Here is a 55074-nt window from a genome sequence, read left to right as displayed (position 1 = left end):
TGTTGAAAACACTTCCGCTCTCGAGCGCCGCATGACCATCGCCGTTCCGGCCGAGCGCGTCGAGAACGAAGTCAACAAGCGTCTGCAGCAGACTGCCAAGCGCGCCAAGGTCGCGGGCTTCCGCCCAGGCAAAGTGCCGATGAGCGTGATCCGCCAGCGTTTCGAAGCCGATGCCCGTCAAGAGGCCTTCGGTGACCTGGTCCAGGCTTCCTTCTACGAAGCCATCGTCGAGCAGAAGCTGAACCCGGCTGGCGCGCCTGCCGTAGAGCCGAAGTCGTTCGAAAAGGGCAAGGACCTGGAGTTCGTCGCCATCTTCGAAGTGTTCCCAGAGTTCGCCGTTGCCGGCCTGGAGTCGATCAGCGTCGAGCGTCTGAACGCCGAAGTGGCTGACGCCGACCTGGACAACATGCTGGAAGTGCTGCGCAAGCAGAACGTACGCTTCGAGGCCGTCGAGCGCGCTGCCGAGAAGGACGACCAGGTCAACATCGACTTCGTCGGCAAGATCGACGGTGAAGCCTTCGCCGGTGGTTCGGCCAAGGGCACCCAGCTGGTACTGGGCTCCGGCCGCATGATCCCAGGCTTCGAAGACGGCCTGGTTGGCGCCAAGGCCGGCGAAGAGCGCGTTGTCAACGTGACCTTCCCTGAGGATTACCAGAACCTGGACCTGGCAGGCAAAGCTGCCGAGTTCACCATCACCGTCAACAGCGTTTCGGCACCTCAGCTGCCAGAACTGAACGAAGAGTTCTTCGCCCAGTTCGGTATCAAGGAATCGACCCTGGAAGGCTTCCGCGCCGAAGTTCGCAAGAACATGGAGCGTGAACTGCGCCAGGCGATCAAGACCAAGGTGAAGAACCAGGTCATGGACGGTCTGCTGGCCGCCAACCCGATCGAAGTGCCGAAAGCGCTGCTGGAAAACGAAGTCAACCGCCTGCGCGTCCAGGCTGTTCAGCAGTTCGGTGGCAACATCAAGCCTGAGCAACTGCCGGCCGAGCTGTTCGAAGAGCAAGCCAAGCGCCGTGTGGTGCTGGGCCTGATCGTCGCTGAAGTGGTCAAGCAGTTCGAACTGAAGCCGGACGAAGGCAAGGTTCGCGAGATGATCGAAGAAATGGCTTCGGCTTACCAGGAGCCTGAGCAGGTCATCGCTTGGTACTACAAAAACGACCAGCAGATGAACGAGGTGCGCTCGGTTGTGCTGGAAGAGCAAGTTGTAGATACTGTTCTGCAGAAAGCGACTGTGACCGACAAATCGGTCTCGTACGAAGAAGCCGTAAAACCAGCTCAGGCGCCTGCCGAAGCTGAGTAAGGCGGCCCTCTCGTAGGAAACCCCCACAAGCCAGCCTTCGCGCTGGCTTGTGCGTATTCAAGCCATGACTATTTGGGAGTGAGCGCAGGACATGTCCCGCAATTCTTATATTCAGCAGAGCTCTGACATCCAAGCCGCAGGCGGCCTGGTCCCGATGGTTATCGAGCAGTCCGCCCGTGGCGAACGTGCCTATGACATCTACTCGCGCCTGTTGAAGGAGCGAGTGATCTTCCTGGTCGGCCCGGTAGAAGACTACATGGCCAACCTGGTAGTGGCACAGATGCTGTTCCTTGAGGCGGAAAACCCGGACAAGGATATCCATCTTTACATCAACTCCCCAGGCGGCTCGGTAACGGCTGGCATGTCGATCTACGACACCATGCAGTTCATCAAGCCGGACGTCTCGACCATCTGCATCGGCCAGGCCTGCAGCATGGGGGCCTTCCTATTGGCCGCCGGTGCCAAGGGCAAGCGTCACTGCCTGCCTAACTCGCGAGTGATGATTCACCAGCCGCTCGGCGGCTTCCAGGGCCAGGCGACCGATATCGAGATCCACGCCCAGGAAATCCTCAACATCAAGGCGCGTCTGAACGAGCTGCTGGCCTATCACACTGGCCAGGACCTGGAGACCATCAAGCGCGACACCGAGCGTGACAATTTCATGAGCGCCTCGCGCGCGGCCGAGTACGGCCTGATCGACTCGGTATACGACAAGCGGCAACTGGCCTCCTGAACCCAGGTGCCAGAGCAGGTAGGTGCCCCAAGCGCCTACCTGCGGACTTGAAAAAGCCCGCAATTGCCTTCATCTTGTGTTGCAAGCCTACCGGATTGGATCGATCGAATGACTGACACCCGTAACGGCGAGGACAGCGGCAAATTGCTTTATTGCTCCTTCTGCGGCAAAAGCCAGCACGAAGTGCGCAAACTGATTGCCGGGCCCTCGGTATTTATCTGCGACGAGTGCGTCGACCTGTGCAACGACATCATCCGAGAGGAGGTGCAGGAAGCCCAGGCCGAAAGCAGCGCGCACAAATTGCCTTCGCCGAAAGAAATCAGCGGCATCCTGGACCAGTATGTGATTGGTCAGGAACGTGCCAAGAAGGTGCTTTCGGTAGCGGTGTACAACCACTACAAGCGCCTGAACCAACGTGACAAGAAAGGTGACGAGGTTGAACTCGGCAAGAGCAACATCCTGCTGATCGGGCCTACTGGCTCGGGCAAGACCCTGCTCGCCGAAACCCTGGCTCGCCTGTTGAACGTACCGTTCACCATTGCCGACGCCACCACCCTGACCGAAGCCGGTTATGTGGGTGAGGACGTCGAGAACATCATCCAGAAGCTGCTGCAAAAGTGCGACTACGACGTGGAAAAGGCCCAGATGGGCATTGTCTACATCGACGAGATCGACAAGATTTCGCGCAAGTCGGACAACCCGTCGATCACCCGTGACGTTTCGGGTGAGGGCGTGCAGCAGGCACTGCTCAAGCTGATCGAGGGCACCGTTGCCTCCGTTCCGCCGCAAGGGGGGCGCAAGCACCCGCAACAGGAATTCCTGCAGGTAGATACCCGCAACATCCTGTTCATCTGCGGTGGCGCCTTCTCGGGCCTGGAAAAGGTCATCCAGAACCGCTCCACCAAAGGTGGCATCGGTTTTGGCGCTGAAGTACGCAGCAAGGAAGAGGGCAAGAAGGTTGGCGAGTCGCTGCGGGAAGTCGAGCCGGATGATCTGGTCAAGTTTGGCCTGATCCCCGAGTTCGTCGGCCGTCTGCCGGTTCTGGCAACCCTCGACGAGCTGGACGAGGCTGCACTGATGCAGATCCTCACTGAGCCGAAGAACGCCCTGACCAAGCAGTACGCCAGGCTGTTCGAGATGGAGAGCGTTGACCTCGAGTTCCGCAGTGATGCACTCAAGGCCGTCGCACGCAAAGCCCTGGAGCGCAAGACTGGCGCCCGCGGCCTGCGTTCGATCCTCGAAGGCGTGCTGCTCGACACCATGTATGAAATTCCTTCGCAGAAGGAAGTCAGCAAGGTGGTGATCGACGAGAGCGTCATCGAAGGCACGTCGCAGCCGCTGCTGATTTACGAGAACAGCGAGCCGCCAGCCAAGGTCGCGCCCGACGCCTGAATCGGTGCCGTGGCAGCAAGCAAGAAAGGGGCCCATGCGGGCCCCTTTCTGCTTTTCCTGTGCAAGCGCTTGTAATTTCCCAGGCGTGCCCCCACATTAGGTCCAAGCATCATTTCCACCGGTTTCCGGCCATAAGGCCGCTGTAGAGGCGAAATCATGAAGACCACCCTCGACTTGCCTCTTTTGCCATTGCGCGATGTCGTTGTTTACCCGCACATGGTCATCCCACTGTTCGTGGGGCGTGAGAAGTCCATCGAGGCCCTTGAGGCTGCGATGACTGGCGAGAAGCAGATCCTTCTGCTGGCCCAGAAGAACCCCGCTGACGACGATCCGGGCGAAGACGCCCTGTATCGCGTCGGTACTGTCGCTACCGTGCTGCAACTGCTGAAGCTGCCTGATGGCACCGTCAAGGTGCTGGTCGAGGGCGAGCAGCGTGGTGCAGTCGAGCGCTTTACCGAAGTCGAAGGGCACATCCGTGCCGAAGTTTCCCTGATCGACGAAACCGACGCCGCCGAGCGCGAGTCGGAAGTCTTCGTGCGCACGCTGCTGTCGCAGTTCGAGCAGTACGTACAGTTGGGCAAGAAAGTCCCGGCTGAAGTGCTGTCGTCGCTCAACAGCATCGAGGAGCCTGGGCGCCTGGTCGATACCATGGCAGCGCACATGGCGCTGAAGATCGAGCAGAAGCAGGAAATTCTCGAAATCGTCGACCTGTCCACCCGTGTCGAGCATGTACTGGCGATGCTGGATGCCGAAATCGACCTGCTGCAGGTCGAGAAGCGTATCCGTGGCCGGGTCAAGAAGCAGATGGAGCGCAGCCAGCGCGAGTACTACCTGAATGAGCAGATGAAGGCCATTCAGAAGGAGCTCGGCGATGGCGACGAAGGCCACAACGAAGTCGAAGAGCTGAAAAAACGCATTGAAGCTGCCGGCCTGCCCAAAGACGCCCTGGCCAAGGCCCAGGCCGAGCTGAACAAGCTCAAGCAGATGTCGCCAATGTCTGCCGAAGCCACCGTGGTGCGAACCTACCTCGACTGGCTCGTACAGGTGCCGTGGAAGGCGCAGAGCAAGGTGCGCCTGGATCTGTCCAAGGCCGAGGAGATTCTCGACGCGGACCACTATGGCCTTGAAGAGGTCAAGGAACGCATCCTCGAATACCTCGCCGTGCAGAAGCGCGTGAAGAAAATTCGCGGCCCGGTACTGTGCCTGGTCGGCCCGCCAGGCGTGGGCAAGACCTCGCTGGCCGAGTCGATCGCCGCCGCCACCAACCGCAAGTTCGTGCGCATGGCCCTGGGTGGCGTGCGTGACGAGGCCGAGATCCGCGGGCACCGTCGGACATACATCGGTTCGATGCCCGGCCGCCTGATCCAGAAAATGACCAAGGTGGGGGTGCGCAACCCGCTGTTCCTGCTCGACGAGATCGACAAGATGGGCAGCGACATGCGTGGCGACCCGGCCTCGGCGCTGCTGGAAGTGCTCGACCCCGAGCAGAACCACAACTTCAACGACCACTACCTGGAGGTGGATTACGACCTCTCGGATGTGATGTTCCTCTGCACCTCGAACTCGATGAACATCCCTCCGGCGCTGCTGGACCGCATGGAAGTCATCCGCCTGCCGGGTTACACCGAGGACGAGAAGATCAACATCGCGGTCAAATACCTGACGCCCAAGCAGGTCAAGGCCAACGGTTTGAAGAAGGAAGAGCTCGAGATCGACACCTCGGCGATCCGTGACATCATCCGTTACTACACCCGCGAAGCCGGTGTACGTGGCCTGGAGCGGCAGATTGCGAAGGTCTGCCGCAAGGTCGTCAAGGAGCACACCGGCCAGAAACAGGTCAAGGTCAAGGTCACCAATGAGCAGCTCGAGCACCTGTTGGGCGTGCGCAAGTTCCGCTACGGCCTGGCCGAGCAGCAGGACCAGATAGGCCAGGTTACCGGCCTTGCCTGGACCCAGGTGGGGGGCGAATTGCTGACCATCGAGTCGGTGGTCATCCCTGGAAAAGGGCAATTGATCAAGACCGGCTCGCTGGGCGACGTCATGGTCGAGTCGATCACCGCCGCGCAAACCGTTGTCCGTAGCCGCGCCCGCAGCCTGGGGATTGCCGCCGACTTCCATGAGAAGCACGACGTGCACATCCACATGCCCGAGGGCGCTACGCCCAAGGATGGCCCGAGCGCCGGTATCGGCATGTGCACTGCGCTGGTGTCGGCGTTGACGCAGATTCCGGTGCGTGCAGATGTTGCCATGACCGGCGAAATCACCTTGCGTGGGCAGGTATTGGCCATTGGCGGGCTGAAGGAAAAACTCCTGGCGGCGCACCGTGGTGGGATCAAGACGGTGATCATTCCAGAGGAGAATGTTCGCGATCTGAAGGAGATCCCGGAAAATATCAAACAGGATCTGCAGATCAAACCGGTCAAATGGATTGACGAAGTCCTGCAAATTGCGCTGCAATACGCCCCGGAGCCCTTGCCAGATGTGGCTCCTGAGATTGTCGCGAAAGATGAAAAGCGCGACGGCGATGCTAAGGAACGTATCAGCACGCATTAGTAGTTTTTGGCTGGGGGGCTTTCCTTGACAGTATTTTCGGGGCCTTGCTATAAAGCGGCACGCTATTGTCACCAGGCCACCCAGCATTCGTTTCAGAAGCTTTTCATTACATACTTAGAAACAAACTCAATAGAGAAATAAGGGGACTTAGAGTGAACAAGTCGGAACTGATTGACGCTATCGCCGCATCTGCTGACATCCCGAAAGCTGTAGCCGGCCGCGCGCTGGATGCAGTAATTGACTCCGTGACTGGTGCCCTGAAAGCAGGCGACGACGTCGTTCTGGTTGGCTTCGGTACCTTTTCGGTCAAAGAGCGCGCTGAGCGCGATGGCCGTAACCCGCAAACTGGCAAGACCATCAAGATCGCTGCTGCCAAGGTTCCAGGCTTCAAGGCTGGCAAAGGCCTGAAAGACGCCGTCAACTAAGTCGTCTCTTTCAGCCGGACCGGGCCTTGCCAGGTTCGAGCACGCTGAAGGCGGGTCGCAAACGTTCCCGCCTGACACGTTTGCTAAGAAAAGGCGCATCCTCGGATGCGCCTTTCTTTTATCAGGATTCTACCCACGCTCCGCGGTTGTCGACGCAGTGGTACAGCCGTTTCTGGGGGACGCATGCTGCAAAATATCAGGGACAATTCACAAGGTTGGATTGCCAAGACCATCATTGGCCTCATCGTTGTGTTGATGGCGTTGACGGGCTTCGAAGCCATTTTCCAGGCCGCCAGCCATAGCCAGGACGCCGCCAAGGTGAACGGCCAGACCATCAGCCAGAACGAGCTGAGCCAAGCGGCCGACATGCAGCGCCGCCAGCTGATGCAACAGCTGGGCAAGGATTTCGACCCGGCTCTGCTGGATGAGAAATTGCTGCGCGATGCTGCGCTCAAAGGGCTGATCGAACGCAAGCTGCTGTTGCAGGGTGCCGAAGATGCGAAGTTCGCCTTCAGTGAGGCCGCGCTGGATCAAGTGATCCTGCAGACGCCGGAATTCCAGGTTGATGGCAAGTTCAACGCCGACCGTTTCGACCAGGTCATCCGCCAGATGGGCTATGGCCGTTTGCAGTTCCGCGAGATGCTTGCCGAAGAAATGCTGATCGGCCAGATCCGCACGGGTATTGCCGGCAGCAGCTTCGTTACCGACCAGCAGGTCGACGCCTTCGCTCGCCTGGAAAGCCAGACCCGCGACTTCGCTTCGTTGACCTTCAAGGCCAACCCGGCCGCGGTCAAGGTCAGCGATGACGAGGTCAAGGCTCATTATGAACAGCATGCCAAGGAGTTCATGACGCCGGATCAAGTGGTCATCGACTATGTCGAGCTGAAGAAGTCGGCATTCTTCGATCAGGTGAAGGTTACCGACGACGAGCTCAAGGCTCAGTACGAGAAGGAAATCGCCAACCTGGCCGAGCAGCGCCATGCTGCGCACATCCTGATCGAGGTCAATGACAAGGTCACCGATGCCCAGGCCAAGGCTCGCATCGAAGAGATCGAGCAACGCTTGGCCAAAGGTGAAGACTTCGCCAAGCTGGCCAAGGAGTTCTCCCAGGACCCGGGTTCGGCCAACAGCGGTGGCGATCTTGGTTTCGCCGGCCCGGGTGTGTATGACCCGGCCTTCGAGGACGCTCTGTACAAGCTCGACGATGGCCAGGTGTCAGCACCAGTACGTACCCAGTTCGGTTATCACTTGATCAAGCTGCTGGGTAAACAGGCGCCGGAAGTCCCGAGTTTCGCCAGCCTGAAGGACAAGCTCACGCGAGACCTGAAGACTCCGCTGGTCGAGCAGCGCTATGTCGATGCCAGCAAGCAGCTGCAGGATGCTGCCTACGAGGCTGCCGACCTGGCCCAGCCCGCCCAGGACCTGAACCTCAAGGTGCATACTTCGGCGCCATTCGGCCGTGAAGGCGGTGAGGGCATCACGGCCAACCGTGCCGTGGTCCAGGCCGCGTTCTCCGAGGAAGTGCTGGAGGAGGCTGCCAACAGCACCGCCATCGAGCTGGACCCTGAGACCACCGTGGTATTGCGCGTCAAGGAGCACCGCAAGCCGGAGCAGATGCCGCTCGAAGCCGTGGCCAAGAACATCAGCGAACACCTGGCCAAGGAGAAGGCGACCGCCGAGCTCAAGGTCAAGGCGGACAAACTGATCGCCGGCCTGCGTGACGGCTCGGTCGCTGCAGATGCTGCCCAGCAAGGCCAGAGCTGGAAGGCCTACGAAGCAGTCACCCGCAGCCAGGACGGTATCGACCCGGCCGAGTTGCAGGCGCTGTTCCGCCTGCCCAAGCCGCAAGCCAAGGGCGAGCCGGTATATGGCAGCGTGGTACTGGCCGATGGCAGCCTGGTCGTGTTGCAGCTCAAAGGCGTTAACGACGGTGCCGCCGCCAGCGATGAAGAGAAGCAGCAGATCCGCCGCTATCTCGCTTCGCGTGCGGGCCAGCAGGACTTTGCGGCATACCGCAAGCAGCTGGAAGGCAGTGCGGACATCACTCGCTACTGAGTGACACTCTGGTAACGAAACAGGCCGCATGATGCGGCCTGTTTCGTTTCTGGGGTACGGGGCGAGCGCCGGGGGCGCTTCAGCGCTTCTCGCCCTCGTAGTTATCCAGCGTATCCCGCGCTATCTCCCGGCCCAAGGCAATCAGTTCCGGCGCCTTGTAGAACTCGAAGAACCGGCATACCCGTTTGGGTACGTTGATCAGCACGTCCGGTGGATACCCCGCGATCTTGTATTGCGCCAACGACGTCTGCATGACCTCGAAGCTCTGGTTGATCAGGTCCAGCAGCGACGCTGGCCCGACGTTGTCGACGATGATCGACCCCGTGGCCGATTTTGGCGCACCCTCGCTTTGCGCCGCCGCCGCCGGTTGCTGGGCTTCTGGGTCGGCCGTATCGCTCAGCCAGGGGTTGGGTGGCACCAGACCCTCGCCAGTGATCTCCTGCTCGATGCGCATCAGTTCCTCGGCGGGCTTGCGTCGGAACGGCATGCGCGCGCCCAGCGAACTGATCAGCGCGTCAAAGCGCATCCTGAACGCTGCCGGCCGCTCGATGACAGGCAACTGGTACTGCTTCTGGTTGGTGGAGTTGAGGTTTACCGCGATGATCATGTCGCAGTGGCTGGACACGACCGGCACGATCGGCAGCGGATTGAGGATGCCGCCGTCGACCAGCATGCGGTTGCCTTGCATTACCGGCGTGAACAGGCTTGGAATTGCCGCCGAGGCGCGCATTGCCTGGTGCAGGCAGCCCTCCTGGAACCAGATCTCCTGCTGGTGGGTGAGGTCGGTGGCCACTGCCGTGTAGGGGATGCGCAATTGTTCGATATTGATTTCGCCGACGATCTTGCGGATCTGCCCAAACACCTTGTCGCCGCGAATGGCGCCAAGGCGGAAGCTGACATCGACCAGACGCAGTACGTCCAGGTAATCCAGGCTTTCGATCCAGTTGCGGTATTCATCGAGCTTGCCCGCCGCGTAAATCCCCCCGACCACCGCGCCCATCGAGCAACCGGCAATGCAGGCGATTTCGTAGCCGCGCCGTTCGATTTCTTCGATCACGCCGATATGGGCATAACCCCGCGCGCCCCCCGACCCCAACACCAGTGCTACACGTTTGCTCATGATCTTCCCCGGCTTTTGTATCCATGGCCCTACAATGCACCGAGCGTTGCCTGTGCTTCAATGTAGACTCTAGGCAAAACCTGCCGAGCGCGGCACTTTTCAGGTGCCCAAGCGTCGAACAGCCACCGTATTCAACCTCCGAGGTATTACCGATGAAAGCCTGGATCTGCCTTCCTCTGATTGCCCTGGCCCTTGCCGGCTGCGCGGGCAAGACGGCTTACCGTGACAGCTGCGCGTCGCAGCTCGATGCCGCTTGGAAGGAGCTCGACCTGGCCAAGGCTGAAGGCTTTGCCGGTACCGTCAGCTATTCCAAGGCGTTGTCGCTGTTGACCGGGGCCAAGACCCAGCAGCAGTTCGAAGGGTTCGAGGGTTGCACCAAGAAAGCCGAAAAGGCCCGTTTCTACATTCGTGAGTCGCGCGCCGGGCGCTGACCGAGGAGTGCTGTATGTCCAGCATGCTCGACCATGTGGTTGCCCAGGTAGTGGCCTTGCAGGTGCGCCTGCTGGCTTGTCGCGAGCGCCTTGCTGCCGATACCGACAGCGACGCCTTGCACGATCTGCGCATAGGCCTGAGGCGCTTGCGCAGCCTGTTGCGGCCGCTGAGGGGCTTGCCGGGGGTCGAGCAGCTGGAGGACGCTGCGAGAGCCCTTGGCACCTTGACCACGCCGCTACGTGACCGCGAGGTACTGGCGGGCGAGTTGATCCAGCGCGGCGTTGTCCAAGCGGGGCAGCGGCGTCTGCAAGGGCGCGCTGCCACCTTTGCCGGCGTGGCCGCCAGCCCGCAACTGAGCCGGGTGCTGGCCATCCTCGATGCCTTTCCGCTGTTTCTGCGCGCCGCGGGCCGTGAAGGGTTGGCCAAGTGCCTGCGTAAACGCGTCGACAAACGCCTGGTCAAGCAATGGCGCAAGCTGCACGAAGCCTTGCAGGACCCGGCCCACGACCGTCATCGCCTGCGCTTGTTGATCAAGCGGGTGCGCTATGGGGACCAGGCCTACCCACAACTCGATCATGCCGGGAAGCAGTTGCAGCGCCTGCTCAAACAAGCCCAGGGCGATTTGGGTAACTGGCATGACCGCCTGCAATGGCTGTTGCAGGCTCAATCGCATGAGGATCTCGCGCCCTGCAAGGTCGATTGGGAGCGGGAGCTGGGTGACGCCGAGCGCCAGTCCGATGTGACACTGGCTGACCTGCAGGCAGCACTGGAACGGCGCAAGCCCGGCAAATGACCGATATGCGGGCTGTTCGACGCAAGGTTGCTCGCTAGTATTGGCTGACACCTTTCGCTGCTGCAGGAGCCGGCCCATGAATTTCAACCAACTGCTCGACGCCGTGCGAGCGCACCCCGATAGCGTCAGTGTCCCGCCCGACTGGGCCCAAGGGCGTGCCGTATTCGGTGGCCTGATGGCTGCCATGGTGTATGAGACCATGCGCCTGAAGCTCGCCGATAGCCGCCCGGTGCGGTCGCTGGCCGTCAGTTTCGTCGCCCCCGCCGCGCCCGACGTGGCGACCCGTTTCGAAGTCGAAGTGCTGCGCGAGGGCAAAGCGGTCAGCACCGTGCTGGGTCGAGCCATTCAGGATGGCCAGGTGGTGACCTTGGTCCAGGGCAACTTCGGCGCCGCGCGGCCATCGGTGGTGCAGGTGCCTGCCGAGCCGGCCATGGAGATGAAGGCACTCGAGCAAGCCGCCCCGGAGCTTCCTTACATCAAAGGTGTCACACCAGAGTTCATGCGCCATGTTGCCCTGCGCTGGGCAATTGGCGGGCTGCCGTTCAGCGGTAATCAGTCACGCCACATGGGCGGTTGGGTGCGCTTGCGGGATGTTGCCCAGGAGCAGGTCAACGAGGCCCACCTGTTGGCGCTTGTCGATGCCTGGCCACCCAGCCTCATGCCGTACCTGAAGCAGCCCGCAGCAGGCAGCACGCTGACCAGGACCATCGAATTCATCCAGCCGGTTGCCAGGCTGTCGACGTTGGACTGGTGCCGCTACTGCGTCGAGACCGAACACGCCCGCGATGGGTACGGGCATGCCGCAGCTGCCCTGTGGACGGCTGAAGGCGAGTTGCTGGCCTTGAGCCGCCAGACGGTCACGGTATTCGCCTGAGCGTCAACGCCGATGTCTGTGCCGTTCGCGCCAGGCCCGCCACCAGGCACCGCTGAGCACAAAGCGCGGGAAGGTGATGAATTGCTCGGTCAGCAGGCGCTGCAGGGCGTCCTTGCGGTTGGCGAAGGGTTCTGGCTGCTCGGCCTCCAGGCGGTGGCCGTGGCGCTGCAGGCCCAGGCCGGCGATCAGGGCAATGATGCCGACGCCAATCTGGCCTAGGTCCAGGGCGAGCAAGCCGGACAGCACGAGCAAAGCACCGAGGATGAACAGCGGCACGGCAATCAGGTGCAGCACCAGGTTGGTCGGGTGGCGGTGGTTGTGGTGATAGCCGCGCCATTGCCAGGCGGGCAAGTTGGGCAGTCGTTTGCTCATGGGCAGGTCCTCACGGTCATGCCCAAAGCTTAGTGCGGCCCAGTGGTCACAGCCAATCGAGGCTGGCTATGGTGATTATAGTTTGAGTTGGCCGATGGCCTTGTTCAGCTCGCCGGCCAGGGTCGCCAGCTCGCTGCTGGTGGTGGCCGAATCGACAGTCTGCTGTACGGTTTCCTCGGTAACGTCGCGGATGCTGACTACCGCCCGGTTCATTTCTTCGGCCACCTGGCTTTGCTGTTCGGCGGCGACGGCGATCTGGGTGTTGCTCTCGCGCATCTGCGCCACCGCGCCAGTGATTTCGGCCAGCGCTGCGCCGGCTTCCTGGGCCTGGCGCACGCAGTCGTCAGCTTTGTAAGAGCTTTCCTGCATGAACTCCACCGCATCCCGGGTACCGGCTTGCAGGTCGGCAACCATACCGGTGATTTCGTCGGTGGAGGTTTGCACGCGTTTGGCCAGGCTGCGCACTTCATCGGCGACCACCGCAAAGCCACGGCCCAGGTCGCCGGCACGCGCTGCTTCGATGGCGGCGTTCAGCGCCAGCAGGTTGGTCTGTTCGGCGATGCTGTGGATGACGTTGACCACGCCATTGATCTTTTGGCTGTCCTCGGCCAGTTGGCGGATCATCTCGGCGGTCTGCTGCACGCCGCTGGACAGCCCTGCAATCGAGTCCTGCACGCGGTCGACGACATGCTTGCCGCTGCCGGCAAGGACGTCGGCGGTCTGCGACAGGTCGCGCGTGGCGCCGGCATGTTGGGCGATATGATGCACGGTGGCTGACATCTCGTTGATCGCGGTGGCTGCCTGGTCGGTCTCGCTCTGCTGGCCGAGCATGCCGTGGCGCACCTCGTTCATGCTCGAGGCCAGGCGTGCGGCGCCCGAATCGAGTTGCGCGGCAGTGCGTGCCACGGTGCTGACCACACGGTGGTAGGTCGACTGCATGGCGTTGAAGGCGCCTGCCATCTGGCCCACTTCGTCGCCACAAGACAGAGGCACGCGGGCCGACAGGTCACCCGTTTTTTCCACGTGGAGCATGACGTCCTTGAGGGTGTTGAGTTGGCTCAGCAGGAAGCGAATCAGCAGTTGCGAGGCGCAGAGCATTGCCAGCATCAGGATCAGCACACAAACCGCGTAGTTGCCAAAACGGTCAAGGAACACCTGGCGCACGCTCGGTGCCTGGGCCAGTACCGCCACCTGCTGGTCGCCATGGTGCAGTACCTGGGCGCCGCGTAGTGGGTTATCGCCCAGGATCCAGTCGCCCGGGAGGGCTACCCAGCCTTGTGCATGGCGCAGGGGCTCCAGGCTTTGGCCGGCAAAGGTCGGGGTCTGGCCGGGTTGCCAGGTGATCACGTTGGCCTGGCGGGGCAGGGCACGCTCTGCCGGCCATGCGGCGAGCAGCTCTGCCTGGGACTGCGTCTGGGCCTGCACCGCTTCAGCGCGGGCTCGCTGCTCCAGATACACGGCAAACAGCACCAGCATCAAGGTGGTGACAAAGGCCACTGCGTTGACGGCCCAGAATTTGTACTTCAGGGAAATATTGCTAAGCCAGGCACCCATGGGTAGGTCTTCTCTGAGTTGAGCGGAAACATTATTGGCAAGGTGCCATCATTGTGCCCGCTCACGCCTGGGAGGTTTTGACGTGTATCAACAAACCGTTTATGCCCGATCAGGCCAGCTGGAAAAATGCCCGAGCCGTTGCGGTGGTGTGCGCTGCGGTCTCTTCAACAGGTTCGCCCCGGTGTAACGCCACCTCCCGCAGCACTTCTGGCAAAAACGCCGGCTCGTTGCGCCCGCTCTTGGGTTTCGGTCGCAGGCTGCGCGGCAGCAGATACGGGGCATCACTTTCCAGCATCAGGCGCCCCCGGGGAATGTTGCCCACCAGTGGGTGCAAGTGCGTGCCGCGGCGTTCGTCACAGATCCAGCCGGTGATGCCAATGTGCAGGTCCATGTCCAGGTAGGCGAACAGCGCGTCGCGCTCGCCGGTGAAACAATGCACTACGGCGGCAGGCAGGTGGTCACGGTAGTTCTTCACAATCGCCAGCAAACGCTCACTCGCATCACGCTCATGCAGGAACACCGGCAGGCGCAACTCGGCGGCCAGCGCCAACTGAGCTTCCAGGGCTTTTTCCTGAAGTGGGCGAGGGGAGAAGTCGCGGTTGAAATCCAGCCCGCACTCGCCAACGGCGCGCACACGCGCCTCACTCAACAACTGGCGCAGTCGCTGCTCGCTGTTGGCATCCCATGCTTTGGCGTCGTGCGGGTGTACGCCGGCAGTGGCGAACAGGTGCTCGCTGGCGGGGTCCAGTTGCTGGCACAGTTCAAGCGCTTGCTCGCTGACCGCAAGGCTGGTGCCGGTGAGGATCATCTGCCCAACGCCGGCTTCGATGGCGCGCTCGACGATGGCGGCCTGCTGGTCGTGGAAACTGCTATTGGTCAGGTTGACGCCGATATCGATCAGTTGCATGGTGCTACCTCGTGCCGCGGGACGGCCAGCATAGCAAAAAGCGCGATTTTCGGAAAAAAACCAAGAACTTCAGACGTTTGCCATGGTCTTTTACCGTCATTTATTACGAGCGGCTCGTACACATGGATGCTGCCCACCGACCTCGGACACGTTTTCGCATGCTGCGATACCTGCTCACCCTGCTGCTGACGCTTGGCCTGATGCTCGTCGGTCCCGCTTACGCACGCCTGCCGGGGCCGCAGCACAACGTGCCGGTGAACAAGGCCCGTGACCTTGAACAGATCCGCGCCAGCAAGGTGCTGCGGGTACTGGTCAACCAAAGCCGCAACAGCTCCGGTGAGGTCAAGGGCGAGCCCGTCGGTATCGAGTACTACCGCTTGCGTGCGCTTGAGCATTACCTCAACGCCCGGGCCAGCGACGGACAACAGGTACGGCTCAAACTCATCCCCAGAGCCAAAGAGCAACTGCTAGGGGCGCTGCAGCGTGGTGAAGGCGACCTGGCCGCCCCGGGCGAGTTGCTCGACCCGAGCCTGGTCGGCGGCGTGAACAGCAGTGCTCCGGTCCTGGACCAAGTGCCGTTGTGGTTGGTGGGGCGCAAGGGCGAGCGCAGTTTCACCCGTGTCGAGCAGTTGTCCGGGCGCACTGTGGCGTTGACCAGTGCCAGCGCCGCCGGTGCGCTGATCCAGCAGATCAACCAGCGCCTGGCGCTGCGCAAGCGCCCACCGGTCAAGATCGAATGGGTCGACTCGACACTGGCGGTGGAGGACGTGCTGGAGATGGTCCAGGCCGGCATCTATCACCTGACCGTGGTCGAGCGGCCGATCGCGCTGCGCTGGGCCCGGGTAATGCCGCGCCTGCGCCTGCATAGCCGGCTGCAACTGGGCCCGCCACAAGCCATGCGCTGGTATGTGCGGCGCGATGCGACGCTGCTGCAGGCTACGGTCGATCGCTTCCTGCAGGGCTACCGGGCGCCCGAGAACCAGGATGCGGCCTTTGAACGCATCTATCGGCGCCAGTACCGCGTGCACAACCCGCTCGCACGCAAGGACCGTCAACGCCTTGCTTCAGTCCGGGCGGTGCTGCAGAAGCATGGCCAGGCGCAACAGATCGACTGGCTGAACCTGGCTGCGTTGGCCTTCAAGGAGTCGACCCTCAACCCGGCGGCGCGCGGCAGTGGCGGGGCGCATGGCCTGATGCAGATCACCCCTGCCGCAGCGCAGCGGGTCGGGGTCAGCAATACCGCAACGGTTGATGGCAATGTCCAGGCCAGTGCCCGTTACCTGGCGTTGATTCGCCGCAAGTTCTTCGCCAGCCCGAAGATCAACGAGCGTGAGCGCATGGCCTTCGTGCTGGCCGCCTACAACCTTGGGCCCGAGCGGGTCCAGGCCATGCGTGTCGAGGCCCGCAAGCGTGGGCTCAATGGCAATCAATGGTTCTTCCAGACCGAACGGGTTGCGATGGAGCAGGTGGGCATGGGGCCAGTCAACTTCGTCAATAGCGTGAACAAGTACTTCCTGGCGTTCAACCGTGACCGTGCAACGTTGGAGCGAAGCGGTAAACGCTGAGCTATCGATTTATTCGATCTATATATTGGGTTTTTTGCGATTTTAATATCTGTTGGGTCGATTATTATGGCGCCCATCCCAACACAACATCGCAGCTTTCAAGGAAGTCACCCAATGAACAATGCAATTATCAAACTGCTTTCCACTCGCGCTGGCCTGGGCTTGAGCGTGGTTCGCATCCTGGTCGGCATCATCTTCATGGCGCACGGCGCACAGAAACTCTTCGGCCTGTTCGGCGGCTACGGGTTGGAGGGCACTGGCCAGTGGATGGAGAGCATCGGCCTGGCCCCCGGCTACCTGATGGCCCTGCTGTCCGGCAGCGCCGAGTTCTTCGGCGGCCTGGCCCTGGTGATCGGCCTGCTGGCTCGCCCGGCGGCGCTGGCACTGACAGTGACACTGGTGGTGGCAATTTTTTCGGTACACATCGGCAACGGCCTGTTCATGTCCAACAATGGCTATGAGTTTGCCCTGGCGTTGCTGGCGGGTACCGTCGCGGTACTGATCGAAGGCGCTGGTCGTTTCTCTGTAGACCGCTTGATCGCCCGCTGAAGCCTCATGCTGCAGGCCTTGAGTTGATGACTTTCAGCTTGGGGCTTGCAGCTTGCCGCTTGTAGCTCTAGCATACCGCCTGCGCCGATTTAAACAGCTACTTGCGGGGCGCAGGAAAGCCCAGCCCCGGGTCATCCGAAATACCGCTAAAGCGCTGGTTCGGTGACGCCTCCCACCGCTGCCCAGCGGGATTTGCGAGGCGGAGAAATACTCCATGAGTTGCCCACGTACCAGTGTCTGCTTGAGCCCATTGCCTGCCAGCCAGGCTACCCGCACACCGCGCATCCTGCTCGGTGGCCAGCATCAGCCTACGCTTTTGCGTCATCTTGAAGGCTTGTCCCGTCGCAAAGGCCAGGCCCGCGCCTTCCTCATCCAGTTTGCCGAAACCGCGTGCCGGCTGGAGCAGTTCGGCAACGACCGCTTCGATCTGGCGGTGATCCAGGCACCTGCCGCACAGCACGCTGCCGAAGTGATTGGCCATCTCACCCGCATCGCACGCCAGGGCCTGATTACCCGACGCTGAGGAACGCGCTGTTGAGTACCAACATCATCACGACGCAAGGCCATGAAGCGCTCAAAAAAGAGCTGGATCATCTATGGCGGGTGTATCGCCCGGAAATCACCCAGAAGGTGGCCTGGGCTGCCTCGTTGGGGGACCGCAGTGAGAATGCCGACTACCAGTACAACAAGAAGTTGCTACGCGAGATCGATCGTCGGGTCCGATACCTGCGCAAGCGCCTCGAAGACGTCAAGGTGGTGGCCTATTCACCGCAGCAGGAGGGCAGGGTGTTCTTCGGTGCCTGGGTCGAGATCGAAAATGATGACGGTGAAGCGCTGAAGTTTCGCATCGTCGGGTACGACGAGATCTATGGGCGCAATGACTATATCTCGATCGATTCGCCCATGGCGCGGGCCCTGCTCAAGAAAGAGGAGGGTGATGAGGTGGTGGTGCACACCCCTACTGGCGAAGCGACGTGGTATGTGACCAGCATCAGTTATGAGCAGCCAGCGCTTTAGCTGTAAGCCAAGGCTGAGCTGCTCATGCTTGCAGCTTGAGACTACCCCTCCCGAAGCACCGCCAACGGGCTGGCATTAAGCGCTCGCCGTGTCCCCAGCACGCCAGCCCCGCCTACCAATAGCGCCCCCGCCAGTGGCAGTACCAGCAGCCACGGATGGGGAGCCCACTGCAGGTCGAACGCATAGCGGTACAGCACCAAGGTAATCAACTCACAGCCTAGCGCTGCCAACGCACCGCTGGCCGCACCCAGCAGCCCGAACTCGATACGCCGCGCTTTCACCAGCAACGGCCGGGCGGCGCCCAGCGCGCGCAGCAGCGCGCCTTGGCGAATGCGTTCATCCAGCGTTGCCTGCAAGCCTGCGAACAGCACGGCCAACCCCGCCGCCAGGACGAACAGCAATACATATTCCACCGCCAGGGTAACCTGGGCGAGGATGCTGCGTAGCTGCTCCAGCAAGGCATCGACCTGCAGGATGGTCACCGCCGGGAAGGCCCGCGACAGGGCCACTACATCCAGGTCATGACCCGGCGCGAGGTAAAAGCTGGTCAGGTAGGTGGTCGGCAGCCCTTGGAGGGTACCCGGCTGGAAGATCATGTAGAAGTTCGGCTGGAAGCTGTCCCAGTGCACGCTGCGCAGGCTGCTGACCCGTGCCTGGCGTTGTTCGCCGCCAATGTCGAAGGTCAACAGGTCGCCCAGTTGCACCTTCAGGCTGGCGGCAAGTTCCGCCTCGACCGAAACGCCAGGGATTTCATCGCCAGCCGGTAGCGCCCGCCACCAATTGCCGGCGGTCAAGGCATTGCCTGCCGGCAGGTCGGCGGCCCAGGTCAGGCTGAGGTCGCGCTGAACTGCACGCTCGCCGGCCGAATCCTTGCTGACGATCTGTTGCACGGGCTGCTCGTTGATCTGGATCAGCCGGCCAGGCGTCACCGGATAAAGCGGCGCGGAGGCTGCGTTCACCTCGTGCAGGCGCTGGGCAAAGGGCTCACGGTCATCGGGCAGGATGTTCAGGGCGAAATAGTTGGGGGCGTCCTTGGGCAGTTGCGCCTGCCAGGTGTCGAGCAACTCGGCGCGCAGCAAGGCGACCAGGGCCATGGCCAGCAGGATCAGGCCAAACGCCAGTGCCTGGCCTGCGGCAGCCATGGGGTGGCGGAGCAACTGGCCCAAGCCCAGGCGCCAGGGGAGTGGGGCGCCTGCCAGCATTTGCCGCAGGCTGCGCAGCCCAACCAGCAGCAGGCCGCCCAGTACCAGCGCGGCAAGCAACCCGCCTGCCAGCAGGGCGAAGGTCAGCAGCAGGTCGAGGCTCAGGCGCCACATGATCAGGCCCAGCGCGAACAGGGCGGCGCCATAGACCAGCCAGCTGCTGGGCGGTACGGGCAGCAGATCACGGCGCAGTACACGCAGCGGTGGCACCTTGCCCAGTGCCGCGAGCGGGGGCAGGGCGAAACCGGCCAGGGCGACTAGCCCGGTGGCGATGCCGGCCAGGGCCGGGACGATGCCGCCAGGCGGCACCACGCTCGGCAGCAGGCCGTGCAACAGGCGGAACAGGCCCAGTTGCGCCAGCCAGCCGAGCAGGGCGCCCACCAGTGCCGCCAGCAGGCCAAGCATGGCCAGTTGCAGGCAGTACAGGCCCAATGCCTGATGGCGGGACAGCCCCAGGCAGCGCAGCAGTGCGCTGGCGTCCAGGCGCCGGGCCGCATAGCGGCTGGCCGACAGTGCCACGGCGACCCCTGCCAGCAGCACCGCCACCAGGCTAGCCATGTTCAGGTAGCGCTCGGCCTTGCCCAGGGCGCCGCCGATCTGCCGGTTACCATCGCGGGTGTCGAGCAGGCGCTGGTTGGCCGCGAGCGTCTTCTCCAGCCCCTGGCGGTACTGTGCCAGGGCCTGCGCATCCCCGCGCCACAGCTCACGGTAGCTGACCCGGCTGCCGGGCTGAATGACCCCGGTGGCCTCCAGGTCGGCGAGGTTCATCATCACCCGCGGGGTGAGGCTGTAGAAATTGTTGGCGCGGTCCGGCTCGTAGGTCAGTACGCGGCTCATGCGCAAGGTCTTCATGCCGACATCGATGCTGTCGCCGATGCTCAGGCCAAGGGCAGCGAGCAAGCGCGGCTCGACCCAGGCCTCGCCTGGCGGCGGGCCGCCGCCGGGTGTCTCCGTGGCATAAGGCGCCGGTGCACTGCGTACCTGGCCACGCAGGGGGTAGGCGCCATCGGCGGCTTTGATGCTCGACAGCTGAATGCCGGCGTCACCACCGACCACGCTGGTGAACTCCACAACCCGGGCGTGGCGCAGCCCCAGGGCGGTCCCGGCGTCGATTTGCTCCTGACGCGCTGGCGCACTGCCTTGCAATACCAGGTCGGCGCCAAGGAACTCGCTGGCGCGCAACTGCATGGCGCCATTGAGGCGAGCACCGAAATAGCCGATGGCGGTGCTGGCGGCTACAGCCACGAGCAGGGCGAAGAACAGCACGCGCACTTCGCTGGCGCGGATGTCGCGCAACAACTGGCGCAGCGCCAGGCCGCACAAGCGGGAAAGCGGCATGTGCTTCATCAGGCCTCCACCGGCGCCACCAGGCGGCCTGCTTCCAGTCGTATCAGGCGCCGGCAGCGGCTGGCCAGGCGTTCGTCATGGGTAACCAGAACCAGAGTGGTGCCGCGTTCCTTGTTCAGGTCGAACAGCAGGTCGCTGATACGCTCGCCAGTGTGGCTGTCGAGGTTGCCGGTGGGTTCGTCGGCGAACAGCACCGCAGGCTGGGCGGCGAAGGCCCGGGCAATGGCCACCCGCTGCTGTTCGCCACCGGACAACTGGCGTGGCGTGTGGGTCAGACGCTTGCCCAGGCCGACACGTTCGAGCAGGGTGCGGGCCTGTTCGCGAGCATCTCGGCGGCCGTCCAGTTCCAGTGGCAGCATGACGTTCTCCAGGGCATTGAGGCTGTCGAGCAGCTGGAACGACTGGAAGACGAACCCGACGTGCTCGGCGCGTACCCGGGCGCGCTGGTCTTCGTCCAGCGGCCCGAGGTCATGCCCGGCGAGGACAACCTTGCCGGCGCTGGGGCGATCGAGGCCGGCGAGCAGCCCGAGCAGGGTCGACTTGCCCGAACCGGAGGCGCCGACGATGGCCAGGCTGTCACCTTGGGCGAGGTCGAGGGAGAGTGCGTGCAGGATGGCTAGGTCACCTTCCGCACTGGGGACCACTTTGCTAAGGTTCTGCGCAACGAGAATGCTAGGGCCCATGGAGAATCCAATGCGAGTGTGGTGGTTGAGTGCCGGTCTGGCCCTGTATTGCCTGGCCCAGAGCGCGGCGGCGGGAACATTGCTGGTCGTCGGCGATAGTATCAGTGCCGGTTTTGGCCTGGATACCCGCCAAGGGTGGGTCTCTTTGTTGCAGACCCGGCTCAAGGACGAAGGTTTCGATGATCGCGTGGTCAACGCCTCGATCAGCGGCGACACCAGTGCAGGGGGCCAGGCGCGGCTGCCGGCGCTGCTTGCAGCGCACAAGCCTAGCTTGGTGGTGCTGGAATTGGGCGGCAACGATGGCCTGCGCGGGCAGCCACCAGAGCAATTGCAACAAAATCTTGCCTCGATGATCGAGCGGTCACGCGAGTCCGGGGCCAAGGTCGTGCTCCTGGGCATGCGTCTGCCGCCCAATTATGGGGTGCGCTACACCACGGCGTTCGCCAAGGTGTATGAACAGCTGGCAGCGGAGAAACAGGTGGCGCTGGTGCCGTTTTTCCTCGAGGGCGTGGGGGGTGTGCCAGAGATGATGCAGGCCGATGGCATCCATCCGGCGCAGGGGGCCCAGCAGCGCTTGCTGGAAAATGCCTGGCCGGCGATAAAACCCTTGCTCTGACGCTTTAAACGGGGCCGGCTTTCGGCTAATGTTGCGCCCCCCGTTTCGAGAGCCCCCAATGCCGCGCCCTGCCTGGTCCTTGTATGCCTACCAACTGATCGAGCCCGATGAGCAGCTCGATCTGTTCGCCTGCCAGGAAATCCGCGTTCACCTTGTCGCCCGGCAGCTCGAACTGGGTGTGCCGGTCGATCGCACCCTGTGTGGTGGCTTGCTACCGGCACAGCCTCGCTGGTCCGGCGTGCCGCGCTCGATCTACCGTGACGGCCGTCTGTGCGACCTGTGCCGGGCGATTCTCGACGCGCAGCGCCGCGGCATGCGCCCGGTATGGCCGCAACTTTGATGCAACCCTTGGCCTGAAACTGCGAGCGCCTTTCATCATCTGAAACGCATGGAAACCCCCTGTGGCTCCCGCTTGGTCCGGTGGGGGTGTACAATCGATTCTCTTGACCCACCTTTCGAAGGATTTACCGGATGTTGCCGCGCTTTCCCGCCGTCACCCGCTGCCTGACCCTGGCCGGCCTGCTGGTAGCAGGCCCCGCCGTTGCCCTGGAGTTGCCGTTGCCGCCTCCCGGTGAAGACGTCGTTGGCCAGGTGCAGGTGATCAAGGCCAAGTACGAGGACACCTTTGCCGACATCGGCACTGCCAACGACCTCGGCTACCTGGAGATGATCGCCGCCAACCCGGGGGTGGACCCATGGCTGCCGGGCGCCGGTACCGAGATCATCCTGCCGACCCGTTATGTGCTCCCGCCGGGGCCTCGCGAGGGCGTGGTCATCAACCTTGCCGAATACCGGCTGTACTACTTCCCCAAAGGGCAGAGCGTGGTGTACACCTTCCCGCTGGGCATCGGTCGTGAAGGCTGGGGGTCCCCCATCGCCAACACCAAGATCATTGCCAAGACCCCAAACCCGACCTGGACGCCACCGGCTTCGATCCGTGCCGAACACGCCGCCGATGGTGACATCCTGCCGACCGTGGTGCCGGCCGGGCCAGACAACCCGCTGGGGCCTTACAAGTTCACCCTGGGCGTGCCGGGTTATCTGATTCACGGCTCGAACAAGAAGTTCGGCATTGGCATGCGCACCAGCCACGGCTGCTTCCGCATGTTCAACAACAATGTGCTGGAGCTGTCGAAGATGGTCCCGGTCGGTACTCCAGTGCGCATCATCAACGAGCCGTACAAGTTCGGCATCAGTGGTGGCAAGGTATACCTCGAAGCGCATACGCCGCTCGACGATCACGGCGATCCTTCGGTGGTCGACAAGCACACTGCGGTCATCAATGCACTGCTCAAGCGTGAAGACCTTGCCAACAATGTACGCATGAACTGGGACATGGTTCGCGACGTGGTCGCCGCAGAAGATGGCATGCCGGTAGAAATTGCCGTGCCCGTCGACAACCAGGGTGCGGCTCCGATGGTGTCGAGCATTCCTCCAGAACTGCAGTAAGCCTTAGGGCGACAGGACTCAAGCCTGCTCAGGTCAAACGCCTGGTGCAGGCTTTTTCATTTGTGCTGTTTGCTTTTGTAGCGGCAATAAAAAAGCCGACCCCACTAGTGGGTCGGCTTCTTAACAATCCGTGAGGACTATTACTTGCGGCTGGCTTTGTCCAGCATACGCAGGGCGCGCTCGTTGGCTTCGTCAGCGGTCTGCTGAGCCTTCTGAGCGGCTGCCATTGCATCGTCAGCCTTACGGTAGGCTTCGTCAGCACGGGCTTGAGCGCGAGCGGCTGCGTCTTCAGTCGCAGTCAGACGAGCTTCGGTTTCTTTGGATACGCTGCTGCAACCGGTAGCCAGAACTGCGGCCAGAGCCAGAGCAGAGAATTTCAGAACGTTGTTCATCGTGTTCCCCTTCAAGGACTTTCTATTAAATAGCCATCTCTCAGGAAAGAGAAACTGGCCGGCGTACATAGTACCCATTACTTGTAGTAAGTAAACTGACTGAGCGCAAGAATGGTAAAAAAAATGTTGCTGAAGGGGGTGGTTGACAAGGTTTCCAGGCTTTTTCCGAACAGCCAGTACAGGCGGCGCAAGCGATTGTTGTATGGGAACTTTTTTGTTGAACTAACGGTGACTTTAAAGGTCCCTGTGCGTCTAAAGCCCAAGAGTGTCCGGCCGATGTTGCTGGTCAGTTCGTGCAGGGTTTGCTGCTCATGGCCGCGACTTTTAACCGATGCCACCTTGAGCAATCCGGGGTCCCGTGCCTACTATTTGATGGCCCGGCCCGGAAGAACCATTGCAATCGGGCTGCGGTCGAAGGGGCAAGAGGTGGCGCAGGCTCTGCACGAACGGGTTCCTCCGCCGGATACACCACCATCGGTTAAGGTAAAGGTCTGCCCAAAAGACCTGCGAGGAGTAGTGATGAGTGAAGCGCTGACCATCCACCATGACCAGGCCGGTCATCAGTTCGAGACCAACGTGGACGGTCATCGTGCCTACCTGACGTACATGGATCTGGGCAAGCAGACGCTGGATATCTATCGCACCTTCGTTCCAAACGCCCTGCGCGGCCGAGGGATCGCTGCAGCGCTGACCGAAAAGGCCCTGGAGTACGCCGACCAGATGGGCTACACGGTGATTCCTTCCTGCTCGTACGTTGAGCGCTACATGGAGCGCAAGCAGCGTCATTCGAGCAAGGCCTGACCGGGCTGGGCTCTACATGCAAAAACGCCGGGCAATGCCCGGCGTTTCGTTTTCTGGCAAAGCTCAGCCGCGCTTGCGCTGGGGCAGTACATCCTTGAGCTTGGCGTGCATGCTGCGCAGGGTTTTCTCGGTGGCAGGCCAGTCGATGCAGGCGTCGGTGACCGATACGCCGTACTGCAGATCTTCCAAATTCTTCGGGATCGACTGGGCGCCCCAGTTCAGGTGGCTTTCGACCATCAGACCAATGATCGACTGGTTGCCTTCGAGGATCTGGTTGGCGACGTTCTCCATGACCAGCGGCTGCAAGGCCGGGTCCTTGTTGGAGTTGGCGTGGCTGCAGTCGACCATGATGTTGGCCTTGATCTTCGCCTTGGCCAGGTCCTGCTCGCAAAGCGCAACGCTCACCGAGTCGTAGTTCGGTTTGCCATTGCCGCCACGCAGTACCACGTGGCCGTACGGGTTGCCCTTGGTAGTGACGATGGATACGCCACCTTCCTGGTTGATGCCCAGGAACCGGTGCGGCTTGGATACCGACTGAAGGGCATTGATGGCCACGGTCAGGCCGCCATCGGTGCCGTTCTTGAAGCCAACCGCCGAGGAAAGGCCCGAGGCCATCTCGCGGTGGGTCTGGGATTCGGTGGTGCGCGCGCCAATGGCCGACCAGCTGATCAGGTCTTGCAGGTACTGCGGTGAGATCGGGTCGAGCGCTTCAGTGGCGGTCGGCAAGCCCATCTCGGCCAGGTCCAGCAGCAGTTGGCGGCCGATGTGCAGGCCGTCCTGGATCTTGAACGAGTCATCCAGATAAGGATCGTTGATCAGGCCTTTCCAGCCAACCGTGGTGCGCGGCTTCTCGAAATAAACACGCATTACCAGGTACAGCGTGTCGGAAACTTCCTCTGCCAGCACCTTGAGACGCTCGGCGTATTCGTGAGCGGCCTTGATGTCGTGGATCGAGCAGGGGCCGACCACTACGAACAGGCGATGGTCTTTGCCGTCGAGGATATTGCGCACCACTTCGCGGCCGGCAGTAACGGTCTGCAAGGCTTTGGCGCTGAGAGGGATTTCCTTCTTGAGCTGATCGGGGGTGATCAAAGTCTCGTTGGAGGCAACGTTAAGGTCGTCGATCGGTAAATCAGCCATCGTGTTACTCGTCAGGTCACGGTGCCGGCCGCCAGCAATCCCCGTGCGGCCCAGCAGCAAGAATGTTCGCAGCGGGGAGCCGAACCTTAGCGCGTTACAGGGGGCGCGACAATGGGCTGCAGTGCGCCTGTGCAGGGTTTTTCCCTGGTGCAATAAGCTTGTACTGCTATTTAGGTGCGCAAAACGCCTCAATCGGTGTAGAAAAGCACACCGACATTTATCAGGAGATCAGCATGGACCCTCGCAAACCACGCATCGGCATTATTGGCAGTGGTGCCATCGGCGGCTTTTATGGCCTGATGCTGGCGCGGGCCGGGTTCGACGTGCATTTTCTGCTGCGCAGCGAATTTGCCGAGGTTCGAGCGCATGGCCTGAGGCTGGAAAGCGCTGTGCACGGGGACTGGCGCATGCCGGTTCAGGCGTATTCCAGCGTTGCCGACATGCCGCCGTGCGACTGGTTGCTGGTAGGCACAAAAGCCACCAGCAATGGCGAATTGGCGCCGCTGATTGCGCAGGCTTCGGCACCCGATGCCAAGGTGGTGCTGCTGCAGAACGGTTTGGGTGTCGAGGAACAGCTACGGCCAGCGTTGCCCGACAATCTGCACTTGCTCGGTGGCTTATGCTTCATCTGTGTCAACCGTGTGAGCCCTGGTGTGATACGCCATCAGGCGCTGGGCGCAGTCAACCTGGGCTATCACAGCGGCCCCGCCAGCGATGGGGGGGTGAGCATCGTAGAGGAGGGCGCCAGGCTGTTCCGCGCTGCGGGTGTCGACTCCCAGGCCATGGACGACCTCGGCCAGGCGCGCTGGCAGAAGCTGGTGTGGAACGTCCCCTACAACGGCCTTTCGGTGTTGCTCGGTGCCAGTACTTCGCCGCTGATGGCCGATGCTGACAGCCGTGAGCTTGTTCGGGCACTGATGGCCGAGGTGGTTCAGGGCGCTGCTGCCTGCGGTCATGAGCTGCCCGCCGGTTATGCCGAGCACTTGTTCCGGATCACCGAGCAGATGCCCGACTACTGGCCGAGCATGTACCACGATCACGTCCAGCAGCGGCCGCTGGAACTCCAGGCTATCTATGCCGAGCCTCTGGCCCGGGCGCAAGCGGCAGGCTGCAGCCTGCCGCGCATGCAGATGCTCTACCAGGCACTGGCCTTCGTCGACCGCGCCAATCGTGCTGGCTGAACCTCTACAGCCCGCATTGGCAGTGCGCCGGGCGGCCGAGCGCGCGCCCGGCGCGCTGCTAAGCTGAAGCTTGCTCTGCCGCCACGGCAGTCGAGGAGGTCGAATGATCCGCTCCATGCTGTACGCCACCGACCTCGGTGTCTACGCCCCTTTTGTCATGCAGCACGCATTGGCCCTGGCCCGCACGTTCGGCGCGGAACTGTATGTGATTCATGCCGTAGAGCCCATGGGGCAGTTCGCCGAATCCCTTTTGCAAAGCTACCTCGATGAGCAGACGCTCGACGCGTTGCACAGTGAGGGCGTCAATACAGTGATGGCTAACATCGAGCAGCGTGTGCTGGAGAACTTCCGTGAGGAATTGGGCGAGGACGCGGACCTGGCGGTGATCAAGGCGGTTCGGGTGCGCCAGGGTGATCCGGCCCAGGTCATCCTGGAGCAGGCGCAGCGTTTGAGTGTCGACCTGCTGATTTTTGGCAGCCACAGCGCCGGTGCCGGGGTGGACGTGCCAGTCGGTCGAACGGCTGTGCGCTTGCTGCAGTTATCCACGGTGCCGGTGTACATGGTGCCACTTTCGCAACATCTCGGTCGTAGGAAAACGTGAAGGTGGTGGTAGGCAGTTTCGGAGTGGCATGTAACAAAATAGTTCTATTTTTATTTCGGTAGCCACTAATATAGTTATATATCGTCGCTGCTTGCTGCCGCTGACTTACCGCTGATTCGAGGGGAACCTATGAAGCTTCAACAATTGCGCTACATCTGGGAAGTGGCGCACCACGACCTCAACGTCTCTGCGACGGCGCAAAGTCTGTATACCTCACAGCCGGGGATCAGCAAGCAGATTCGCCTGCTCGAGGATGAGCTGGGTGTTGAAGTGTTTGCCCGCAGCGGCAAGCATCTTACGCGTGTCACTCCCGCGGGGGAGCGCATCATCAATACCGCTGGCGAAATCCTGCGCAAGGTCGAAAGCATCAAGCAGATCGCCCAGGAATTCTCCAACGAGAAGAAGGGCACGTTGTCCATCGCCACCACCCATACTCAGGCGCGCTATGCGCTGCCGCCGATCATCAGTAGCTTCATCAAGCAGTACCCGGAAGTCGCCCTGCACATGCATCAGGGCTCGCCCATGCAGATTGCCGAGATGGCTGCGGACGGTACCGTCGACTTCGCCATTGCCACCGAGGCGCTGGAGCTGTTTGGCGATCTGATCATGATGCCGTGCTACAAATGGAACCGTTGCGTGGTGGTGCCGCAGGGCCACCCGCTGACCAAATTGCCGAAGCTGACGCTGGAAGCGGTCGCCGAATACCCGATCGTCACCTATGTGTTCGGTTTCACTGGCCGCTCCAAGCTGGATGAGGCCTTCAATCACCGTGGCCTGACACCTAAGGTGGTGTTCACTGCTGCCGACGCCGACGTGATCAAGACTTACGTGCGTCTGGGGCTGGGCGTGGGCATCGTGGCGAAGATGGCGGTGGACAGCAAGCTGGACAGCGACCTGGTGGCGCTCGATGCCAGTGAACTGTTCGAGGCCAGTATCACCAAGATCGGCTTCCGCCGCGGCACCTTCCTGCGCGGTTTCATGTGCGATTTCATCGAAAAATTCGCGCCGCACCTGACCCGTGAAGTCATGGCCAAGGCCATCCAGTGCCACAACAAGCAAGAGCTCGAAGAACTGTTTGCCGGGGTTGAGTTGCCTGTGCATTGACAGCAGCTTCAAGCTTCAAGCTGCAAGCTTCAAGAAAGAGCAGTCCGCGTGGGCTGCTCTTTCTTCTTGAGGCTGGAGAGTTGCAGCTTGAGGCTCGAGGCTCGAGGCTCGAGGCTTGCAGCTTGCAGCTTGCAGCTGCCTTCAGGCCTTGCTGATGAGGTTGCCGGCGTGCAGGCCGCATTCCTTTTGGGTCGACTCTTCCCACCACCAGCGGCCTTCACGTTCGTGCTGGTTCGGCAGCACCGGGCGGGTGCATGGCTCGCAACCAATGCTGATGAAGCCGCGTTCGTGCAGGCTGTTGTACGGCAGTTCGAGCATCCGGATGTAGCCCCAGACTTCCGCGCTGGTCATCTGCGCCAGCGGGTTGAATTTGTACAAGGGGCGTTCTGCTGTGGAGAAGGCACTGTCGAGTTCCAGTGCTGCCACCTGGCTGCGGGTGCCCGGGCTCTGGTCACGGCGCTGGCCGGTGGCCCAGGCGCTGACGGTGGCTAGCTTGCGCCGCAGCGGCTCGATCTTGCGGATGCCGCAGCACTCGCCATGGCCGTCCTTGTAGAAACTGAACAGGCCCTTTTCCTGGACGAACGGGTCGAGTTTCGCGCGATCCGGGCTGAGGATCTCGATCGGCAGGTTGTACTGCTCGCGCACCTGGTCGATGAACCGGTAAGTCTCAGGGTGCAGGCGGCCTGTGTCGAGGCTGAACACCTTGACCTGCTTGTTCAGTTTCCAGGCCATGTCGACCAGCACCACGTCCTCGGCGCCGCTGAAAGAGATCCAGAGATCGTCGCCGAAGTGCTCGAAGGCGAGCTTGAGGATGTCCTGCGGGGATTTGCTGGCATAGGTCGCGGCCAGGGCGGCGACGTCGAAGGGTTGGCTCATCAGGCGGTTTCCATCTTGGCTGTGGCGCTGTGCGCTCGTAATGAAGTGATGGTAACAAAAAATCGCAGGCTAGACGCTGTGCCTGTACCGGCCCTGGGCTGGGGCAGCCAGCGCTGGGTCACAGACTCTGCAAGGTTTCCATCAATACCCGCACCTTGGCGATCGACTCTTCGTATTCCGATTGCCAGTCGGAGTCCGCCACCACCGCGCCACCGCCCCAGCAGCTGACCTGGCCGTCCTTGATCAGTAGGCTGCGAATGGCGATGGAGCTGTCCATCTCACCGCGCACATCCACGTACAGCAACGACCCGCAATACAGCGCGCGACGGCTGGGCTCCAACTCGTCGATGATCTGCATGGCGCGGATCTTGGGGGCGCCGGTGATCGAGCCGCCAGGGAAGCTGTCGCCGATCAGGTCCAGTGCGTCCTTGTCGATGGCCAGTTGCCCGGTGATGCTGCTGACCAGATGGTGCACGTTGGGGTAGCTTTCCAGGCTGAACAGCTCCGGCACCTTCACCGAACCGATCTGGCAAGTGCGGCCCAGGTCGTTACGCAGCAGGTCGACGATCATCAGGTTTTCCGAGCGGTCCTTGGGGCTGTGGCGCAGCGCCTCGGCATTGCGGGCGTCTTCAGCCGGGTCGGCCGAGCGCGGGCGGGTGCCCTTGATCGGCCGGGTCTCCACCTGCCCCTGGCTGACGCGGATGAAGCGTTCTGGAGAAAAACTCAACAGAGCGCTGCCGTCGGCCAGTTGCTGGTAAGCAGAGAACGGCGTCGGGCAGGCCTTGCGCACTGCCTGGTAGGCGCCCCAGGGGTCGCCCTGGCACGGAGCACGGAAGCGTTGGGTCAGGTTGATCTGGTAGCAGTCACCGGCCTCTATGTAGCGCTGAACCTGGTCGAATGCTGCCTTGTATTGCCCAGGCTGCAAGTCGCCTGTCATGGCGGCGAGCAGGTGGAAATCGCCGCTGGCAGTGTCATCGGGTTTTTCAAACAAGGCGATCAGCCGCTCACGCTCGTCATCAGCCAGCTGGGGGTGGAACACCAGTTGGCTGGTGCCATGCTGGTGATCGGTCACCAACGCCCAGCCATACAACCCAAGCTGGGCGTCGGGCAGGCCAAGATCATCCTTGGCCAGGCACGGCAGGTGTTCCAGGCGTCGGCCGAAGTCGTAGCTGAGGTAGCCGATCAGGCCCCCGGCAAATGGCAGCTCGACACCCTCGGGCAAATGGGCAGGGCCAAGTTGTTTCAGGCTGGCGCGCAGCCGTTGCAGGAAGGCACGGCCATCTTCATCGGGCAGTACCTGCAAGTGTTGCAGCGGCCAGGCGCTGAGCAGGTCGAAGCGGCCGCGCTCGGCGCCTGGCCGGGCGCTGTCGAGCAGGATCGCTCCGGGCGCCTGGCGCAGGCGGGCGAAGTACGCGGCGGGTTCGGGCTGGTAGGGCAGGGGGTAGAGCGTACAGGTCGGCATCAGTGTGGACGGCGATGTAAAAGCGAGGAGGGCGATTGTAGACCTGTGCTGGAAATGCGCCTAGCGCCAGTGTGATTTTCCGGCAGTGTATTGAAGCCATCGCCGGCAAACCGGCCCCCAGGGGCTGCGTAGCCCATGCTGCGGGGGCCGGCTTGCCGGCGATGGGGCAAGGCTATCCGTGCGGATGCACGTGCCCGAACAGGCTTTGCGCCACCCGCACGCGCTGTTCGGCATCCTCGGTCACACCGTCCTTGGCCAGCGCCTCGATGTGCGCCTCGATGGCATGGGTACGCTGGGTCAGCCCGGTGTCGTTGGCGATCTGGATGTTCAGCCCTGGGCGAGCATTGAGTTCGAGAATCAATGGCCCTTTGTCCTGGTCCAGCACCATGTCCACACCGATGTAGCCCAGGCCGCACAGCTCATAGCAGCCAGCGGCCAGCTTCATGAAGCCTTCCCAGTTCGGCAGCTGTACGCCATCCACCGCATTTGTAGTGTCCGGGTGCTTGCTGATGATGTTGTTCAGCCAGGTGCCGCGCAGGGTCACTCCGGTGGCCAGGTCCACGCCTACACCGATGGCGCCCTGGTGCAGGTTGGCCTTGCCGCCGGACTGGCGGGTTGGCAGCCGCAACATGGCCATCACCGGGTAGCCCATCAGCACGATGATGCGGATGTCAGGCACGCCTTCGTAGCTGATGCTCTTGAAGATCTGGTCGGGGGTTACCCGGTACTCGATCAGCGCGCGGTCGCGATGCCCGCCGAGCGAGTACAGGCCGGTAAGGATGCTGGAGACCTGATGCTCGATCTCTTCATGGCTGATGATCTTGCCGGAAACGGTGCGGTAGCGGTCCTCGAAACGGTCGGCAATCACCAGGATGCCGTCACCGCCGGCGCCCTGGGCCGGCTTGATGACGAAATCGTTGCGCCCGCCGATGATCTGGTGAAGCTTGTCGATCTGCTTCTCGGTCTCGATGATGCCGTACATTTCAGGCACGTGAATGCCTGCTGCCAGCGCACGCTCCTTGGTGATGATCTTGTCGTCGACGATCGGGTACAGGTTGCGCTTGTTGTACTTCAGCACATAGTCCGCATTGCGGCGGTTGATACCCATGATGCCCCGGGCCTCCAGGGCTTTCCACGTCTTGATCAGGCCAAACATCAGGCGTCAGCCTTCTTCAGGAATGCCTTGAAGCGCACCAGCTCGGTCAGGCGGTAGCCGCGGTAGCGACCCATCGCCAGCATGAAGCCCACCAGGACCAGCAGTACCGCCGGGAAGGTGAAGACGAAGTACACCAGCTCCGGCACCATCATCAGCAGGTGGGCAAGCGACGCTGCGAACAGGGTGCCGATCGCCACTTTCATGGCATGGCCGCCGCCACGTTCTTCCCAGGTGATCGACAGGCGCTCGATGGTCATGGTCAGGATCACCATCGGGAACAGCGCCACCGACAGGCCGCGCTCCAGCCCCAGCTTGTGGCTGAACAGGCTGATGGCGGCAATCAATACCACGACGAAGGTCAGTACCACCGAGAGGCGCGGCAGCATCTGCAGCTTGAGGTGCTCCAGGTAGGAGCGCAGCGACAAGCCCAATGCCGTGATGACGGTGAACAGCACGATGCCGAAGCCCAGTTGGGTCTCGCGGAACGCCAGGGCGATCAGGACCGGTGTGAACGTGCCCAGGGTCTGAATGCCGATCAGGTTGCGCAGGACCAGGATCACCAGCACGCCGATCGGGATCATCACCATGATCATGAAGGTCTGCTGGGTCTGCAGCGGCAGGCCGTACAGCGAGTATTCGAGGAAGTCGGCGTCGGTGTTCTCGTCGGTCAGCTTGGCCAGGCGGATGGCGTTCATCTCGCTGTTGTTCATGCTGAACGTGACGTTGGCTTTCTTGCCGCCATCGACGGTGACCAGGTTGTCATCACCGGTCCACCACAACAGGCGGTCGCTGGGCAGGCCCTGCTCACCGGTGTCCGGATTGAAGTACAGCCAGTCGTTGCCGTTGAAGCTGCGCAGCCAGAGTTCGGGGGACTGCGGCGTATCGGCCACCAGGCGGATGGTATGGACCTTCTCCATCGGCACATGCGCGATCGACAGCAGCAGGTCGATGACCTGGGCCTTCTTCATGGGCGAGGTATCGCCGGCCAGCAGCAGCTTGACGTTGTCGTCGTTGAGGTTGTTGACCCGCTTGATGGTTTCGCTGACGAAGGTCTCGACGTCGGCGGAATGCTGGCGGATCGGCGCCATCAGCGCTTCCGCGGCGATCTTCTCAGGGCCCTCTACCGCCAGGCTATCGCGGAAGGTCGGGCCTTTGATGGCGGACTTTTCGCTGCTGTAGCGCTTGGTCAGCACCAGGCGATAGTAGAGGGTCTGGTTGCCGCTGGCGCGGCGGGCCGACCAGGTTACCTTGCGGTTGCCATCGGCGCGGTTGACGCTGACCCCGTAGTTGTTGGAGATGAAGCTCTCGTTGAGGCTGACGTAGTCGCGGTTCAGCGGCGGTACGAACATTTGTACCTTGACCGGGTCCTTGCTGTTGGCCACGAACTCGACCTTGGCGTCGATGTTCCAGAGGTCGTCGGTTTCGTCTTCGGTCACCGGGATGCCGAGGAAGAAGATCTGATAAGCCGTGACCGCCACGCCCAGCAGCACCAGTACGGTGATCAGGACTTTCAGATGGAGGGTAAGAGAGCGCATCGGGATTACTCTGCTTTGGGAGCGTCGGTGGCACAGGCAGGTTTGCCGGCCGCGTATTTAAGGCTTGGGTCGACCAGCGCGTCGAAGTGCTTGAGCGCCTCGGAACCGATCAGCAGCGGGAACTGGAACGCGCTACGGTCGGTGAGGTTGACTTCGATGGTGCGAAGGGCCTGGCCCATGCAGATTTCGAGTTCGATGACCGGGCGGGCGGTATAGGCCTTGCCCGATTCGGCATCATAGTCGCCTGCGCGGCGCTTGATCTTGCTGACGCGCGCCAATGGGCGTTCGATGGGGTGCGAATGGGCGGCGTCAATGGCCAGGTAGAAACGCACCCAGCTTTCGCCGTTGCGCTTGAAACGCTTGATGTCGCGGGCACTCAGTGACGCGGTCTTGGCGCCGGTGTCGAGTTTGGCGGCCACTTCCAGGTCGAGTTCGCCAAGGCGGGCGTATTCATTAAGACCGTACACGGTCTTGCCCGCCGCCTGGCCAAGGGCCGGCAGCAGGGTGAGGCATAACAGCAATAAAACGGGTGTAAGTCTCATAGTCCTGGCGCGGTGCTGTGCTGGGTTCGGGGCAAGGCGACTGGCAGGTACTGCGCAAGCTTCCTCGGTTCATCTGTCAACAACATGAATGGATGACAGAAACGCTATCCATACTCCGTTGGAGGCGCGGCATTCTATCACGCCGAGGCCTTGGCGCCAGCGCGTCGCGATCTGACAACGCCATCACTCATTAAGTTCGCGCTTGGAAGATTGTCGACAATGTTCATTTTTGCTTTGACTGCTTGAGCTAGTTTCGTTAGTTTCTGTTCAAGAGCTTACCAAGGTGTCAACAATATGCTGGACGTCATCACCCCCAGCCCCTCGATGTCGGATGAAACGGAAACCTTGTCCGAGAACGTTTTTCGGCGCATCCAGGCTGCGATCGTCAGCGGGGAAATTGCCCCAGGCAGCAAGATCTCCGAGCCGGAGCTCGCGCGAACCTATGGCATCAGCCGGGGCCCGCTGCGTGAGGCCATCCATCGCCTGGAGGGCCAGCGCCTGTTGGTGCGGGTGCCGCATGTGGGGGCGCGTGTGGTGTCGCTCAGTCATGCCGAACTGATCGAGTTGTACGAAATCCGTGAGTCGCTCGAGGGCATGGCATGCCGCCTGGCCGCCGAGCGCATGAGCCAGGGCGAAATCGATGAGCTGCGCCGGGTGCTGGACACCCACGAGCGCGACGCAGCGTTCCAGGCGGGGCTGGGCTATTACCAGCAGGAAGGCGATTACGACTTCCATTACCGGATCATCCAGGGCAGTGGCAACCAGACCCTGGTCAAGATGCTCTGCGGCGAGCTGTACCAGCTGGTGCGCATGTACCGCATCCAGTTTTCCGCCACGCCCAACCGCCCGCGCCAGGCTTTTGCCGAACACCACCGCATTCTCGATGCCATCGCCGACCGTGACGGCGAGCTTGCCGAACTCCTGATGCGCCGCCACATCGGCGCGTCCAAACGCAACATCGAGCGTCACTACCTGGACGCCAACAACAACAGCCTTTGAGGTGAGAAATGACTGTGAAGAGCACCCCTGGTCAGCGTTTTCGCGATGCCGTTGCCGCCGAGCATCCTCTGCAGGTGGTCGGTGCCATCAACGCCAACCATGCGCTGCTGGCCAAGCGCGCCGGCTTCAAGGCCATCTACCTGTCCGGTGGGGGTGTCGCCGCGGGTTCGCTGGGCTTGCCGGACCTGGGCATTACCGGCCTGGATGACGTGCTGACCGATGTGCGGCGCATCACCGACGTGTGCGACCTGCCATTGCTGGTAGATGTCGACACCGGCTTTGGCGCCTCGGCCTTCAACGTTGCGCGCACCGTGCGTTCGATGAGCAAGTTCGGTGCTGCCGCCATTCATATCGAAGATCAGGTAGGCGCCAAACGCTGCGGCCATAGGCCGAACAAAGAGATCGTCTCCCAGCAGGAGATGGTCGACCGCATCAAGGCTGCGGTCGATGCCCGTACCGATGACAGCTTCGTGATCATGGCCCGTACCGATGCCCTGGCCGTGGAAGGCCTGAACGCAGCGCTGGACCGTGCTGCCGCCTGCATCGAGGCCGGAGCCGACATGATCTTCCCTGAGGCCATTACCGAACTGCAGATGTACAAGACCTTTGCCGACCGGGTGAAGGCGCCGATCCTGGCCAATATCACCGAGTTCGGTGCCACGCCATTGTTCACCACCGAGGAGCTGGCAGGGGTGGACGTGTCGTTGGTGCTGTACCCGTTGTCGGCGTTCCGCGCCATGAACAAGGCCGCCGAGAATGTCTACACCGCACTGCGTCGCGACGGCACGCAGAAGAATGTGATCGACACCATGCAGACCCGCATGGAGCTCTACGATGCCATTGGCTACCACGCGTTCGAGCAAAGCCTCGATGCGCTGTTTGCCCAGAAGAAAGGCTGAGCCCATGCTGGCCTCATCGCCGGCAAGCCGGCTCCCACAGGTACAGCGCCTGCCAGGAGCTTGCACACAGGTCAGCACCAAGCTAGGAGCTTGCACACAGGTACAGCACCAATACAGAGGCTTGCACAGTTGACTGTGGGAGCCGGCTTGCCGGCGATGAGGCCGGTACAGGCAGCCTGAATCAGCCAGAACGATATCCATAACAAGTTCAAGAAAGGAGAAACACCATGGCCGAAGCAAAAGTACTCAGCGGCGCAGGCCTGCGTGGCCAGGTGGCCGGTCAGACCGCACTGTCGACCGTAGGCCAGGCCGGGGCCGGCCTGACCTACCGGGGCTATGATGTGCGCGACCTGGCAGCAGGCGCCGAATTCGAAGAAGTGGCGTACCTGCTGCTATACGGTGAGTTGCCCAGCGAAGCAGAACTTGCCGATTACAAACACAAGCTCAAGGGCCTGCGCGACCTGCCGCAGGCACTCAAAGAAGTGCTCGAGCGCATCCCGCGCGACGCCCACCCGATGGACGTCATGCGCACCGGCTGTTCGGTGCTGGGTACGCTGGAACCAGAATTGACCTTCGACGCCCAGCAGGACAAGACCGATCGCCTGCTGGCACTGTTCCCGGCGGTGATGTGCTACTGGTACCGCTTCACCCACCATGGCGTACGTATCGATTGCACCAGCGATGAGGACACCCTTGGCGGCCATTTCCTGCACCTGTTGCACGGCAAGAAGCCGAGCGAGTTGCACGTCAAGGTAATGAACGTTTCGCTGATCCTGTATGCAGAGCACGAGTTCAACGCATCGACCTTCACCGCCCGGGTCTGCGCCTCGACGCTGTCGGACCTGTACTCCTGCGTGACGGCAGCCATCGGCTCACTGCGCGGCCCACTGCACGGCGGCGCCAACGAGGCGGCGATGGAGCTGATCGAGCGCTTCCAGAATCCCCAGGAAGCTACCGCAGAGTTGCTGCGCATGCTCGAGCGCAAGGACAAGATCATGGGCTTCGGCCATGCCATCTACAAAGAGTCCGACCCGCGCAACGAGGTGATCAAGGGGTGGTCGAAACAATTGGCCGATGCAGTCGGCGACAAGGTGCTGTTCCCGGTCTCCGAAGCCATCGACAAGACCATGTGGGAGCAGAAACGTCTGTTCCCCAACGCCGATTTCTACCATGCATCGGCGTACCACTTCATGGGCATCCCGACCAAGCTGTTCACCCCGATCTTTGTCTGCTCGCGCCTGACCGGCTGGGCCGCGCACGTGTTCGAACAGCGCGCCAACAACCGCATCATCCGCCCGAGCGCCGAGTATGTCGGTGTCGAGCAGCGCCAGTTCGTGCCGATCGAGCAGCGCTGAAACAGCAGGCCCTGTAGCGAACCTGTGGGAGCCGGCTTGCCGGCGATGAAGGCGCCGCCTGATCCGGCCCGATCGCCGGCAACCTTGCTCCCATGATGACTGCAGCGCCTGTGCGTGTATCCACGACCGTAACGTGACCGAGCCTGATAATTCTATGAACACCGCATACCGCAAAAACCTGCCAGGCACGGACCTGGACTATTTCGACGCCCGTGCCGCGGTCGAGGCCATCAAGCCGGGTGCCTACGACAACCTGCCTTACACCTCGCGGGTGCTCGCCGAAAACCTGGTGCGCCGCTGCGACCCTGCAAGCCTGAATGCCTCGCTCGGCCAGCTGATCGAACGCAAGCGCGATCTCGACTTCCCGTGGTTCCCGGCCCGCGTGGTGTGCCACGACATCCTCGGCCAGACCGCGCTGGTCGACCTCGCCGGCCTGCGCGACGCCATCGCCGAGAAGGGGGGCGACCCGGCGGCGGTCAACCCGGTCGTGCCGGTGCAACTGATCGTCGACCATTCGCTGGCCGTCGAGTGCGGTGGCTTCGACCCGCAGGCCTTTGACAAGAACCGCGCCATCGAAGACCGTCGCAACGAAGACCGCTTCCACTTCATCAACTGGACCAAGAAGGCGTTCAAGAACGTCGATGTGATCCAGCCCGGTAACGGCATCATGCACCAGATCAACCTGGAGAAAATGTCGCCGGTTGTCCACAGCGATGGCGGTGTGGCCTACCCGGACACTTGCGTGGGCACCGACAGCCATACCCCGCATGTCGACGCCCTGGGCGTGATCGCCATCGGCGTTGGCGGCCTTGAGGCCGAAAACGTCATGCTGGGCCGCGCCTCGTGGATGCGCCTGCCGGAAATCGTCGGCGTGGAGCTCAGCGGCAAGCTGGCAGCCACTATCACCGCTACCGACCTGGTGCTGGCCTTGACCGAGTTCCTGCGCAAGCAGAGGGTGGTTGGCGCCTACCTCGAGTTCTACGGCGAAGGTGCACGCGCCCTGACGCTCGGCGACCGTGCGACCATCTCCAACATGGCGCCGGAATACGGTGCAACCGCTGCAATGTTCGCCATCGACCAGCAGACCATCGACTACCTGAAACTGACCGGCCGTGAAGATCAGCAGGTCAAGTTGGTGGAGACTTACGCCAAAGCCACGGGCTTGTGGGCTGACGCCCTGGCCAACGCTGAATACGAACGCGTGCTGAACTTCGACCTGTCGAGCGTGGTGCGCAACATGGCCGGGCCGTCCAACCCGCATGCCCGGGTTGCCACCAGCGACCTGGCGGCCAAGGGTATCGCCGGTGCCTGGGACGAGGTGCCGGGGCAGATGCCTGACGGCGCAGTGATCATCGCTGCGATCACCAGCTGCACCAACACCAGCAACCCACGCAACGTGATCGCCGCCGGCCTGCTGGCGCGCAATGCCAACAAGCTCGGCCTGGCGCGCAAGCCGTGGGTCAAGTCGTCGCTCGCCCCAGGCTCCAAGGCCGTGCAGCTGTACCTGGAGGAAGCGGGGCTGGAGAAGGAGCTGGAGCAATTGGGCTTCGGTATCGTCGCCTTCGCCTGTACCACCTGCAACGGCATGTCCGGTGCGTTGGACCCGGTGATCCAGCAGGAAATCATCGACCGTGACCTTTATGCGACGGCGGTGCTCTCGGGCAACCGCAACTTCGATGGACGCATCCACCCGTACGCCAAGCAGGCATTTCTGGCCTCGCCGCCGCTGGTAGTGGCCTATGCCATTGCCGGCACGATTCGCTTCGACATCGAGAAAGATGTGCTGGGCGTGGTCGATGGTCAGGAAATCCGCCTCAAGGACATCTGGCCGAGCGACGAAGAGATCGACGCGGTGGTGGGCGCTGCGGTCAAGCCGGAGCAGTTCCGCAAGGTGTACATCCCGATGTTCGCTATCGAGCAAGACCGAGGGCCGAAAGTGGCGCCGCTTTACCAGTGGCGTCCGACAAGCACCTACATCCGCCGCCCGCCTTACTGGGAAGGCGCCTTGGCCGGTGAGCGCACGTTGCGCGGCATGCGTGCATTGGCGGTGCTGCCGGACAACATCACCACCGATCACCTGTCACCTTCCAATGCCATCCTGCTCGACAGCGCGGCGGGTGAATACCTGGCCAAAATGGGCCTGCCGGAGGAGGACTTCAACTCCTACGCCACCCACCGCGGCGACCACCTGACGGCGCAGCGTGCCACCTTCGCCAACCCCAAACTGTTCAACGAGATGGTGCGCAAGGCCGATGGCAGCGTGCAGCAGGGTTCGCTGGCGCGCCTCGAGCCGGAGGGCAAAGTAATTCGCATGTGGGAAGCCATCGAAACCTACATGCAGCGCAAGCAGCCGCTGATCATCGTTGCCGGTGCCGACTACGGCCAAGGCTCGTCCCGCGACTGGGCGGCCAAGGGTGTGCGGCTCGCCGGAGTCGAGGCGATCGTTGCCGAGGGCTTCGAGCGCATCCACCGCACCAACCTGGTGGGCATGGGCGTGTTGCCGCTCGAGTTTCTGCCGGGCACCGACCGCAAGACCCTGGGCCTGGATGGCAGCGAGACCTATGACGTGGCAGGTGAGCGCAAGCCGCGTGCAACCTTGACGCTGGTGATAACGCGCAGCAATGGCGAACGGCTCGAAGTGCCGGTGACCTGCCGGCTCGATACCGCCGAAGAGGTGTCGATCTACGAGGCGGGCGGGGTACTGCAGCGCTTCGCCCAGGACTTCCTCGAGGCATCGGCCTGAGTAGTCGGCGCCTGTTATGCAGCCCGTCGCCGGTAAGCCGGTGATGGGCTGCAGAACAAGCGCCGAGGGTTATTGCATATTCAGACAGGACAGCACAGCCATGGCACACGCACCGCAAATCAAGATCCCCGCCACCTACATCCGCGGCGGCACCAGCAAAGGCGTGTTCTTCCGCCTGCAGGACCTCCCTGAGCGAGCGCAAGCCCCAGGGCCGGCCCGTGACGCACTGCTGCTGCGGGTCATCGGCAGCCCTGACCCCTACGCCAAGCAGATCGATGGCATGGGCGGCGCTACCTCAAGCACCAGCAAAACCGTGATCCTGTCGCAAAGCACCCAGCCCGACCATGACGTCGACTACCTGTTCGGCCAAGTAGCCATCGACAAGGCCTTCGTCGACTGGAGCGGCAACTGCGGCAACCTGTCTGCTGCTGTCGGATCGTTCGCCATCAGCAGCGGCTTGGTCGAGCCGTCGCGCATCCCGCGCAATGGTGTGGCCACCGTGCGTATCTGGCAGGCCAATATCGGCAAGACCATCATCGCTCATGTACCGATCACCGAAGGCGAGGTGCAGGAAACGGGCGACTTCGAACTCGACGGCGTGACGTTCCCGGCCGCCGAGGTGCAACTGGAATTCCTTGATCCGGCGGCCGATGAGGGCGAGGGCGGCGGTGCGATGTTCCCTACCGGCAACCTGGTGGATGAACTGGAGGTGCCCGGTATCGGTACCTTCAAAGCCACATTGATCAACGCCGGTATCCCGACCATTTTCCTCAATGCCGCCGACATCGGTTATGCCGGCACCGAACTGCAGGATGCGATCAATGGTGATGCGCAGGCGTTGGCGCGTTTCGAGGCGATCCGTGCCCATGGCGCCGTGCGCATGGGGCTGATCGAGCATGTCGACCAGGCGGCCGGGCGTCAGCACACACCGAAGGTGGCTTTCGTTGCACCGCCAAGCACCTACACTGCCTCCAGTGGCAAGGCTGTCGAGGCGGCTGACATCGACCTGCTGGTGCGTGCACTTTCCATGGGCAAGTTGCACCACGCGATGATGGGTACTGCTGCGGTGGCCATCGGTACCGCTGCTGCCATTCCAGGTACGCTGGTCAACCTCGCTGCTGGCGGGGGCGAGCGCAGTGCTGTGCGCTTCGGCCATCCCTCCGGCACCTTGCGGGTCGGGGCTCAGGCCAGCCAGGTGGAGGGCGAGTGGACGGTGACCAAGGCAATCATGAGTCGTAGTGCCCGTGTATTGATGGAAGGCTGGGTGAGGGTGCCTGGCGACAGCTTCTGACGCACTTGGCGCTTGGCTTTGAATCAGCAAGGCCGCTACGCGGTCCAGCGCCGGCAAGCCGGTTCCTGCATCGACCTTGTGGGAGCCGCATTGCCGGCGCCGGGTGGCGTAGCAGCCCCAATCAAAGGAGCTGCAAATGAGCGCCAACGTAGACCTGAACGAGCGCCCTGACTACGACGGGGTGCTGCAAACCCTTGCCGATTACGTTCTTACCTACCGCGTCGAGTCCTCCGAAGCGCTGGACACCGCACGCAACTGCCTGATGGACACCCTGGGCTGTGGCCTGTTGGCCCTGCGCTTTCCAGAGTGCACCAAGCACCTCGGCCCGCTGGTGGAGGGTACGGTGGTACCCAATGGCGCCCGGGTGCCCGGCACCAGTTACCGGCTCGACCCGGTCAAGGCCGCCTGGGATATCGGCTGCACCGTGCGCTGGCTGGACTACAACGATACCTGGCTTGCCGCCGAGTGGGCCCACCCTTCCGATAACCTCGGGGGGATCCTTGCGGTAGCTGATCACCTGTCGCAAAAGCAGGTGGCCAGGGGTGAAAGCCCGCTGCTGATGCGCGCAGTGCTTGAGGCCATGGTCATGGCCCATGAGATTCAAGGTGTGCTGGCCCTGGAGAACGCCTTCAATCGTGTCGGACTGGACCACGTGCTGCTGGTCAAGGTGGCGTCCACGGCCGTGTGCGCCAAGCTGATGGGTGCCAACCGTGAACAACTGCTCTCGGCCCTGTCTCATGCCTTCGTCGATGGCCAGGCGCTGCGCACCTACCGCCATGCACCCAATGCCGGCTCGCGCAAGTCGTGGGCTGCCGGCGATGCGTCCAGCCGGGGCGTGCGCCTGGCCGATATCGCGCTGCGTGGCGAAATGGGTGTGCCCGGTGTGCTGACTGCGCCGCAGTGGGGTTTTTACGACGTGTCGTTCAGCCACACCAACAAGGACCTGGCGCTCAAGCCTTCTGCCCAGCAGGCGCTCCGCGTACCGCAGGCGTTGGCCAGTTACGTGATGGAAAACGTGTTGTTCAAGGTCAGTTTCCCGGCCGAGTTCCACGCCCAGACCGCCTGTGAAGCGGCAGTCAGCCTGCATCCGCAAGTGCGTAACCGCCTGCACGAAGTCGACCGTATCGTCATCACCACCCAGGAATCGGCCATTCGCATCATCTCCAAGGTCGGCCCGCTGGCCAATGCTGCCGATCGCGACCACTGCCTGCAGTACATGGTGGCGGTGCCGCTCATCTTCGGTCATCTGGTGGCCGAGCATTACGAGGATGCTTTCCACGCTGCCCATCCGAGCATCGACCGTCTGCGCGAAAAGATGGAAGTGGTCGAGGACCCTCGTTTCAGCCGCGAATACCTGGAGCCGGACAAGCGCTCGATCGCCAATGGCTTGCAGGTGTTCTTCAAGGATGGCAGCAGTACCGAACAGGTAGTGGTGGAGTACCCGGTCGGGCACCGGCGCCGACGCGGGGAGGGCATCCCCTTGCTGGAAACCAAGTTCAGGGACAACTTGGCGACGCGGTTTTCGCGTCAGCGTTGCCTGGAGATTTTCGCGCTGTGTGGCGATCAACAGCGGCTGGAGGCCACGGCGGTCCACCGCTTCGTGGATTTGTTCGTGATCTGAGGCGAGCAAGGGCAATAAAAAACCCGGCATGAATGCCGGGTTTTTTTGTGGCTTACAGCTGATTACGCTTGAACAACCGGGATCTTGGCGTTGGCCGCAGCTTCGCGGAACTCAGCGATCTGGTCGAAGCTCAGGTAGCGGTAAACGTCGGCAGCCATGCTGTCGATGTCTTTCGCGTACTGCATGTACTCCTCGACAGTCGGCAGCTTGCCGATGATCGATGCGACAGCAGCCAGCTCGGCCGATGCCAGGTAGACGTTGGTGGCATCGCCCAGGCGGTTCGGGAAGTTACGGGTCGAGGTGGAAACCACGGTCGAACCGGTCTGCACACGTGCCTGGTTGCCCATGCACAGCGAGCAGCCTGGCATTTCCATGCGCGCACCGGCCTTGCCGTAGATGCCGTAGTAGCCTTCTTCGGTCAGCTGGTGAGCGTCCATCTTGGTTGGCGGAGCCAGCCACAGACGGGTCGGAATACCGCCCTTGACCTTCTCCAGCAGCTTACCGGCAGCGCGGAAGTGGCCAATGTTGGTCATGCACGAACCGATGAACACTTCGTCGATCTTCTCGCCCTGTACCGACGACAGCAGGCGGGCGTCGTCCGGGTCGTTCGGCGCGCAGAGCACAGGCTCCTTGACGTCGGCCAGGTCGATTTCGATGATTTCGGCGTATTCGGCATCGGCGTCAGCCGACAGCAGCTCAGGCTTGGCCAGCCAGGCTTCCATCGCCTGGGCGCGACGCTCCAGGGTGCGGGCATCGCCGTAGCCTTCGCCGATCATCCAGCGCAGCAGGGTGATGTTCGACTGCAGGTACTCGGCGATGGCCTTCTCTGGCAGCTTGATGGTGCAGCCGGCAGCGGAACGCTCGGCCGAGGCGTCGGACAGCTCGAACGCTTGCTCGACGGTCAGTTCGTCCAGGCCTTCGATTTCCAGGATGCGGCCGGAGAAGGCGTTTTTCTTGCCTTTCTTCTCGACGGTCAGCAGGCCCTGCTGGATGGCGTAGTAAGGGATGGCGTGTACCAGGTCACGCAGGGTGATGCCTGGTTGCAGTTTGCCCTTGAAGCGCACCAGGATCGACTCTGGCATGTCCAGCGGCATGACGCCGGTAGCGGCGGCGAAGGCCACCAGGCCGGAACCGGCCGGGAACGAGATGCCGATCGGGAAGCGGGTGTGCGAGTCGCCACCGGTACCGACGGTGTCAGGCATCAGCATGCGGTTCAGCCAGCTATGGATGATGCCGTCGCCTGGGCGCAGCGACACGCCGCCACGGGTGCGGATGAAGTCTGGCAGGGTGTGGTGGGTGGTGACGTCGATCGGCTTCGGATAGGCCGCGGTGTGGCAGAACGACTGCATCACCAGGTCAGCGGAGAAGCCCAGGCACGCCAGGTCTTTCAGCTCGTCGCGGGTCATCGGGCCAGTGGTGTCCTGGGAGCCGACGGTGGTCATCTTCGGCTCGCAGTAAGCACCTGGGCGCACGCCCTGGCCTTCCGGCAGGCCGCACGCACGGCCGACCATTTTCTGGGCCAGGGTGAAGCCCTTGCCGGAATCGGCAGGCTGCTCTGGCTTCTTGAACAGGTCGGATGCACCCAGGCCCAACTCGGCACGGGCTTTATCGGTCAGGCCACGGCCGACGATCAGCGGGATGCGGCCACCAGCGCGGACTTCATCCAGCAGTACTTCGGTTTTCAGCTCGAAGCTGGTGACCAGCTCGTCGCTGTCGTGACGGCGTACTTCACCTTTGTAGGGGTAAACGTCGATGACGTCGCCCATGGCCAGGTTGGTGCAATCGAATTCGATCGGCAGGGCGCCGGCGTCTTCCATGGTGTTGTAGAAGATCGGGGCGATCTTGGTGCCGAAGCAGAAGCCACCGGCGCGCTTGTTCGGTACGTACGGGATGTCGTCGCCGAAGAACCACAGCACCGAGTTGGTGGCGGATTTACGCGAAGAGCCGGTACCGACCACGTCACCGACGTAGGCGACCGGGAAACCCTTGGCCTTGACGGCTTCGATCTGCGCCAGCGGGCCGACCGAGCCAGGCTGCTGCGGCTCGATGCCGTCGCGGGCCATTTTCAGCATGGCCAGGGCGTGCAGCGGGATGTCAGGGCGCGACCAGGCGTCCGGGGCAGGGGACAGGTCGTCGGTGTTGGTTTCGCCGGGCACCTTGAACACGGTCAGGGTGTACTTGTCGGCGATGGCCGGACGCGAGGTGAACCACTCGCCGGCAGCCCAGGATTCCAGCACGGCCTTGGCGTGCACATTGCCCGCCTTGGCTTTTTCGGCCACGTCGTGGAAGGCATCGAACATCAGCAGGGTGTGCTTGAGCTTTTCGGCCGCGACGGCGCCCAGTTCGGCGTCATCCAGCAGCGCGACCAGCGTTTCGATGTTGTAGCCACCTTGCATGGTGCCCAGCAGCTCGGTGGCGTGCTTGCGGTCGATCAGTGGCGAGGTGGCTTCACCCTTGGCCACGGCAGACAGGAAGGCAGCCTTGACGTAGGCAGCCTCGTCGACTCCTGGTGGAACGCGGTGGGTGATCAGGTCTACGAGGAAGGCTTCTTCGCCGGCCGGCGGGTTTTTCAGCAGCTCGACCAGGCCTGCAGTTTGTTCGGCGTTCAGCGGCTGGGGCACGATACCCAGGGCGGCACGCTCTTCGATGTGTTTGCGGTAGGCTTCAAGCACAGTTATTACCCTCATCAGTGGTCCCTAAAGGGAGTCCGGGACGCTCATCCAGCATTCTCTGCACCCATGCGCCATCACGGCTTCTTGGGCCGCATAGCCAGGGTCGCAGAGAATCCTTACAGAAGCTGCTTTCAAAGTTTTACGCCTGCAGAACGGGGGCTGATGAGGGCTGGCACGGGCATGCGGGGGGTGCATGGCCCGGGCCAACGCCGTTCTACCGGATCAACTGTGCTCGTGACGCTTTGAAAACAGCTTCCAACGGACATTGTTGCCTTGAAAAGGCGGGATGATTCTACGGCAAATTGTCGCAGAAGGTAAGGCGGCGAACGTGACTTTAACGAGTGACCCTGGTTAGACAAAGGGCTAACATGGGCCTGTGTTCCACCGCCAAGCCGTTGTTTTTCCATGCCCAACCAGTCCATCAAGACCCCTTGCGTCGGCCTTTGCTCCACGGTGTATGGAGATATCGTGTGCCGTGGCTGCAAGCGTTTCCATCACGAAGTCATCCACTGGAACGCGTACGACGACGACCAGAAGCGTGCCGTTTTGCTGCGCCTGGAGCAGTTGCTGGTACAGGTGATGATGGCCAAGCTGGAGGTGTTCGATGCCAACCTGCTGCGCCAGCAGCTGCAGCAGCGCGCCATACGCTTCGTCGAGCAGCAGTCCGAGTACTGCTGGGCGTATCAGCTGATTGCCCGCGGTGCCCGCCTGATTCGCGACCTGGAAGCGTACGGGATGGCGTTGCTGCCCGAGTTTCGTGACTGGGAGCTGCCGCAGTTGCGCGATGCCATCGATCGGGAATTCTTTTTGCTGTCCGAGGCGCATTACCAGCGCTACATCGCGCCTGGGTTCCTGCGTGCCGAACTGAGGTAAGCCTTCTACCTGCCCCATGCCTTGAAAGGGCGCCATTGTGCGTTTTTGACGAGCGTACGGAGTAGGGATGATGGCTGAGCTGTATTTTGAACCGCTGCTGTGTTTTACCGCGGCATGCCGCTGGCAATTGCTGGATGAACCGTTGCGGGCCGCCCAGTTTGACGATGATGGCATCACCCGGCCGTTCTGGACCGAATTCGATGACTGGAACGGTGACGATGGCTGGCTGATCACCAGCCTGGACTATGGCGAAGAAATCCTGCAATCGTTCCTGATTGACTCGTTATGGGGGCCCGAGGCTCGTCCGCGCGTGTTTTGTGACAGGTTCTGGTTCGGTGTCTACCGGCTTGCAACAGGCTTCGTCTATGAGATCCGCCTGGCGTATGAGGGCAGAAACGCCGACCTCTGGCCGTCACTGGACTGCTGGCTCGACGTCAGTCGCAACGGTTATCTTGGCTTTTACCCGGCCCGCTCGGCTGCCGGGGTGAGCACGGACGAGCCAGCCAACCTGGCGTTACGAGACCCCTTCGGGACCTCCGTGGTGCTTCCCGTCGACCCGCCTGTGGATCTGGATACGGCACTGTACAAGTTGACCGCCGGGCGGCGAACGCCCCTGTGGCACATCCCTGGCCTGGACCCGCAGCGGTTGCAGGAAGGGCAGTTGTTCTTGAACCTGAAGCTTTACAGCGCGGACGGGCGGCAAGTGAGGCGGCGGGTCGAGCGGGTTGCATACCTTAACAACCGTCAAGGCGAGCGTGGCCAGTTCAGCTTGCAGGTGTCGAACCCTTGCGTGCCGCCCCACCCCCGCCCGCTGGGTGCCAAGGATTGACCCCGTGCCGCTGTAGCGCGGCGCCCATCAATCGCCGCTGTATTCGCAGCCGCTGGTGCAGGTTTCATGAATCCGCACCTTGGACAGCTCCGGCAGCAGCGGCTTGACCTGCTCCCAGATCCACTTGGCGATGACTTCGCTGGTGGGGTTTTCCAGGCCTGGAATGTCGTTGAGGTAGTTATGGTCCAGCTGCTCGTAGATCGGCTTGAAGATCGCCTTGATCTCGGAAAAGTCGCGGATCCAGCCGGTGTGCGGATCAAGCGGGCCGGTCAGGTGCAGGCCGACCTTGAACGAGTGGCCATGCAGGCGGCCGCATTTGTGCCCGGCAGGGACGTTGGGCAGGCGGTGGGCCGATTCGAAAGTAAATTCCTTGAAGATTTCCACGGTCAGAACTCTGTGTGTATCGAAGATGCGCGCAGTCTACCAGCATGGTCGCTACAAGGCTTGCAGGCGTTCGTGCAGCCGCCCGGTGGCAATCAGTTCCAGCAGCTCGTCTCCCAGCCGTTGGCTTTCTGCAATGGCCTGGTACCAGTAGCGTTTGCGGCTGGGGGCATCGCCCATGAAGCGCTTGAAGTCGTTGCGGTCGGGCAACTTGCCGAAGGGCAGTGCGGCCAGATACTGCGGTGACGGCGTCACCAACAGCACATTGCGCAGGCGTGTGGCATCGCCCTTGCGCCATGGCAGGGCTTTGTCGAACCAGCCCGGCACGACCTTGTCGGTGAAATGCGGGTAAAGCACCAGGTCGTCGCCGCGGTAAGGCAGGTCGAGGTGATAGTCGAGCAAGCCGCCGTCGCGATAGGTGCCCGCACCGGCGCCGGGGATGTCGCGCACACCTTCCATGACCATTGGAATCGAGCCGGACGCGAGCAGGGCATGGCGCAGGTTGCCCAGGCCCAGCGGCAGGTAGCGTGAGGGAAAGTCTGTGAGCGGATCCAGCGGCGGGGTGGCGCGCTCATCGTGCAGGATGACCCGTTCGAAATGCCGCGCCAGGCGGGAGCGCCCCAGCAGGTTGCTGGCGACCACCGAGCCCAGGCCCATCCCCAACCGGCCGCGATGGTCATGGGCAAGATGGCCGTGGCTCTTCACCACCAGGATGTTCAGGCGGAAGTGCGGTGATGCCAGGATCTGCCCATCGCGCCCTTGCAGCAGGTCGTCGAGCATCTGCTGGCAGCTGCGGCTGATCTGGGCTGCGGTCACACCTTTGGCAAAGTCCTGCTCGGTATACAGCTCGCCGAGGCGGCGGATGCCTGCCACCGGGTCGTCAAGGCAGGCGCTGGCGAAACGCCAGGAGCCGATCGATGCGCCAATCAAGGCCCGCTGGCGAGGGGCCGATGGCAGCCACTCGCCGAACAGCGCCAGGTCCAAGCCTTGAATCCCCAGTGGCTTGGGCCCGCCAGCGGCACCCGGCACCACACCGACATCCGCTGCCTGCAGCCCGCGCTCGCGGATGCGCTGCAGGGCACGTTTGCCGGCCTTGAAGGTCAGAGCCGGGTACTTGATATGGATGGCGCTCATAGACTGCCTCGCAATTCACGGGCGGGCATTATAGGAAACGCATGGTCGATGCGCTGCGCTATCATGACGCCAGCTTTTTTCAGGTTGAGTTAAGGACCGGTGGATAATCTTAACCCCGTAGACAAATTGCACACCCTGATGGAGAGAATCTGATGAAAACTCTGACTGCCTTGTTCACTGCCGCTGCGCTTGCTTTCGGTGCCAACGTCGCCCTGGCCAAGGACGTCCAACCTGACGAAGTGGTCAAGCTGGTGAATGCCAAGACCATCAAATCGCTGGATGAGCTCAAGGCCGCTGCGGTTGCCAAGCACCCCGGCGCCACTGTTACCGATTCGGAGCTGGAAAACGAATACGGCCGCTACATCTACAAGGTCGAAATGCGTGACACCCAGAACGTCGAATGGGACGTCGACCTGGACGCCAAGACCGGTGAAGTGCTGAAGGACGAACAGGACAACTGATGATCCACGTGACCCGGTCGGCGCGCTACCTGGCTCTCTCGCTGCTGGCGGTCTGTTCCTTGGCCGTTGCGCGCGACCTGGACCAGGATGAGGCCCTGCAGCTGCGTCGCAACGGCGTGATCCTTCCGCTCGAGCAATTGCTCGAGACCGCCCTGGGGCGTCACCCCGGGGCGCGGTTGCTGGAGGCGGAGCTGGAGGAAGACGATGATCGCTACGAATATGAAGTCGAGCTGCTGACCACCGAGGGTGTGGTGCGTGAGATCAAGCTCGATGCCAGCACCGGTGCCCTGCTCAAAGACGAGGAAGATGACTGAATGCGCCTGTTGCTTGTCGAGGACAATGTCCCCCTGGCGGATGAGCTGACCGCTGGCCTGCAGCGCCAAGGCTATGCCGTGGACTGGCTGGCCGACGGCCGCGACGCCGTGTACCAAGGCCAGAGCGAGCCTTACGACCTGATCATTCTGGACCTTGGCCTGCCGGGGTTGCCGGGCCTGGACGTGCTTTCGCAGTGGCGTGCCGCAGGTCTGGCCACGCCGGTGCTGATCCTGACCGCACGGGGCTCATGGGCCGAGCGCATCGAGGGCTTGAAGGCGGGGGCGGACGATTACCTGAGCAAGCCCTTCCACCCGGAGGAGCTGCAACTGCGCATTCAGGCGCTGGTGCGCCGGGCGCGGGGGCTTGCCAACCAGCCCAGGCTCGAAGCTGCCGGGCTGCACCTGGACGAAAGCCGCCAGTGCGTGAGCCGCGAAGGCGTTGATATCCAGCTCACCGCCGCTGAATTTCGCCTGTTGCGTTACTTCATGCTGCACCCGCAGCAGATCCTCTCCAAAAGCCACCTGGCCGAGCACCTGTACGACGGCGAGACCGAGCGTGACTCCAACGTGCTCGAAGTGCACGTCAATCATCTGCGCCGCAAGTTGGGCCGCAGCGTCATCGAAACCCGCCGCGGGCAAGGCTACATCTATGCCGGGAGCGCCGGGTGAAATCGATCCAGGCACGCTTGAGCCTGGGCCTGGTGGCCGTATTGGTAGTGGTCGGGGTGGTGCTTGCGCAGCTTACCTTGTGGCTGTTCGAGGCGGGTTTGCAGCGCTATCTGGAAAACGGCCTGCGCAAGGAAAGCGAGAACCTGCTGGTGGCGCTGGTGCGTGGCCCTTCGGGCTTGCAGCTGGATGAGCGGCGCATTTCCGCCGCCTATCAACGGCCGTTTTCCGGTTACTACTTTCGCATCGATTTCGACAAGGGCACCTGGCGCTCGCGCTCGCTGTGGGACCTGGACATGCCCAAACCAGCCGCGCCCGGCCTCTCCGACAGCCACGAACTGGGCCCGGAAGGCCAGCAGTTGCTTGCACTGCGTGCCGACTACCGGCGGCTAGGCCAGGATATCTCGATCAGCGTCGCTCAGGATTATTCGCCTGTGCGCGAAGGCTTCCGGCGCCTGCAGCAGATTGGCCTGGGCATGGGCCTGGTGGCGCTGATCCTGGTGCTGGTGCTGCAGCGCATCACTGTCACCCGCTCGTTGCGCCCGCTGGAGCGCGCGCGTCTGCAGATTGCCCAATTGCAGCAAGGCCAGCGCTCGCAACTCGACGCCCAGGTACCCAGCGAACTGGCCCCGCTGGTGGGCCAGATCAACCATTTGCTCAGCCATACCGAAGACAGCCTGCGCCGTTCGCGCAACGCCTTGGGTAACCTGGGCCATGCCTTGAAGACGCCATTGGCGGTGCTGCTGAGCCTGGCGTCCAGCGAGCGCCTGAATGACTTGCCCGAGGTGCGTGCGCAACTGCGCGAACAGCTGGAGCAGATTCAGCAGCGCCTGGCACGCGAGCTGAACCGGGCGCGCCTGGCTGGGGATGCGCTGCCTGGCGCCCAATTCGACTGCGATACCGAGCTTCCGGGGTTGCTCGCCACCTTGGGCATGATCCATGGCGAAGGCTTGCTGCTCGAACGCGATGTACCACCCGGGTTGCTGCTGCCTTGGGACCGGGAGGACTTCCTTGAACTGCTGGGCAACCTCTTGGATAACGCCTGCAAATGGGCAGACAGCGAAGTGCGCCTGGGCATTGCCCCGACGGGCGAAGGCTACCAGGTGTGGGTCGACGACGACGGCCCGGGCATACCTGAAAGCCAGCGCCTGCAGGTGCTGGAGCGCGGTTCGCGGCTGGATGAGCAAGTGGATGGGCATGGCCTTGGGCTGGGGATCGTGCGGGATATCGTCGATGCCTGGGGTGGGTCTTTGGCCTTGCAGCAGAGCCCTTTGGGCGGTCTGCGGGTGAGTATCGATCTGCCGCGCAAGGTCCGCTGAAACGCTTTGGCCCTGTCGCGGCAGCGGCACTGCAAAAAAACTGCAGTGCAGGCGCATTTTTTTGAATTGGCCCAAGCCCGGAGCTGCGCGGCACAATCACCTGAAGAAACCCTGCGGTTTCCATCTCTCCACGGACGGAGCCCCCTAGGGCCCAGGCCAGGTCGGCTGGGCTTTCTTTTGATCAGCACCACGAACACGATTACTTGAATGACTGCCTTGCGTTCCGAAAGTCGTCTGCAGCGGTTGTTGCCGCCGCCCCTGAATATCCCTCCAAAACAATGGCTGCGTGCCGGCATCGGCGCGCTGCTCGGTTTGTTCCTCGCCGGCTGGTTGACCGGTATGGCCTATGGGCCCGGCATCGCCTTGCACCTACTGGGCCCTCTGGCGGCCTCGGCAGTGCTGGTGTTCGCCGTGCATTCCGGGCCCTTGGCACAGCCTTGGCCGGTGCTGGGCAGCTATGCGCTGGCGGGCGCAGTGGGCCTTTTCATGCGCGAGGCGTTCGGCCCCCACCTGTGGGTCGCGGCGACGGCCTTGGGCCTCTCGCTTGTGCTGATGTGCCTGTTGCGCTGCCTGCACCCGCCGGGGGGCGGTGTTGCGGTGAGCGCAGTGCTGGCCGATTCAGGGCTGACGGCGCTGGGCGACCACCTGCTGGAGCCCGTGCTGCTCAACGCGCTGATTCTGGTGCTGGTGGCCGTGGTGTACAACCGTTTGACCGGGGTGCATTACCCCAAGGGCGCTGCGCCACGCAAGGACCAGCACCACACCCACGACCCGTTGCCCAGCGAGCGGGTCGGGGTCACGGGTGCGGACCTGGATCAGGCATTGGACGAGTTGGGGGCGTTCGTCGACGTCACCCGCGATGAACTGGAACGCATCATCCTGGCCACCGAGCAGCATGCCCTGCAGCGCAGCCTGGGCGGGATCACTGCAGCGTCGGTGATGTCCCGCGACGTGCAGTTCGCCGCACCCGATACCACCCTGGAGCAGGCCTGGAAGATGCTCGCCAGTCATCACCTGAAAACCCTGCCGGTGCTGCAGCAGGGCAAGCTGGTGGGTATCGTGAGCCTCAGCGATCTGCTCGGCCCGGCCATGCAACGTGGCCGGTTCAGTTGGCGGGGGCTTTTCGGGCGCAACGCCGTGCGGATGGAGCAGGTGATGAGCCGGCAGGTCATCAGTGTCAGCAGCCAGGACCCCTTGGAACGCCTGTTACCCCTGCTGTGCGAACGAGGGCTGCACTGTCTGCCGGTGATCGATGGCGACCAGATGGTCGGTGTGATCACCCAGACCGACCTGATCGCGGGCCTCAAGCGCCAGTTGCTCAGCGCCGCTGGCAGCGTTTCAGATCAGCGGGTCCCAGCGTTGTGACCAATCGCTGGTGCCGGAGGCTATCAGCCGGCGCAGCAGCGTGAAGGCCTGTTGCAGTGCCTCGCTGTCGCACTTGCGTGGGTATACCAGGAAGGTTGGGTAGGTGAACTCCGGGGCTTGCGGCACCCGTTCGAATACCCCGCTGTCCAGATACGCCTGCACCACGCGGGTACGGAAATAGCCACTGCCGCCTTTGTCGAGAATGAACTGCAGGGCCAGCGGCCCGAGGTTGAAACTCAGCGCCGGTCGCGCGCAGTCGGGCAGGGCGGCGTCGTGCTGGCGGCGGAATGCCTCGCCCCAGTCGATATAGATATACGGGTCGGGTTGCGCGACACGGCGTATGCGGATCAGCTTTTCTTCCATCAACTGTTCCACCTGCAGGCCCGGCCCGTAGGTGGGCTGATAGACCAGCGCGGCGTCCAACAGGCCCATCTCCACCTTGCGCAGCAAGGACTCACCGTCGCTGACCTCGCTGCGGATGGCGTGGCTGGGTAGCGCGCAGTGCAAGGCGCTGACCCAGTCGAGCAGCATCGGGTTGCCCAGGCTCACTTCTGCCCCTACGTGCAGCACTTGCTGGCAGCCTTCGGGCAGTGGCAGATCACGGCGCGCCGCTTCCCACGTCTGCACCAGCTGGTTGGCATAGCTGACGAAGGCTTCGCCATCACTGGTCAGGCTGGCGCCGTTGCGGCTGCGCACGAACAGCTGGCAGCCCAGTTGCTGCTCAAGGCGCTGCACCCGGGCGGTGATCGCGGTCTGTGACACGAACAGGCGCTCGGCGGCGGCGACGAGGCTGCCGCACCGTACGACTTCCAGAAAGGTTCGGGCCTGCTCGATATCCATGGGCTGCTCTGTGGCGGGGAGGGTGGCTTATTCTAGAGGCTTTGCACCGTTGTGGGGCGCTTTCGCCGGCGCTGCAAATCTGCATATGCGTTGTGACTTTAGTCCCATGGCAGCCGGGGCGTGGCGGTCCATACTCAAGGCTCGCCCTTCAATAACAACAAATTCTGCACGCGTGAGCTCGTGCCCATAACCGACAACCGACATTGATGAATATCAATAGCTTACGCAATTACTACCCGTGTCGTTTTTTTTCCAAACCGATTGACACCCTTTATCTATGCCAAGCCCAATTCTGGCCGCACCTGGACGACGGCTCCCCTCCTTCAACAAGCCGAACAGGCTGAAAGTCGGCCTCGGCGTATAGGGCTGATGAATTCAGGCGAAGCTTGAAAGCCCGATCGAAGGGGCATCAGGTGCCAAGGTTTGGTCAGTTTGATCGCTTGGTGAGGAAGCGCTGCACGCTCGACTTCGACACGCCCAGCTCCTGGGCAATCTCAGAGTTCGACATGCCCGCCGCCTTCAAAAGGGGAGCACGTTCGAGTGCTTGCTGAACGTCGGGGGAAGCAGGTCGGCCAGCGCGTCGTGCAGGCAGCGTAGTGATGGCCTCGATAGCGCCATCTTGTTTGAGGGCGTCGAGCTTGGACGAGATCCGCTTGAGTGCTGCCTCGACAGATTCGCCAGATTGAGCAGAGTGGGCGAGCAGGAGTAGGAGAGCGGCATCGACCTCGAGCAAGGAGGCCACGCTCGAAAGAGTCTCCATCGTCACGTTAGCGTTGCCACGCTCGATGCGATTTCTCGCTCTCCGACCGATCACGGTCAGATCGTCTTGCGTCATTTTTCGGCTTTGTCGCAAGGCTCTGACAACCGCCGCAAGGGCCTCGCTGAGTGACATGTTTGCCATCCGTAAAAGGCAGGATGTAGCCACATTGCGCCGACCCATAACACGCCCTATAATGCCCGTTAAGAATCGAAGGCAACTCCTCCGTACCCGCAGAAATCTGCGAGGAAGCTCTGCACCCAAAATTTAGTTGGGTTAAATATATGCCATAAATTGACAAAAGTTGGATGCGGAGAAGTTGGTGCATTGCCTCCGAGCGGTGGCGTCACCTAATACCCTGGACAGCCTAGACAGAGTGGTGCGTTGCATGAATCGCGTAGTGATTGCTTTCGACTATGGTTTTTGTGTGCGAGTAGATAAACGGAAGGATAGGAAATATGTTCGTAGCTCATGAATCTTGGAGTTCAAACGCATCTGCGTTGTTAGGCGAAGGCCACACATGCATGAGGATTGTGGAGTGGCAAAGCTTCTATCACCTGTATCAAATAGTCGTGAATGAAGTGCAAAACGGAAAAAAGGTTGCGCGTCAATATTTCCTAAGTGATGTGGATGAACTGGAAAACGTTCTTGAAAATCAGAATGATGATTTTGAAGTGGCGGAGGTTTTATTGCAAAGTCCCGGCTGGATGAACGGTAGTGGGGGCTGGGCTCTGAATAAGGTTTTGAGTTTGATTGTTGGGCGTGGGGAAGGGGGCGGTAAGGTTATCATGCATAAAATAGGTGAAGGCGTGGTTTACACTTCG

The 55074-nt window shown here is 62.1% G+C and carries 53 protein-coding genes (2 of these 53 cut by a window edge); 34 read left to right on the top strand and 19 right to left on the bottom strand.

What is annotated here, in order from left to right; all coding sequences use genetic code 11:
- The 6 genes from tig to ACIPZH_RS14365 all read left to right on the top strand — a co-directional run.
- Nucleotides 1-1303: the 3' portion of a trigger factor gene (gene tig / locus ACIPZH_RS14390; protein WP_267822495.1), read on the top strand. The gene continues 11 nt to the left of window position 1, outside the view; 1303 of the gene's 1314 nt are visible here — the last part of the coding sequence; its start codon lies beyond the left edge, outside the window; the stop codon is at nucleotides 1301-1303.
- Nucleotides 1304-1394: 91 nt separating this feature from the next.
- Entirely contained in the window at nucleotides 1395-2036 is a 642-nt protein-coding gene (gene clpP, locus ACIPZH_RS14385; RefSeq protein WP_009683825.1) for an ATP-dependent Clp endopeptidase proteolytic subunit ClpP, read from the top strand.
- Between the two features lie 108 nt (nucleotides 2037-2144).
- Nucleotides 2145-3428, top strand: coding sequence for an ATP-dependent Clp protease ATP-binding subunit ClpX (clpX, locus tag ACIPZH_RS14380; RefSeq protein ID WP_241803227.1), 1284 nt, complete (start codon nucleotides 2145-2147; stop codon nucleotides 3426-3428).
- Nucleotides 3429-3584: 156 nt separating this feature from the next.
- A complete protein-coding gene (gene lon, locus ACIPZH_RS14375; RefSeq protein ID WP_267822499.1) occupies nucleotides 3585-5981 on the top strand; it encodes an endopeptidase La in 2397 nt (798 codons plus the stop codon).
- A gap of 152 nt (nucleotides 5982-6133) precedes the next feature.
- On the top strand, nucleotides 6134-6406 hold the full coding sequence (locus ACIPZH_RS14370; protein WP_012313647.1) for an HU family DNA-binding protein: 273 nt from the start codon (nucleotides 6134-6136) through the stop codon (nucleotides 6404-6406).
- Nucleotides 6407-6589: 183 nt separating this feature from the next.
- On the top strand, nucleotides 6590-8461 hold the full coding sequence (locus tag ACIPZH_RS14365) for a SurA N-terminal domain-containing protein (RefSeq protein ID WP_400627168.1): 1872 nt from the start codon (nucleotides 6590-6592) through the stop codon (nucleotides 8459-8461).
- Between the two features lie 79 nt (nucleotides 8462-8540).
- On the opposite strand, the gene ACIPZH_RS14360 is transcribed toward ACIPZH_RS14365, so the two are convergent.
- Entirely contained in the window at nucleotides 8541-9581 is a 1041-nt protein-coding gene (locus ACIPZH_RS14360) for a patatin-like phospholipase family protein (protein WP_400636630.1), read from the bottom strand.
- Between the two features lie 152 nt (nucleotides 9582-9733).
- Here ACIPZH_RS14360 and ACIPZH_RS14355 point away from each other — a divergent pair, with 152 nt between their 5' ends.
- The 3 genes from ACIPZH_RS14355 (at nucleotide 9734) to ACIPZH_RS14345 (ending at nucleotide 11680) form a co-directional block, all read left to right on the top strand.
- Nucleotides 9734-10012 carry a hypothetical protein gene (locus ACIPZH_RS14355; protein WP_039602373.1) on the top strand — a complete coding sequence of 93 codons (279 nt, stop codon included), beginning with the start codon at nucleotides 9734-9736 and terminating at the stop codon, nucleotides 10010-10012.
- A 14-nt stretch (nucleotides 10013-10026) separates the two neighbouring features.
- Complete coding sequence (locus ACIPZH_RS14350; RefSeq protein WP_400636628.1) at nucleotides 10027-10806, top strand: CHAD domain-containing protein; 780 nt, start codon at nucleotides 10027-10029, stop codon at nucleotides 10804-10806.
- 76 nt (nucleotides 10807-10882) lie between these two features.
- Entirely contained in the window at nucleotides 10883-11680 is a 798-nt protein-coding gene (locus ACIPZH_RS14345; RefSeq protein WP_400636627.1) for an acyl-CoA thioesterase, read from the top strand.
- A gap of 3 nt (nucleotides 11681-11683) precedes the next feature.
- Here ACIPZH_RS14345 and ACIPZH_RS14340 read toward each other — a convergent pair whose 3' ends face one another.
- The 3 genes from ACIPZH_RS14340 to ACIPZH_RS14330 form a co-directional block, all read right to left on the bottom strand.
- Nucleotides 11684-12052, bottom strand: a complete 369-nt coding sequence (locus ACIPZH_RS14340) for an Mpo1-like protein (protein WP_400627176.1) — start codon at nucleotides 12050-12052, stop codon at nucleotides 11684-11686.
- Nucleotides 12053-12127: 75 nt separating this feature from the next.
- Nucleotides 12128-13606, bottom strand: a complete 1479-nt coding sequence (locus ACIPZH_RS14335) for a methyl-accepting chemotaxis protein (protein ID WP_400636626.1) — start codon at nucleotides 13604-13606, stop codon at nucleotides 12128-12130.
- Nucleotides 13607-13715: 109 nt separating this feature from the next.
- Nucleotides 13716-14513, bottom strand: coding sequence for a TatD family hydrolase (locus tag ACIPZH_RS14330; RefSeq protein ID WP_400627180.1), 798 nt, complete (start codon nucleotides 14511-14513; stop codon nucleotides 13716-13718).
- A gap of 158 nt (nucleotides 14514-14671) precedes the next feature.
- On the opposite strand from ACIPZH_RS14330, the gene ACIPZH_RS14325 reads away from it, so the two are divergent.
- The 4 genes from ACIPZH_RS14325 to greB all read left to right on the top strand — a co-directional run bounded on the left by ACIPZH_RS14325 (nucleotide 14672) and on the right by greB (nucleotide 17644).
- Nucleotides 14672-16078 (top strand): transglycosylase SLT domain-containing protein, encoded by a 1407-nt coding sequence (locus ACIPZH_RS14325; RefSeq protein WP_400636625.1) that lies wholly within the window; start codon nucleotides 14672-14674, stop codon nucleotides 16076-16078.
- Between the two features lie 114 nt (nucleotides 16079-16192).
- Entirely contained in the window at nucleotides 16193-16627 is a 435-nt protein-coding gene (locus tag ACIPZH_RS14320; protein WP_039601342.1) for a DoxX family protein, read from the top strand.
- 214 nt (nucleotides 16628-16841) lie between these two features.
- Nucleotides 16842-17150 carry a hypothetical protein gene (locus tag ACIPZH_RS14315; RefSeq protein WP_241803239.1) on the top strand — a complete coding sequence of 103 codons (309 nt, stop codon included), beginning with the start codon at nucleotides 16842-16844 and terminating at the stop codon, nucleotides 17148-17150.
- Between the two features lie 11 nt (nucleotides 17151-17161).
- Entirely contained in the window at nucleotides 17162-17644 is a 483-nt protein-coding gene (gene greB, locus ACIPZH_RS14310) for a transcription elongation factor GreB (RefSeq protein WP_241803240.1), read from the top strand.
- 41 nt (nucleotides 17645-17685) lie between these two features.
- Here the strand turns inward: greB and ACIPZH_RS14305 are convergent, their stop codons facing one another.
- Nucleotides 17686-20193, bottom strand: coding sequence for an ABC transporter permease (locus ACIPZH_RS14305; RefSeq protein WP_400636624.1), 2508 nt, complete (start codon nucleotides 20191-20193; stop codon nucleotides 17686-17688).
- The gene (locus ACIPZH_RS14300) at nucleotides 20193-20876 is read right to left on the bottom strand and encodes an ABC transporter ATP-binding protein (protein ID WP_400636623.1); all 684 of its coding nucleotides are present in this window, start codon (nucleotides 20874-20876) and stop codon (nucleotides 20193-20195) included. The genes ACIPZH_RS14305 and ACIPZH_RS14300 overlap by 1 nt, the downstream gene beginning before the upstream one ends.
- 10 nt (nucleotides 20877-20886) lie before the next feature.
- Between ACIPZH_RS14300 and ACIPZH_RS14295 the strand changes: the two genes are divergently transcribed.
- From ACIPZH_RS14295 to ACIPZH_RS14285, 3 genes are all read left to right on the top strand, one after another.
- Nucleotides 20887-21492 (top strand): arylesterase, encoded by a 606-nt coding sequence (locus ACIPZH_RS14295; protein WP_241803243.1) that lies wholly within the window; start codon nucleotides 20887-20889, stop codon nucleotides 21490-21492.
- Nucleotides 21493-21550: 58 nt separating this feature from the next.
- The gene (locus ACIPZH_RS14290) at nucleotides 21551-21832 is read left to right on the top strand and encodes a hypothetical protein (RefSeq protein WP_039601335.1); all 282 of its coding nucleotides are present in this window, start codon (nucleotides 21551-21553) and stop codon (nucleotides 21830-21832) included.
- A 131-nt stretch (nucleotides 21833-21963) separates the two neighbouring features.
- Nucleotides 21964-22941 carry a L,D-transpeptidase family protein gene (locus tag ACIPZH_RS14285; RefSeq protein ID WP_241803245.1) on the top strand — a complete coding sequence of 326 codons (978 nt, stop codon included), beginning with the start codon at nucleotides 21964-21966 and terminating at the stop codon, nucleotides 22939-22941.
- Nucleotides 22942-23081: 140 nt separating this feature from the next.
- On the opposite strand, the gene ACIPZH_RS14280 is transcribed toward ACIPZH_RS14285, so the two are convergent.
- Nucleotides 23082-23333, bottom strand: a complete 252-nt coding sequence (locus ACIPZH_RS14280; protein ID WP_003250288.1) for an Lpp/OprI family alanine-zipper lipoprotein — start codon at nucleotides 23331-23333, stop codon at nucleotides 23082-23084.
- A 77-nt stretch (nucleotides 23334-23410) separates the two neighbouring features.
- Complete coding sequence (locus ACIPZH_RS14275) at nucleotides 23411-23680, bottom strand: hypothetical protein (RefSeq protein ID WP_400636622.1); 270 nt, start codon at nucleotides 23678-23680, stop codon at nucleotides 23411-23413.
- A 172-nt stretch (nucleotides 23681-23852) separates the two neighbouring features.
- On the opposite strand from ACIPZH_RS14275, the gene ACIPZH_RS14270 reads away from it, so the two are divergent.
- Entirely contained in the window at nucleotides 23853-24134 is a 282-nt protein-coding gene (locus tag ACIPZH_RS14270) for a GNAT family N-acetyltransferase (RefSeq protein WP_241803247.1), read from the top strand.
- A gap of 63 nt (nucleotides 24135-24197) precedes the next feature.
- On the opposite strand, the gene ACIPZH_RS14265 is transcribed toward ACIPZH_RS14270, so the two are convergent.
- Nucleotides 24198-25274, bottom strand: a complete 1077-nt coding sequence (locus ACIPZH_RS14265; RefSeq protein WP_241803248.1) for a 3-deoxy-7-phosphoheptulonate synthase — start codon at nucleotides 25272-25274, stop codon at nucleotides 24198-24200.
- 233 nt (nucleotides 25275-25507) lie between these two features.
- On the opposite strand from ACIPZH_RS14265, the gene ACIPZH_RS14260 reads away from it, so the two are divergent.
- The 3 genes from ACIPZH_RS14260 to cysB all read left to right on the top strand — a co-directional run bounded on the left by ACIPZH_RS14260 (nucleotide 25508) and on the right by cysB (nucleotide 28160).
- Nucleotides 25508-26455: a putative 2-dehydropantoate 2-reductase gene (locus ACIPZH_RS14260; protein WP_241803249.1), complete on the top strand. Its 948-nt coding sequence runs from the start codon at nucleotides 25508-25510 to the stop codon at nucleotides 26453-26455.
- A gap of 103 nt (nucleotides 26456-26558) precedes the next feature.
- Complete coding sequence (locus ACIPZH_RS14255) at nucleotides 26559-27056, top strand: universal stress protein (RefSeq protein WP_241803250.1); 498 nt, start codon at nucleotides 26559-26561, stop codon at nucleotides 27054-27056.
- Nucleotides 27057-27185: 129 nt separating this feature from the next.
- Nucleotides 27186-28160, top strand: coding sequence for an HTH-type transcriptional regulator CysB (gene cysB / locus ACIPZH_RS14250; protein WP_241803251.1), 975 nt, complete (start codon nucleotides 27186-27188; stop codon nucleotides 28158-28160).
- A gap of 141 nt (nucleotides 28161-28301) precedes the next feature.
- Here the strand turns inward: cysB and ACIPZH_RS14245 are convergent, their stop codons facing one another.
- The 5 genes from ACIPZH_RS14245 to ACIPZH_RS14225 all read right to left on the bottom strand — a co-directional run bounded on the left by ACIPZH_RS14245 (nucleotide 28302) and on the right by ACIPZH_RS14225 (nucleotide 33731).
- Complete coding sequence (locus ACIPZH_RS14245) at nucleotides 28302-29036, bottom strand: phosphoadenylyl-sulfate reductase (RefSeq protein ID WP_241803252.1); 735 nt, start codon at nucleotides 29034-29036, stop codon at nucleotides 28302-28304.
- A 118-nt stretch (nucleotides 29037-29154) separates the two neighbouring features.
- Entirely contained in the window at nucleotides 29155-30498 is a 1344-nt protein-coding gene (gene pabB / locus ACIPZH_RS14240; RefSeq protein ID WP_241803253.1) for an aminodeoxychorismate synthase component I, read from the bottom strand.
- Nucleotides 30499-30670: 172 nt separating this feature from the next.
- On the bottom strand, nucleotides 30671-31654 hold the full coding sequence (locus tag ACIPZH_RS14235; protein ID WP_241803254.1) for an alpha-L-glutamate ligase-like protein: 984 nt from the start codon (nucleotides 31652-31654) through the stop codon (nucleotides 30671-30673).
- Complete coding sequence (locus ACIPZH_RS14230) at nucleotides 31654-33189, bottom strand: inactive transglutaminase family protein (RefSeq protein WP_400636620.1); 1536 nt, start codon at nucleotides 33187-33189, stop codon at nucleotides 31654-31656. The genes ACIPZH_RS14235 and ACIPZH_RS14230 overlap by 1 nt, the downstream gene beginning before the upstream one ends.
- A gap of 5 nt (nucleotides 33190-33194) precedes the next feature.
- Nucleotides 33195-33731 carry an ATP-dependent zinc protease gene (locus ACIPZH_RS14225; protein ID WP_241803256.1) on the bottom strand — a complete coding sequence of 179 codons (537 nt, stop codon included), beginning with the start codon at nucleotides 33729-33731 and terminating at the stop codon, nucleotides 33195-33197.
- 294 nt (nucleotides 33732-34025) lie between these two features.
- Here ACIPZH_RS14225 and ACIPZH_RS14220 point away from each other — a divergent pair, with 294 nt between their 5' ends.
- The 6 genes from ACIPZH_RS14220 (at nucleotide 34026) to prpD (ending at nucleotide 42639) form a co-directional block, all read left to right on the top strand.
- Complete coding sequence (locus tag ACIPZH_RS14220; RefSeq protein ID WP_241803257.1) at nucleotides 34026-34730, top strand: GntR family transcriptional regulator; 705 nt, start codon at nucleotides 34026-34028, stop codon at nucleotides 34728-34730.
- 8 nt (nucleotides 34731-34738) lie between these two features.
- Entirely contained in the window at nucleotides 34739-35629 is an 891-nt protein-coding gene (prpB, locus tag ACIPZH_RS14215; RefSeq protein WP_241803258.1) for a methylisocitrate lyase, read from the top strand.
- Between the two features lie 227 nt (nucleotides 35630-35856).
- Nucleotides 35857-36984: a 2-methylcitrate synthase gene (gene prpC, locus ACIPZH_RS14210; RefSeq protein ID WP_400636618.1), complete on the top strand. Its 1128-nt coding sequence runs from the start codon at nucleotides 35857-35859 to the stop codon at nucleotides 36982-36984.
- 154 nt (nucleotides 36985-37138) lie between these two features.
- Nucleotides 37139-39727 carry a Fe/S-dependent 2-methylisocitrate dehydratase AcnD gene (acnD, locus tag ACIPZH_RS14205; RefSeq protein ID WP_400636616.1) on the top strand — a complete coding sequence of 863 codons (2589 nt, stop codon included), beginning with the start codon at nucleotides 37139-37141 and terminating at the stop codon, nucleotides 39725-39727.
- Nucleotides 39728-39827: 100 nt separating this feature from the next.
- Nucleotides 39828-41018, top strand: coding sequence for a 2-methylaconitate cis-trans isomerase PrpF (prpF, locus tag ACIPZH_RS14200; protein ID WP_400636615.1), 1191 nt, complete (start codon nucleotides 39828-39830; stop codon nucleotides 41016-41018).
- Nucleotides 41019-41154: 136 nt separating this feature from the next.
- Nucleotides 41155-42639, top strand: a complete 1485-nt coding sequence (gene prpD, locus ACIPZH_RS14195; protein WP_400636614.1) for a 2-methylcitrate dehydratase — start codon at nucleotides 41155-41157, stop codon at nucleotides 42637-42639.
- Between the two features lie 62 nt (nucleotides 42640-42701).
- On the opposite strand, the gene acnB is transcribed toward prpD, so the two are convergent.
- A complete protein-coding gene (gene acnB, locus ACIPZH_RS14190; RefSeq protein WP_400636692.1) occupies nucleotides 42702-45311 on the bottom strand; it encodes a bifunctional aconitate hydratase 2/2-methylisocitrate dehydratase in 2610 nt (869 codons plus the stop codon).
- A gap of 405 nt (nucleotides 45312-45716) precedes the next feature.
- On the opposite strand from acnB, the gene ACIPZH_RS14185 reads away from it, so the two are divergent.
- Together ACIPZH_RS14185 and ACIPZH_RS14180 are read left to right on the top strand one after the other, a co-directional pair.
- On the top strand, nucleotides 45717-46184 hold the full coding sequence (locus ACIPZH_RS14185) for a DUF1289 domain-containing protein (protein ID WP_400636613.1): 468 nt from the start codon (nucleotides 45717-45719) through the stop codon (nucleotides 46182-46184).
- Between the two features lie 70 nt (nucleotides 46185-46254).
- Nucleotides 46255-47013, top strand: coding sequence for a hypothetical protein (locus ACIPZH_RS14180; RefSeq protein ID WP_400636611.1), 759 nt, complete (start codon nucleotides 46255-46257; stop codon nucleotides 47011-47013).
- Nucleotides 47014-47040: 27 nt separating this feature from the next.
- On the opposite strand, the gene queD is transcribed toward ACIPZH_RS14180, so the two are convergent.
- Together queD and ACIPZH_RS14170 are read right to left on the bottom strand one after the other, a co-directional pair.
- A complete protein-coding gene (queD, locus tag ACIPZH_RS14175) occupies nucleotides 47041-47397 on the bottom strand; it encodes a 6-carboxytetrahydropterin synthase QueD (RefSeq protein WP_012313684.1) in 357 nt (118 codons plus the stop codon).
- A 51-nt stretch (nucleotides 47398-47448) separates the two neighbouring features.
- Nucleotides 47449-48528, bottom strand: coding sequence for a patatin-like phospholipase family protein (locus ACIPZH_RS14170; protein ID WP_400636610.1), 1080 nt, complete (start codon nucleotides 48526-48528; stop codon nucleotides 47449-47451).
- A 152-nt stretch (nucleotides 48529-48680) separates the two neighbouring features.
- Between ACIPZH_RS14170 and ACIPZH_RS14165 the strand changes: the two genes are divergently transcribed.
- From ACIPZH_RS14165 to ACIPZH_RS14145, 5 genes are all read left to right on the top strand, one after another.
- Nucleotides 48681-48989 (top strand): PepSY domain-containing protein, encoded by a 309-nt coding sequence (locus ACIPZH_RS14165; RefSeq protein WP_241803266.1) that lies wholly within the window; start codon nucleotides 48681-48683, stop codon nucleotides 48987-48989.
- A complete protein-coding gene (locus ACIPZH_RS14160) occupies nucleotides 48989-49303 on the top strand; it encodes a PepSY domain-containing protein (RefSeq protein ID WP_241803267.1) in 315 nt (104 codons plus the stop codon). The genes ACIPZH_RS14165 and ACIPZH_RS14160 overlap by 1 nt, the downstream gene beginning before the upstream one ends.
- Nucleotides 49304-49972 carry a response regulator transcription factor gene (locus ACIPZH_RS14155; RefSeq protein ID WP_241803268.1) on the top strand — a complete coding sequence of 223 codons (669 nt, stop codon included), beginning with the start codon at nucleotides 49304-49306 and terminating at the stop codon, nucleotides 49970-49972.
- Nucleotides 49969-51288 (top strand): sensor histidine kinase, encoded by a 1320-nt coding sequence (locus ACIPZH_RS14150; RefSeq protein ID WP_400636608.1) that lies wholly within the window; start codon nucleotides 49969-49971, stop codon nucleotides 51286-51288. Before ACIPZH_RS14155 ends, ACIPZH_RS14150 begins: the two co-directional genes overlap by 4 nt.
- A gap of 207 nt (nucleotides 51289-51495) precedes the next feature.
- Nucleotides 51496-52653, top strand: a complete 1158-nt coding sequence (locus ACIPZH_RS14145; protein WP_400636606.1) for an HPP family protein — start codon at nucleotides 51496-51498, stop codon at nucleotides 52651-52653.
- Here ACIPZH_RS14145 and ACIPZH_RS14140 read toward each other — a convergent pair.
- Together ACIPZH_RS14140 and ACIPZH_RS14135 are read right to left on the bottom strand one after the other, a co-directional pair.
- The gene (locus ACIPZH_RS14140) at nucleotides 52627-53493 is read right to left on the bottom strand and encodes a LysR family transcriptional regulator (RefSeq protein WP_400627212.1); all 867 of its coding nucleotides are present in this window, start codon (nucleotides 53491-53493) and stop codon (nucleotides 52627-52629) included. The two genes, ACIPZH_RS14145 and ACIPZH_RS14140, sit on opposite strands and share 27 nt — an antisense overlap.
- A 427-nt stretch (nucleotides 53494-53920) precedes the next feature.
- Nucleotides 53921-54385 (bottom strand): hypothetical protein, encoded by a 465-nt coding sequence (locus ACIPZH_RS14135; RefSeq protein ID WP_400636604.1) that lies wholly within the window; start codon nucleotides 54383-54385, stop codon nucleotides 53921-53923.
- A 323-nt stretch (nucleotides 54386-54708) separates the two neighbouring features.
- Between ACIPZH_RS14135 and ACIPZH_RS14130 the strand changes: the two genes are divergently transcribed.
- On the top strand, nucleotides 54709-55074 hold the 5' portion of the coding sequence (locus tag ACIPZH_RS14130; protein WP_400636603.1) for a hypothetical protein. Its footprint extends 57 nt past the window's final position; only the first 366 of its 423 coding nucleotides appear in the window; the start codon lies at nucleotides 54709-54711; its stop codon lies off the right edge, out of view.

The sequence above is a fragment of the Pseudomonas sp. NPDC089758 genome (genome assembly GCF_044748705.1).
Classification (GTDB): Bacteria; Pseudomonadota; Gammaproteobacteria; order Pseudomonadales; family Pseudomonadaceae; genus Aquipseudomonas; species Aquipseudomonas putida_X.
This window is presented reverse-complemented; position numbering and strand designations above follow the sequence as displayed.

What these genes read in the sequence shown, in the direction of transcription:
- clpP (WP_009683825.1), top strand. Translation starts at nt 1,395, where the DNA reads ATGTCCCGCAATTCTTATATTCAGCAGAGCTCTGACATCCAAGCCGCA.
- clpX (WP_241803227.1), top strand. Translation starts at nt 2,145, where the DNA reads ATGACTGACACCCGTAACGGCGAGGACAGCGGCAAATTGCTTTATTGC.
- lon (WP_267822499.1), top strand. Translation starts at nt 3,585, where the DNA reads ATGAAGACCACCCTCGACTTGCCTCTTTTGCCATTGCGCGATGTCGTT.
- ACIPZH_RS14365 (WP_400627168.1), top strand. Translation starts at nt 6,590, where the DNA reads ATGCTGCAAAATATCAGGGACAATTCACAAGGTTGGATTGCCAAGACC.
- ACIPZH_RS14360 (WP_400636630.1), bottom strand. Translation starts at nt 9,581, where the DNA reads ATGAGCAAACGTGTAGCACTGGTGTTGGGGTCGGGGGGCGCGCGGGGT.
- ACIPZH_RS14355 (WP_039602373.1), top strand. Translation starts at nt 9,734, where the DNA reads ATGAAAGCCTGGATCTGCCTTCCTCTGATTGCCCTGGCCCTTGCCGGC.
- ACIPZH_RS14350 (WP_400636628.1), top strand. Translation starts at nt 10,027, where the DNA reads ATGTCCAGCATGCTCGACCATGTGGTTGCCCAGGTAGTGGCCTTGCAG.
- ACIPZH_RS14345 (WP_400636627.1), top strand. Translation starts at nt 10,883, where the DNA reads ATGAATTTCAACCAACTGCTCGACGCCGTGCGAGCGCACCCCGATAGC.
- ACIPZH_RS14340 (WP_400627176.1), bottom strand. Translation starts at nt 12,052, where the DNA reads ATGAGCAAACGACTGCCCAACTTGCCCGCCTGGCAATGGCGCGGCTAT.
- ACIPZH_RS14335 (WP_400636626.1), bottom strand. Translation starts at nt 13,606, where the DNA reads ATGGGTGCCTGGCTTAGCAATATTTCCCTGAAGTACAAATTCTGGGCC.
- ACIPZH_RS14330 (WP_400627180.1), bottom strand. Translation starts at nt 14,513, where the DNA reads ATGCAACTGATCGATATCGGCGTCAACCTGACCAATAGCAGTTTCCAC.
- ACIPZH_RS14325 (WP_400636625.1), top strand. Translation starts at nt 14,672, where the DNA reads ATGCTGCGATACCTGCTCACCCTGCTGCTGACGCTTGGCCTGATGCTC.
- ACIPZH_RS14320 (WP_039601342.1), top strand. Translation starts at nt 16,193, where the DNA reads ATGAACAATGCAATTATCAAACTGCTTTCCACTCGCGCTGGCCTGGGC.
- ACIPZH_RS14315 (WP_241803239.1), top strand. Translation starts at nt 16,842, where the DNA reads ATGAGTTGCCCACGTACCAGTGTCTGCTTGAGCCCATTGCCTGCCAGC.
- ACIPZH_RS14305 (WP_400636624.1), bottom strand. Translation starts at nt 20,193, where the DNA reads ATGAAGCACATGCCGCTTTCCCGCTTGTGCGGCCTGGCGCTGCGCCAG.
- ACIPZH_RS14300 (WP_400636623.1), bottom strand. Translation starts at nt 20,876, where the DNA reads ATGGGCCCTAGCATTCTCGTTGCGCAGAACCTTAGCAAAGTGGTCCCC.
- ACIPZH_RS14295 (WP_241803243.1), top strand. Translation starts at nt 20,887, where the DNA reads ATGCGAGTGTGGTGGTTGAGTGCCGGTCTGGCCCTGTATTGCCTGGCC.
- ACIPZH_RS14290 (WP_039601335.1), top strand. Translation starts at nt 21,551, where the DNA reads ATGCCGCGCCCTGCCTGGTCCTTGTATGCCTACCAACTGATCGAGCCC.
- ACIPZH_RS14285 (WP_241803245.1), top strand. Translation starts at nt 21,964, where the DNA reads ATGTTGCCGCGCTTTCCCGCCGTCACCCGCTGCCTGACCCTGGCCGGC.
- ACIPZH_RS14280 (WP_003250288.1), bottom strand. Translation starts at nt 23,333, where the DNA reads ATGAACAACGTTCTGAAATTCTCTGCTCTGGCTCTGGCCGCAGTTCTG.
- ACIPZH_RS14270 (WP_241803247.1), top strand. Translation starts at nt 23,853, where the DNA reads ATGAGTGAAGCGCTGACCATCCACCATGACCAGGCCGGTCATCAGTTC.
- ACIPZH_RS14265 (WP_241803248.1), bottom strand. Translation starts at nt 25,274, where the DNA reads ATGGCTGATTTACCGATCGACGACCTTAACGTTGCCTCCAACGAGACT.
- ACIPZH_RS14260 (WP_241803249.1), top strand. Translation starts at nt 25,508, where the DNA reads ATGGACCCTCGCAAACCACGCATCGGCATTATTGGCAGTGGTGCCATC.
- ACIPZH_RS14255 (WP_241803250.1), top strand. Translation starts at nt 26,559, where the DNA reads ATGATCCGCTCCATGCTGTACGCCACCGACCTCGGTGTCTACGCCCCT.
- cysB (WP_241803251.1), top strand. Translation starts at nt 27,186, where the DNA reads ATGAAGCTTCAACAATTGCGCTACATCTGGGAAGTGGCGCACCACGAC.
- ACIPZH_RS14245 (WP_241803252.1), bottom strand. Translation starts at nt 29,036, where the DNA reads ATGAGCCAACCCTTCGACGTCGCCGCCCTGGCCGCGACCTATGCCAGC.
- pabB (WP_241803253.1), bottom strand. Translation starts at nt 30,498, where the DNA reads ATGCCGACCTGTACGCTCTACCCCCTGCCCTACCAGCCCGAACCCGCC.
- ACIPZH_RS14235 (WP_241803254.1), bottom strand. Translation starts at nt 31,654, where the DNA reads ATGTTTGGCCTGATCAAGACGTGGAAAGCCCTGGAGGCCCGGGGCATC.
- ACIPZH_RS14230 (WP_400636620.1), bottom strand. Translation starts at nt 33,189, where the DNA reads ATGCGCTCTCTTACCCTCCATCTGAAAGTCCTGATCACCGTACTGGTG.
- ACIPZH_RS14225 (WP_241803256.1), bottom strand. Translation starts at nt 33,731, where the DNA reads ATGAGACTTACACCCGTTTTATTGCTGTTATGCCTCACCCTGCTGCCG.
- ACIPZH_RS14220 (WP_241803257.1), top strand. Translation starts at nt 34,026, where the DNA reads ATGCTGGACGTCATCACCCCCAGCCCCTCGATGTCGGATGAAACGGAA.
- prpB (WP_241803258.1), top strand. Translation starts at nt 34,739, where the DNA reads ATGACTGTGAAGAGCACCCCTGGTCAGCGTTTTCGCGATGCCGTTGCC.
- prpC (WP_400636618.1), top strand. Translation starts at nt 35,857, where the DNA reads ATGGCCGAAGCAAAAGTACTCAGCGGCGCAGGCCTGCGTGGCCAGGTG.
- acnD (WP_400636616.1), top strand. Translation starts at nt 37,139, where the DNA reads ATGAACACCGCATACCGCAAAAACCTGCCAGGCACGGACCTGGACTAT.
- prpF (WP_400636615.1), top strand. Translation starts at nt 39,828, where the DNA reads ATGGCACACGCACCGCAAATCAAGATCCCCGCCACCTACATCCGCGGC.
- prpD (WP_400636614.1), top strand. Translation starts at nt 41,155, where the DNA reads ATGAGCGCCAACGTAGACCTGAACGAGCGCCCTGACTACGACGGGGTG.
- ACIPZH_RS14185 (WP_400636613.1), top strand. Translation starts at nt 45,717, where the DNA reads ATGCCCAACCAGTCCATCAAGACCCCTTGCGTCGGCCTTTGCTCCACG.
- ACIPZH_RS14180 (WP_400636611.1), top strand. Translation starts at nt 46,255, where the DNA reads ATGGCTGAGCTGTATTTTGAACCGCTGCTGTGTTTTACCGCGGCATGC.
- ACIPZH_RS14170 (WP_400636610.1), bottom strand. Translation starts at nt 48,528, where the DNA reads ATGAGCGCCATCCATATCAAGTACCCGGCTCTGACCTTCAAGGCCGGC.
- ACIPZH_RS14165 (WP_241803266.1), top strand. Translation starts at nt 48,681, where the DNA reads ATGAAAACTCTGACTGCCTTGTTCACTGCCGCTGCGCTTGCTTTCGGT.
- ACIPZH_RS14160 (WP_241803267.1), top strand. Translation starts at nt 48,989, where the DNA reads ATGATCCACGTGACCCGGTCGGCGCGCTACCTGGCTCTCTCGCTGCTG.
- ACIPZH_RS14155 (WP_241803268.1), top strand. Translation starts at nt 49,304, where the DNA reads ATGCGCCTGTTGCTTGTCGAGGACAATGTCCCCCTGGCGGATGAGCTG.
- ACIPZH_RS14145 (WP_400636606.1), top strand. Translation starts at nt 51,496, where the DNA reads ATGACTGCCTTGCGTTCCGAAAGTCGTCTGCAGCGGTTGTTGCCGCCG.
- ACIPZH_RS14140 (WP_400627212.1), bottom strand. Translation starts at nt 53,493, where the DNA reads ATGGATATCGAGCAGGCCCGAACCTTTCTGGAAGTCGTACGGTGCGGC.
- ACIPZH_RS14135 (WP_400636604.1), bottom strand. Translation starts at nt 54,385, where the DNA reads ATGTCACTCAGCGAGGCCCTTGCGGCGGTTGTCAGAGCCTTGCGACAA.